42 protein-coding genes and 2 pseudogenes (1 of these 44 running past the window's edge) are annotated in these 57,671 nt (G+C 63.3%); 17 read left to right on the forward strand and 27 right to left on the reverse strand.

Translation table 11 applies throughout. The features are described 5' to 3' along the window. The first annotated feature begins 341 nt into the window (after positions 1-341). The 4 genes and pseudogenes from L8F97_RS18750 (at position 342) to L8F97_RS18765 (ending at position 3,064) form a co-directional block, all read left to right on the forward strand. The gene (locus tag L8F97_RS18750; RefSeq protein WP_242153806.1) at positions 342-626 is read left to right on the forward strand and encodes a substrate-binding domain-containing protein; all 285 of its coding nucleotides are present in this window, start codon (positions 342-344) and stop codon (positions 624-626) included. A gap of 153 nt (positions 627-779) precedes the next feature. After that, positions 780-1,825 (forward strand): annotated as a pseudogene (locus tag L8F97_RS18755) (acyltransferase family protein). 463 nt (positions 1,826-2,288) lie between these two features. After that, positions 2,289-2,660, forward strand: coding sequence for a hypothetical protein (locus tag L8F97_RS18760; RefSeq protein WP_242153726.1), 372 nt, complete (start codon positions 2,289-2,291; stop codon positions 2,658-2,660). Next, positions 2,615-3,064 carry a hypothetical protein gene (locus L8F97_RS18765; RefSeq protein WP_242153727.1) on the forward strand — a complete coding sequence of 150 codons (450 nt, stop codon included), beginning with the start codon at positions 2,615-2,617 and terminating at the stop codon, positions 3,062-3,064. Before L8F97_RS18760 ends, L8F97_RS18765 begins: the two co-directional genes overlap by 46 nt. A 162-nt stretch (positions 3,065-3,226) precedes the next feature. Here the strand turns inward: L8F97_RS18765 and L8F97_RS18770 are convergent. After that, a pseudogene (locus L8F97_RS18770) lies at positions 3,227-3,514 on the reverse strand (tyrosine-type recombinase/integrase); the annotation flags it as partial. Positions 3,515-3,575: 61 nt separating this feature from the next. Here L8F97_RS18770 and L8F97_RS18775 point away from each other — a divergent pair. Both L8F97_RS18775 and L8F97_RS18780 read left to right on the forward strand, forming a co-directional pair. Next, positions 3,576-4,151, forward strand: a complete 576-nt coding sequence (locus L8F97_RS18775) for a GAF domain-containing protein (RefSeq protein WP_242153729.1) — start codon at positions 3,576-3,578, stop codon at positions 4,149-4,151. After that, positions 4,148-6,202 carry a putative bifunctional diguanylate cyclase/phosphodiesterase gene (locus L8F97_RS18780; protein ID WP_242153731.1) on the forward strand — a complete coding sequence of 685 codons (2,055 nt, stop codon included), beginning with the start codon at positions 4,148-4,150 and terminating at the stop codon, positions 6,200-6,202. Before L8F97_RS18775 ends, L8F97_RS18780 begins: the two co-directional genes overlap by 4 nt. Before the next feature lie 226 nt (positions 6,203-6,428). Here the strand turns inward: L8F97_RS18780 and L8F97_RS18785 are convergent, their stop codons facing one another. Then, positions 6,429-6,581, reverse strand: a complete 153-nt coding sequence (locus L8F97_RS18785; RefSeq protein ID WP_242153733.1) for a hypothetical protein — start codon at positions 6,579-6,581, stop codon at positions 6,429-6,431. Between the two features lie 806 nt (positions 6,582-7,387). Between L8F97_RS18785 and L8F97_RS18790 the strand changes: the two genes are divergently transcribed. Genes L8F97_RS18790 through L8F97_RS18800 form a run of 3 tightly spaced genes read left to right on the forward strand, consistent with a single transcriptional unit; the run spans position 7,388 to position 11,852 of the window. Then, positions 7,388-8,827, forward strand: coding sequence for an aldehyde dehydrogenase (locus L8F97_RS18790; RefSeq protein WP_242153735.1), 1,440 nt, complete (start codon positions 7,388-7,390; stop codon positions 8,825-8,827). A 23-nt stretch (positions 8,828-8,850) separates the two neighbouring features. Continuing rightward, complete coding sequence (locus tag L8F97_RS18795; RefSeq protein WP_242153737.1) at positions 8,851-9,687, forward strand: p-hydroxycinnamoyl CoA hydratase/lyase; 837 nt, start codon at positions 8,851-8,853, stop codon at positions 9,685-9,687. 35 nt (positions 9,688-9,722) lie between these two features. Next, entirely contained in the window at positions 9,723-11,852 is a 2,130-nt protein-coding gene (locus tag L8F97_RS18800; protein ID WP_242153739.1) for an acetate--CoA ligase family protein, read from the forward strand. 54 nt (positions 11,853-11,906) lie between these two features. Here the strand turns inward: L8F97_RS18800 and L8F97_RS18805 are convergent, their stop codons facing one another. From L8F97_RS18805 to paoA, 4 genes are all read right to left on the reverse strand, one after another. After that, complete coding sequence (locus tag L8F97_RS18805; RefSeq protein WP_242153741.1) at positions 11,907-12,512, reverse strand: cysteine hydrolase family protein; 606 nt, start codon at positions 12,510-12,512, stop codon at positions 11,907-11,909. Between the two features lie 99 nt (positions 12,513-12,611). Then, positions 12,612-14,828, reverse strand: coding sequence for an aldehyde oxidoreductase molybdenum-binding subunit PaoC (gene paoC / locus L8F97_RS18810; protein ID WP_242153743.1), 2,217 nt, complete (start codon positions 14,826-14,828; stop codon positions 12,612-12,614). Between the two features lie 4 nt (positions 14,829-14,832). Next, positions 14,833-15,792 (reverse strand): FAD binding domain-containing protein, encoded by a 960-nt coding sequence (locus L8F97_RS18815; protein ID WP_242153745.1) that lies wholly within the window; start codon positions 15,790-15,792, stop codon positions 14,833-14,835. Beyond that, a complete protein-coding gene (gene paoA, locus L8F97_RS18820; protein ID WP_242153747.1) occupies positions 15,789-16,442 on the reverse strand; it encodes an aldehyde dehydrogenase iron-sulfur subunit PaoA in 654 nt (217 codons plus the stop codon). The genes L8F97_RS18815 and paoA overlap by 4 nt, the downstream gene beginning before the upstream one ends. A gap of 343 nt (positions 16,443-16,785) precedes the next feature. Between paoA and L8F97_RS18825 the strand changes: the two genes are divergently transcribed. After that, on the forward strand, positions 16,786-17,976 hold the full coding sequence (locus tag L8F97_RS18825) for a Gfo/Idh/MocA family protein (protein ID WP_242153749.1): 1,191 nt from the start codon (positions 16,786-16,788) through the stop codon (positions 17,974-17,976). Positions 17,977-17,995: 19 nt separating this feature from the next. Here L8F97_RS18825 and L8F97_RS18830 read toward each other — a convergent pair whose 3' ends face one another. From L8F97_RS18830 to glpK, 9 genes are all read right to left on the reverse strand, one after another. Continuing rightward, the gene (locus L8F97_RS18830; RefSeq protein WP_242153751.1) at positions 17,996-18,838 is read right to left on the reverse strand and encodes a hypothetical protein; all 843 of its coding nucleotides are present in this window, start codon (positions 18,836-18,838) and stop codon (positions 17,996-17,998) included. 11 nt (positions 18,839-18,849) lie between these two features. Further along, positions 18,850-19,785 (reverse strand): VOC family protein, encoded by a 936-nt coding sequence (locus tag L8F97_RS18835; protein WP_242153753.1) that lies wholly within the window; start codon positions 19,783-19,785, stop codon positions 18,850-18,852. An 87-nt stretch (positions 19,786-19,872) separates the two neighbouring features. After that, entirely contained in the window at positions 19,873-21,996 is a 2,124-nt protein-coding gene (locus L8F97_RS22880; RefSeq protein ID WP_242153754.1) for a right-handed parallel beta-helix repeat-containing protein, read from the reverse strand. Between the two features lie 176 nt (positions 21,997-22,172). After that, positions 22,173-24,038 (reverse strand): cation:proton antiporter, encoded by a 1,866-nt coding sequence (locus L8F97_RS18845; RefSeq protein WP_242153757.1) that lies wholly within the window; start codon positions 24,036-24,038, stop codon positions 22,173-22,175. A 96-nt stretch (positions 24,039-24,134) separates the two neighbouring features. Next, positions 24,135-24,740: a class I SAM-dependent methyltransferase gene (locus L8F97_RS18850; RefSeq protein ID WP_242153759.1), complete on the reverse strand. Its 606-nt coding sequence runs from the start codon at positions 24,738-24,740 to the stop codon at positions 24,135-24,137. After that, positions 24,737-25,384 (reverse strand): PIG-L deacetylase family protein, encoded by a 648-nt coding sequence (locus L8F97_RS18855; RefSeq protein ID WP_242153761.1) that lies wholly within the window; start codon positions 25,382-25,384, stop codon positions 24,737-24,739. Before L8F97_RS18855 ends, L8F97_RS18850 begins: the two co-directional genes overlap by 4 nt. Beyond that, a complete protein-coding gene (locus L8F97_RS18860; RefSeq protein WP_242153764.1) occupies positions 25,381-26,361 on the reverse strand; it encodes an acyl-CoA dehydrogenase in 981 nt (326 codons plus the stop codon). The genes L8F97_RS18855 and L8F97_RS18860 overlap by 4 nt, the downstream gene beginning before the upstream one ends. 2 nt (positions 26,362-26,363) lie before the next feature. Beyond that, positions 26,364-27,449 carry a glycosyltransferase gene (locus L8F97_RS18865; protein ID WP_277925078.1) on the reverse strand — a complete coding sequence of 362 codons (1,086 nt, stop codon included), beginning with the start codon at positions 27,447-27,449 and terminating at the stop codon, positions 26,364-26,366. 183 nt (positions 27,450-27,632) lie between these two features. Further along, positions 27,633-29,153: a glycerol kinase GlpK gene (glpK, locus tag L8F97_RS18870; RefSeq protein WP_242153767.1), complete on the reverse strand. Its 1,521-nt coding sequence runs from the start codon at positions 29,151-29,153 to the stop codon at positions 27,633-27,635. 160 nt (positions 29,154-29,313) lie between these two features. Between glpK and L8F97_RS18875 the strand changes: the two genes are divergently transcribed. Continuing rightward, positions 29,314-31,188: a glycoside hydrolase family 2 protein gene (locus L8F97_RS18875; protein ID WP_242153769.1), complete on the forward strand. Its 1,875-nt coding sequence runs from the start codon at positions 29,314-29,316 to the stop codon at positions 31,186-31,188. A gap of 113 nt (positions 31,189-31,301) precedes the next feature. Further along, positions 31,302-32,309 (forward strand): zinc-dependent alcohol dehydrogenase family protein, encoded by a 1,008-nt coding sequence (locus L8F97_RS18880; protein ID WP_242153770.1) that lies wholly within the window; start codon positions 31,302-31,304, stop codon positions 32,307-32,309. 50 nt (positions 32,310-32,359) lie between these two features. Here the strand turns inward: L8F97_RS18880 and L8F97_RS18885 are convergent, their stop codons facing one another. Then, on the reverse strand, positions 32,360-32,548 hold the full coding sequence (locus L8F97_RS18885) for a hypothetical protein (protein ID WP_242153772.1): 189 nt from the start codon (positions 32,546-32,548) through the stop codon (positions 32,360-32,362). A 157-nt stretch (positions 32,549-32,705) separates the two neighbouring features. Here L8F97_RS18885 and L8F97_RS18890 point away from each other — a divergent pair, with 157 nt between their 5' ends. After that, positions 32,706-33,248, forward strand: a complete 543-nt coding sequence (locus L8F97_RS18890; protein WP_242153774.1) for a TetR/AcrR family transcriptional regulator — start codon at positions 32,706-32,708, stop codon at positions 33,246-33,248. Between the two features lie 58 nt (positions 33,249-33,306). Here L8F97_RS18890 and L8F97_RS18895 read toward each other — a convergent pair whose 3' ends face one another. The 3 genes from L8F97_RS18895 to L8F97_RS18905 are packed head-to-tail and all read right to left on the reverse strand — an operon-like array spanning position 33,307 to position 37,509. Then, positions 33,307-34,767, reverse strand: a complete 1,461-nt coding sequence (locus L8F97_RS18895; RefSeq protein ID WP_242153776.1) for an efflux transporter outer membrane subunit — start codon at positions 34,765-34,767, stop codon at positions 33,307-33,309. Further along, positions 34,767-36,311 carry an MDR family MFS transporter gene (locus L8F97_RS18900; RefSeq protein WP_242153778.1) on the reverse strand — a complete coding sequence of 515 codons (1,545 nt, stop codon included), beginning with the start codon at positions 36,309-36,311 and terminating at the stop codon, positions 34,767-34,769. The genes L8F97_RS18895 and L8F97_RS18900 overlap by 1 nt, the downstream gene beginning before the upstream one ends. Continuing rightward, positions 36,304-37,509 carry an HlyD family secretion protein gene (locus L8F97_RS18905; RefSeq protein ID WP_409929062.1) on the reverse strand — a complete coding sequence of 402 codons (1,206 nt, stop codon included), beginning with the start codon at positions 37,507-37,509 and terminating at the stop codon, positions 36,304-36,306. The genes L8F97_RS18900 and L8F97_RS18905 overlap by 8 nt, the downstream gene beginning before the upstream one ends. A gap of 234 nt (positions 37,510-37,743) precedes the next feature. Between L8F97_RS18905 and L8F97_RS18910 the strand changes: the two genes are divergently transcribed. Continuing rightward, positions 37,744-40,497 (forward strand): Tat pathway signal sequence domain protein, encoded by a 2,754-nt coding sequence (locus L8F97_RS18910; protein WP_242153780.1) that lies wholly within the window; start codon positions 37,744-37,746, stop codon positions 40,495-40,497. An 88-nt stretch (positions 40,498-40,585) separates the two neighbouring features. Here L8F97_RS18910 and L8F97_RS18915 read toward each other — a convergent pair whose 3' ends face one another. From L8F97_RS18915 to L8F97_RS18930, 4 genes are all read right to left on the reverse strand, one after another. Beyond that, positions 40,586-41,977 (reverse strand): glycoside hydrolase family 28 protein, encoded by a 1,392-nt coding sequence (locus L8F97_RS18915; protein WP_242153782.1) that lies wholly within the window; start codon positions 41,975-41,977, stop codon positions 40,586-40,588. Next, positions 41,974-43,101, reverse strand: a complete 1,128-nt coding sequence (locus L8F97_RS18920; protein ID WP_242153784.1) for a PKD domain-containing protein — start codon at positions 43,099-43,101, stop codon at positions 41,974-41,976. The genes L8F97_RS18915 and L8F97_RS18920 overlap by 4 nt, the downstream gene beginning before the upstream one ends. A 153-nt stretch (positions 43,102-43,254) precedes the next feature. Next, positions 43,255-46,308 carry a TonB-dependent receptor gene (locus L8F97_RS18925; protein WP_242153786.1) on the reverse strand — a complete coding sequence of 1,018 codons (3,054 nt, stop codon included), beginning with the start codon at positions 46,306-46,308 and terminating at the stop codon, positions 43,255-43,257. A gap of 46 nt (positions 46,309-46,354) precedes the next feature. After that, a complete protein-coding gene (locus L8F97_RS18930; protein WP_242153788.1) occupies positions 46,355-47,701 on the reverse strand; it encodes an oligogalacturonate lyase family protein in 1,347 nt (448 codons plus the stop codon). A 178-nt stretch (positions 47,702-47,879) separates the two neighbouring features. Between L8F97_RS18930 and L8F97_RS18935 the strand changes: the two genes are divergently transcribed. After that, positions 47,880-49,193 (forward strand): MATE family efflux transporter, encoded by a 1,314-nt coding sequence (locus tag L8F97_RS18935; protein WP_242153791.1) that lies wholly within the window; start codon positions 47,880-47,882, stop codon positions 49,191-49,193. Between the two features lie 1,197 nt (positions 49,194-50,390). Here L8F97_RS18935 and L8F97_RS18940 read toward each other — a convergent pair. Next, positions 50,391-51,650, reverse strand: coding sequence for a hypothetical protein (locus L8F97_RS18940; RefSeq protein ID WP_242153793.1), 1,260 nt, complete (start codon positions 51,648-51,650; stop codon positions 50,391-50,393). Positions 51,651-51,848: 198 nt separating this feature from the next. Between L8F97_RS18940 and L8F97_RS18945 the strand changes: the two genes are divergently transcribed. Both L8F97_RS18945 and L8F97_RS18950 read left to right on the forward strand, forming a co-directional pair. Continuing rightward, positions 51,849-52,430, forward strand: a complete 582-nt coding sequence (locus L8F97_RS18945; RefSeq protein WP_242153795.1) for a recombinase family protein — start codon at positions 51,849-51,851, stop codon at positions 52,428-52,430. 230 nt (positions 52,431-52,660) lie between these two features. Further along, positions 52,661-53,089 carry a hypothetical protein gene (locus L8F97_RS18950; RefSeq protein ID WP_242153797.1) on the forward strand — a complete coding sequence of 143 codons (429 nt, stop codon included), beginning with the start codon at positions 52,661-52,663 and terminating at the stop codon, positions 53,087-53,089. A 385-nt stretch (positions 53,090-53,474) separates the two neighbouring features. Here the strand turns inward: L8F97_RS18950 and L8F97_RS18955 are convergent, their stop codons facing one another. From L8F97_RS18955 to L8F97_RS18965, 3 genes are all read right to left on the reverse strand, one after another. Next, positions 53,475-54,074: an FxDxF family PEP-CTERM protein gene (locus tag L8F97_RS18955; RefSeq protein ID WP_242153799.1), complete on the reverse strand. Its 600-nt coding sequence runs from the start codon at positions 54,072-54,074 to the stop codon at positions 53,475-53,477. 806 nt (positions 54,075-54,880) lie between these two features. Then, positions 54,881-55,867, reverse strand: coding sequence for an SGNH/GDSL hydrolase family protein (locus L8F97_RS18960; RefSeq protein WP_242153801.1), 987 nt, complete (start codon positions 55,865-55,867; stop codon positions 54,881-54,883). Between the two features lie 565 nt (positions 55,868-56,432). After that, positions 56,433-57,671, reverse strand: partial view of a hypothetical protein gene (locus tag L8F97_RS18965; protein ID WP_242153803.1) — the 3' portion only. Its footprint extends 162 nt past the window's final position; 1,239 of the gene's 1,401 nt are visible here — the last part of the coding sequence; the start codon falls outside the window, past its right edge; it ends in the stop codon at positions 56,433-56,435.

The following is a 57,671-nucleotide window of genomic DNA, read 5'->3' on the forward strand; positions in this document are numbered from 1 at the left end:
GACATGATAAGCAGTGGCATAGCCCGTATCGCCGCCAACATAGAGATTTGTCGAAGCGTTTTCGTCGTAAGTGACTGTGAAATTCACCTCCCGTCCTCCGGACGCAAGGGGTATATTGTTGAGATCCAAGTACGTCTGGGAATAGTGAAACTGTATCTCACCCATGGTCTATCCCCAGTAACGCGCACTAGCGGCCGCCAGCGCATTTAGATCCTGACTGTAGAGAGTATAAGCCACGCTTTAGAATACGCAATCGACAAGCAGCGCGCCGAGAATGTCTGGTTCTGGGCGACTGCGGAAGGGCAGCTTTGTCGTCCGAAAGCAGTCACTGCGTGGCTAACATGGCAGCGGGCGCACTTTGGGCCGCGCATCGGCGAGGTCTGCGCTTGCCGCAGGATCTAGCCGTCACGGGATTTGACGACAGTCTCGTCGCCAGTCGCGTCTGGCGGGCATTGACGACGGTTCGCCAGCCCATCGATGCAATGGCGGCGTGCGCTATTGAAATGCTGTTGAAAAGCCTGGCTTCACCGGAACCGCAGTCACCCCCAACAGTGCGAGACAAACTGTTCGATTTTATTTTGATCGAGCGAGCCTCGACAAGAGCCGAAAAAGCGCTTGTGCTTTAGCGTTAAATCACTGAACTGGCCTCTCCACGTGCTATCTGCGCGAGGAGAGATCATGAATACATCATCGGCTGCGACGTCCACTTCCGCCTGGCGCCGGGGAAAAGCCACTACGTCGTGCTTGATGGTTTGTGCGGCGTGGCATCGCTGCTTGTGATGACATTCCATAACCTGGAAACCTTCTCGAACACCGATCCGGCCAAGCAGATCATCAACCATGGTTACCTCGCCGTGGATTTCTTCTTTCTGCTTTCAGGCTTCGTGATCGCCTATGCGTATGATGATCGCTGGGGCCGCATGACCCAGTGGCAGTTCTACAAACGTCGGCTCATCCGCCTACAACCGATGGTGGTGCTGGGAAGCCTGTTCGGCGCAGCACTCTTCTACCTCCAGGTAAGCTCCGTCTTTCCGAAGATCGGTACGACGCCCGTCTGGGAAATGCTGCTGGTGATGCTGCTGGGCTGTACGTTGCTCCCGCTGCCCAAGGCGTTTGACATCCGGGGCTGGAACGAAATTCACCCGCTCAACGGCCCCGCGTGGTCGCTCTTCTACGAGTACCTCGCCAATATCGGCTACGCGTTGGTATTCCGAAAGCTATCTGTCCGCTGGCTGGCTGTTTTGGCCGCCTGCGCTGCGGCCTTGCTGCTGGAGGTCGCGCTCGGCGGTGAGCGCCGCGCTCTTATCGGCGGCTGGGCGCTCGACTTCGACAGTATCCACGTCGGTTTTGCCCGGCTGCTGTATCCGATTCTAGCAGGCATGCTGCTGATGCGAGTGGGTAAGCGCATCGCAAGCCGCCACGCCTCGCGATTAGCAGCCTGCTGCTGGTCGTGGCGTTGGCGCTTCCGCGCTTCGGCGACACGCCGCACCATTGGAGCAACGGCTTGTACGACGCTCTATGCGTGATCCTGCTGTTCCCGCTGATCGTGGCGATCGGTGCCAGCGACAAGCGGGCAGATGGCACCACCGTGCGGATCGCCCGCTTCTTCGGCGATCTATCGTTCCCGCTCTATATAACCCATTATCCGCTGATCTACCTCTACACCGCCTGGGTTGTGGAAAGCCATCCGTCTGCGGCTCAAGGCGTAGTTTGGGGCGTAGCGCTGCTCATCGCGGCGGTGACGTTCGTCTATGCCAGCCTAAAGCTTTACGACGAACCAATGCGGCGATGGCTCAGCGCCCGGTTCCTCAAACGGCAAGCCTGAACCTGCCAAGCGCGGCTCCACAGCCGCGCTAAGCACAGAGCTTGGACGATCTACCTCCACCGGGATCTCGCGACGTCCTCCAAATTAAGAAGTGCTCAATGTCTGAATCCGCAGCAGGGTCACGCCTCGCCACTCGTCTAGCCTTTCTCGTTTCCGGCTTTGCCCTTGCATGCTGGGCACCGCTCATCCCGCTCGCAAAAGCTCGGTTGGAGATCAGCGATGGTACTTTGGGGGTTCTGCTACTCTGCCTTGGCCTCGGGTCGGTCGGTGCGATGCAACTGGCTGGGCCGCTGACCGATAGGCTGGGTGCTCGGCCAGCGATCCTGATCGGGGGATAGGTTTGATACTGCTGCTGCCATGTCTCGCACTTGCACCGACTTTGCCGACGATGGCGGCAGCATTGTTGGTGTTCCGCGCATCCCTTGGTTTGATCGAAATCGGCATGAACGTGCATGCGGTCTAGGTGGAAAAGCGCGCCGGCTGTCCACTCATGTCAGGGTTCCATGGCCTGTTCAGTGTTGGCGGTTTTGCCGGCTCGCTGTCGCTTACTGCCGTCCTTTCAGCCAAATTGAGCCCGATTACCGGCACTGTTGCCGCGTCGGGGCTCATGCTCGCGGCGCTGATCGTCGCCGTACCGCGCCTGGTCGCCACGCCGAAAGCAGAGGACACTTCACTGTTTGTGATGCCGCGTGGCGTCGTTGCGGTGCTTGCTACACTTGCTGGGATTACCTTCCTGACCGAAGGCGCCATGCTCGACTGGAGCGCGTTGCTGCTGAGTGGTAGAATCTGTTGCCGATCACGCAAGCGGGCCTTGGCTATAGTGTCTTCGCCGTAGCGATGACGGCCGGTCGCTTGTCTGGTGACACGATTGTCGCGCGTCTCGGCGATATGCGGACGATGGTGTGGGGCGGCCTGCTCGCGATCAGCGGCTATGCCGTCATCCTGCTGGTGCCATTCGCCTCGGTCGTACTGCTGGGCTTTTCCCTTATCGGGATTGGCGCCTCCAACACCGTGCCGATCCTATTCCGCCGGGCCGGAGCGCAGACCGGCATGCCTGCCGGCCTCGCAATCGCGTCAGTCACTACGGTGGGCTATGCCGGTGTTCTCGCAGGGCCTGCCGGCATGGGTTTCATTGCACAGGGAATTGGATTGCCAGCAGCGTTCTGGCTGTTGGCCGCGTTGCTCTGCTCCGTTCCGCTCTGCGCTCGGGTTGCTACATCCAGCGGTGAAAAAGACTAAATGCGAGGTCTTGACGCCACAACTCCTCAGCAGTTGTGACAGGAAGCATGAGGCCTTCCCAAATCCGGTCGGACTATGCTGCTTTACCAGCGAAGCGAAGGCCTGGAAGGTCCGGAGGTGGGGGCGCTGCCGTCGGTCTGCGTTTCGACGGACAGCAATCGGCTACCCGCAGATGCGAGGAGCCGATGTCGGACCAGACCTGACGTCCGCTGCTAAAAACGAGAGGATCTTCACATCCGCGCCAAGGTAATGGACGGCGTTTTCGTTCTTGGCATGCCCGGACAGGGCTTGCACCGCTCGCAGGCTCCCCGAAGCCTTGTAGATGATCGACGCCTTGGTTCGTCGAAGTGAATGCGTCCCATACTCTTCTCGGCGTAGGCCTTCCCATTCATCAACAAGTCGGGCGTACTGACGCGTGCTGAGTGAGCGAGCATGATCCGACCGACGCGGAGGCATCGAAACGGCTCCAGATCGTGGTGACCGGAACGGTGGCACTCAAAAGGGTGTCTGAGTGGAAACCTTCCTTAACGGTTTTGCGACAATACCGCTCGGGATTGTGCACCGTGGCGAACTTATGCTGAAAACCCTTTTCCAGGAGCGGAAACGCACTCAGGCTGTACGTGGCCTCAGTATCGTCGGTTCGGCCTCCGAACCGATATATGATCGCTTCGTTTCCGCTGCGGCTCGTGCGTTCGACGCGCCGATCGCGTTGCTGTCTCTAATTCACAACGATCAGCAATGGTTCAAGGCCGGTCACGGCTTGGTCATCGACTGCATCCCACGTAACAGTGGGTTTTGCAGCTTCACGCTTGATCGTCCCGAGGTTCTGGAATCGATCGACCCCGAAGACGACCCGAGATTTGCTCAGCTTCCGGTTGTTGTGGGTGAACCGCATGTCCGATACTACATCGGGGCGCCACTACGGCGGATGAACGGCATCGATGTCGGTGCTTTGTGTGTCTTGGACACGAAGCGCCGCTTACCGGCTTCAGCAGATCAAAAGGCCTATCTCATCGGCCTAGCGCGTCAAGCGTCCACCGCAATGGAGGCTCGTTTAGATCTGTTGAACAGGGGAGATGCGGCATGATGCGGGTCGCGCTATGCATCGCTCAAGAGCATGACCTGCGTCTGGTGCTGCTGGCTTTGCTGATCTGCGTCATCGGCTCTGCAGCCACGGTCCAGCTTTTCAGGCGCGTGACGGCAAGCGCTAAGCATAGCCGTATCGGTTGGATCGTGCTGACCGCGGTTGCGACAGGTACGATGGTGTGGGCCACCCACTTCGTCGCGATGATGGCGTTCCGCACAACGGCACCCGTGATACTCGACCCTATTCTGACATTGTTCTCGCTTCTCGCGGTGATCTTCCTGGCGATTCCCGGCCTGTCGATCGCTGCACGTCGTCGTCGCTGGGGTGGTGCGGTGGGCGGTGCGATCATCGGCGCTGGTATCTCGGTCATGCACTACGTCGGTATGGCGGCGTACCGCGTTGACGGCATCGTCATATGGGAGTGGGGCTACGTCGTTGCCTCCGTGATACTCTCCAGCGTGCTCGCCGCGTTCGCATTTCACGTACTCACGGGCCGTGGGAGATCCCGAAGCATCAAGGCGGCAGGCCTGCTATCCACGGCCGTCGCCGCGCTACATTTCACGGGCATGGCAGCGATGGACATCACCGTGCTGCAAACTGGACAGGGTCTATCCCATGTTACGATGGTGGCGCTCGCGGTCACCACCACCGTGGCGACCTGCATCATCGTGGGATGCGCGGCGATCAGCGCACTCATTGACGGGCATACCCAAACGGAGGCCTATCGCCGGCTGCGACGCATGGCGATGCACGATGGTTTGACCGACCTTCCCAATCGCACCAGCTTCATCGAAGAACTGGAACAGCGCTTCATGATAAAAGGCGGCTATGCTTGCATGGCCGTCATCATGATGGACCTGTCGCGCTTCAAAGTGGTCAATGATACGTATGGCCATCAAGCGGGCGATCAGCTTCTCGTGGCACTCGCCGCGCGCATGGCGGCATTGCTGGAGCCCGGCGAATGCGTAGCGCGTCTCGGCGGCGACGAGTTCGCGGCGGTCGTGTCATATCACAACGACGATGAGCTTACAGGCTTCTTGAGCAGATTGCAGGCCGCTTGCACGGAGACGTTCGTCTTCGATCGGTTCAGCGCGACAATCAGCGCCAATATCGGGGTGGCACTCGCCGTTCACGACGGTTTCGACGCTGACGTTTTGCTCGCCAAGGCAGATCTCGCAATGTACCGGGCGAAGTCGGCGCACTCGGATACGCCGTGTTTCTACGACAGTCAGATGGATGATGCAGTTCGAGAACGTCGTGAGCTGATTGCCGACTTGCGCAAGGCGCTCGATACATCAGCGCTTGAACTCCATTTTCAGGTACAAGCCGCGATACCGTCTGGTGAAATATCGGGCTATGAAGCTCTCGTGCGCTGGAGGCATCCGGTCAGGGGCATGGTGCCGCCCGCGGTCTTCATTCCTTTAGCTGAAAAGAGCGGCGACATCGTTCCGCTCAGCATCTGGATACTGCGACAGGCGTGTTTCGAAGCGGCGTTATGGCCAAATCGGCATCCCGTTGCCGTCAACATTTCGCCGGTACATCTGGCTGATCCCAGGCTGGTCGAGACGGTAAGGTCAGCGTTGATCGACAGCGGTCTTCCGCCCGAACGACTCTCGCTCGAGCTGACAGAGAGTGCGATCATTCATGATCGCCGGTTCGCGCTGCAGCAGCTCACTGCGTTGAAAGCGATGGGAATCGCGATCGCACTGGACGACTTTGGTGTCGGCTACTCTTCGCTGGATGTCCTACGGTCGTTTCCCTTTGATCGCATCAAGCTGGATGCGTCTTTTGTTGCCGAGATCGATACGGACGAGCAAGCCGTCTCGATCTTGCGATCGGTGGCGGCGTTGGGAACCGTCCTCAACATGCCCGTGCTGGCGGAAGGTGTTGAACATCCGGCTCAACTGTCGATCGTGGCGCGAGAGGGATGTTCAGCCATCCAAGGCTATCTGGTTGGCAAACCGTCGCGTGTGCTTGCCGACCCAGAACACGTTCGCAGAATCATGTCGCTGAAGCCACGGAGCATTGAGGCGGATGCTGCCGTGGCATGATCGTGGCGTTTGGCGCTGCCGCGAGCCGCTTGGTTTGCAATGTGTAAGGGGGGCGCGCGATAGCGTTGTCTCGAGCGCTACCGGATCAATTTCGCCGCGCATTAACAGACAGCGCTCCGCTTCTGGCCGCCTTGGCGGCGACCACGGTATTCCTGTTCCCCCACTGGCTTCTGGCCCATAGCGTAGCGCGTTTCCGGCCATGTCCCGCGTTGTCGACACCGTTTTGTTATCCGAAGTCCGTGATGCGCGTCAGTTCGGCAATGGTGGGATTTAAGTGGTAGACGCTGCGGGGATCGAGCTCCGGCTCGGCCAGCACGGCATAGCGATGTTTAAAGATCAAGTCGGTGAACCAGATCGATCCGCCAGGCGCCACTGTCACGTCGATGGGCGCGTTGAGGCGATTGCGCTCAAAGTGTGTGATGACCGGTTTAGGACTTCCCGTCAGGTCGGCGAACGAACGACTGATACAGCGGCGACCGTGTTCGCAATGACAGACCGTCCCGTCAGGCGCGACAGCGTTACTGTTCGTGAATTAGGTCGCGTTGATCGCGACCCTCCACTCGGCCGTCGTCTTCATACCACGCGTTCAGCCGGCGGTTTGGGACTTTGGAGAACAGGAGACGGCCGTGAGACGCCTGCCACGCGGATCCCTCGGCGTGGTTGTCCCTTCGTGCAACACGAGCAAGGGTGCGTCGGGGGATAGCACCTCCGCAAGCTCAGGATCATCGATCTCGCCGCCTAGCAAATAAGCGTTTCACTTTATGAAATCGGGCTGCCGCAGCAGGCGGCCGGGCAGGAGGTCAACGTTGCTCACAGCAACTCCTTGGATGTTGGTGCCGATGCTAAAAACTGAGTCATGCAGCAGTTGGCAGAAGTGCGACCTTTGAATTGATGGGGCAATTTGAAAGCGGAGGAACGGGCCGGCAAACCCTGCGTAACGAGAAGATGGGGAACCGTGGAGGCTGCCATAACTGCAAACCTGCTCCGGAATTAGAGCGCGGACATTGCGCCGTGACGAGCACGGCTGGTGGCACGGCCGCAGTGAGGAACGGCATAAGCGTTTCCAAAACAACCCGGCGCGCGTGGCCGATCCGAGCGCCCTTCCGACAGATGTTTTTGCCATCGCCAACCCTTGCGAGGCCAAAAACATTAAGCTATGAAACATAGCAATTAAAGGAGAGGGTAATGACTGAACATCACGCGCTTGCAGAGCGCGCAGATAGCGCTGCGACCTTCGATCGTCATGATGCGGTGACGGGCGTGCTTGCGAGTACGACGCCCGCCGCAACCGTGGCGGACGCCGATGCTGCTTGCGCCGCCGCCGCGAAGGCGTTTCCGGCGTGGGCGGCGCTTGGCCCGAATGCGCGTCGCGCAATCCTCAACAAGGCGGCCGATGCGCTGGAGGCGCGTGCTCCCAAATTCATCGAAGCGATGATGGGCGAAATCGGCGCCACGCAGGGCTGGGCGGCCTTCAACTTGATGCTCGCTGCAGGGATCGTTCGCGAAGCTGCGGCGATGACGACCCAGATCGGTGGCGAGGTCATCCCCTCTGACAAGCCGGGCTGCATCGCGATGGCGATCCGCGAGCCGGTTGGCGTGATCCTCGGGATCGCACCCTGGAACGCGCCGATCATTCTGGGTGTGCGCGCGATTGCGATGCCGCTGGCGTGCGGCAACACGGTGGTGCTGAAGGCGAGCGAGCAATGCCCGCGCACGCATGCGCTGATCGTGGAAGCGTTCGAGGAGGCCGGCATGGGCGAGGGGATCGTGAACCTCGTCACCAACGCGCCGCAGGATGCCGCCGAGATCGTCGGTGCGTTGATCGACCATCCCGCCGTTCGGCGCATCAACTTCACCGGATCGACTGCCGTCGGCAAGATCGTCGCCAAACGTGCGGCCGAGCATCTGAAGCCCGTCCTGCTCGAACTCGGCGGCAAGGCCCCGCTCATCGTGCTGGACGATGCCGATCTCGACGAAGCGGTGAAAGCGGCGGCGTTCGGGGCGTTCATGAACTCGGGGCAGATCTGCATGTCGACCGAGCGCATCATCGTGGACGAGCGTGTTGCCGATGCCTTCGCCGCCAAGTTCAAGGAAAAGGTCGGCGGTATGGCGGTGGGTGATCCGCGCGAAGGCAAAACCCCGCTTGGCGCGGTCGTCGATCAGAAAACCGTCGATCATGTCCGTGCCCTCGTGGACGACGCGCTTGCGGCTGGCGCGCAGGCGCTCGTCTCCGGCAGTGGGGACGGGGTACTCATGCCCGCTCACGTGATCGATCACGTCACGCCGGCGATGAAGCTGTTTCGCGACGAAAGCTTCGGCCCTGTCGTCGGCATCAGCCGCGCCAAGGATGAAGCGGATGCGATCGCGCTTGCCAATGACACCGAATACGGCCTGTCGGCGGCGGTGTTCACGCGCGACACCGCGCGCGGTCTTCGCGTTGCCAAGGCGATCAAGTCCGGCATCTGCCACATCAACGGCCCGACCGTGCATGACGAGGCGCAGATGCCGTTCGGCGGCACCAAAGCCTCCGGTTACGGCCGGTTCGGCGGCAAGGCCGGAATCGACAGTTTCACGGAGTTGCGCTGGATCACCATCGAGACCCAGCCGGGCCATTATCCGATTTAAATTCATTCGTTCGAGGAAAATTCATGACCGAAACGTCTACCAACGGCACTGTCGCCTATGATGTCGCCGATCGCATCGCCTGGGTGCGCTTCAACCGGCCGGAAAAGCGGAATGCCATGTCGCCGACGCTCAATCGCGACATGATGGAGGTACTCGACCTGCTCGAATTCCGAACCGATGTCGGGGTTCTGGTCCTATCGGGGGAAGGCGTCGCATGGTCCGCCGGCATGGACCTGAAGGAGTATTTCCGGGAAACGGAAGCCAAAGGCATGGGCGCGACCCGCCAGGCACAGCGTGAGAGCTATGGCTGGTGGCGGCGGCTGCGCTGGTATCAAAAGCCGACGATCGCGATGGTCAACGGGTGGTGCTTCGGCGGCGGCTATGGCCCCTTGTTCGCCTGTGACCTTGCGTTCGCGGCCGAGGATGCGCAGTTCGGTCTCTCCGAAATCAACTGGGGCATCCTTCCCGGTGGCGGGGCGACCAAGGTCGCGACCGAACTGATGCCGTTCCGCAAGGCGATGTACCACGCCATGATGGGCGAAAACGTCGACGGCAAGACGGCCGCCGATTGGGGGCTCGTCAACGAGGCGGTGCCGCTGGCGGACCTGAAAGCGCGCGTGACGGCGGTTGCCGAAGTCCTGCTCAAGAAAAATCCGGTCGCGCTCAAGGCCACCAAGGACGCGGTTCGGCGCGTCGGCGTGTTGAGCTACGACGATGCCGAGGATTATCTGATCCGCGCGCAAGAAGCCGCCAATTCCTACGACAACGAGGGTCGCAAGGAAGGCATCAAGCAGTTCATCGACGACAAGACCTTCAAGCCGGGCCTTGAGGCCTATGATCTGAACAAGCAGCGCGGCTGAACGCTGCCACGCAATATACGGCGAGAGGATGAGGGATGAGTGGAAATACGGCTGGACGGGCGCCGGTGCGGTCGCTCGAGCGACTGTTGCGTGCGCGCTCCATCGCGATCGTCGGCGCTTCGGAAAAGCCGGGGGCGCTAGGCAACGCGGTGTTGCGCAATCTGGAACGGCATGGCTTCGCCGGCGATATCCACCTCATCAATCCCAAACGTCCGGTAATCCGCGGTCAGCAGGCTTGTGGGACGATCACCGAACTTCCTGACGGCGTCGACGCCGCGGTGCTCGCTGTTCCGGGGGCGGCGGTGCTCGACACGATTCGCCAACTGGCGGCAAAGCATGTCGGGGCCGCCGTGATCTTTTCGGCAGGCTTTGCCGAGGGCGGCGAGGCTGGGCTGGCCGCGCAGGTCGAGGTGGCAAGGCTGGCGGCCGAATCCGGGATGGTGATCGAGGGGCCAAACTGCCTCGGCATGGTCAACTATGTGGACGGGGTGCCGTTGACCTTCGTCGAGACGCCCGTCCGCCGTCCGGAGGGCAAACCCGCCATCGGCATCGTCTCGCAAAGCGGCGCTATGGCGGTCGTGCTCGGCACGACGCTCATGGCGAAGGATCTTGGCATTTCCATGTCGATCTCGACGGGCAACGAAGCCGCCTCCGGCGTAGAGGATTATGTCGAGTATCTGCTAGACGATCCCCATACCCATGCGATCGGCATGATCGTCGAGCAGTTTCGCGCGCCCGCGCGGTTCCTCGCACTGGCGGCGCGGGCGAGGTCTGCCGGCAAGCCGATCGTGCTGCTGCACCCGGGCAAAAGCAGCGCCGCGCGGGAGTCCGCCGCGACACACACCGGCGCCATGGCAGGTGATTATGCCGTCATGCGGGCCAAGGTCGAACGGGCCGGGGTAGTGCTGGTCGATAGCCTCGAGGAACTTGGCGACGTTCTCGATCTGGTGTTGCGTTGCGGTGGCGTATGGGCGGGCGGAACCGCCGTGTTGACCGAGTCCGGGGCGTTCAAGGCGCTGGCGCTTGATGTGTGCGAAGCGCTGTCGCTGGATCTTCCTGCAATGGCGGCGGAAACCGCGGCGGTGATGCGCAGCGCCATCCCCGACTTTATCCCGGTCAGCAATCCCATGGATCTCACCGCGCAGGCGCTGGTCGATCCCGACCTGTATCGGCGCACGCTCGCGCCCTTGCTGGATGATCCCGCGTTCGGCAGCATCGTTCTCGGCATCATCCAGACCGATGAAGCGACGTCGCGGCTCAAATTCGGCCCGATCATCGAAGCGGTGCGACAGCTGCGACCGGCCAAGCCGGTGATCTTCGCCGGATTGGATGACGGGGCCGATGTGCCAGCGGACTTCATCCGGGACCTGCGCGGTCTCGGCGTGCCGTATTTCCCGTCGCCCGACCGTGCGTTCCGCGCGATCGCACAGCTTACGCGATGCGCGAAGCGGGACGTTGTCACCGCGCAGGCTGCGCCGGTCGTGGCCGAACTGCCGGCCGGTGGCGGCGTGATCCCCGAATACCTCGTTAAGACGTTGCTTGCCCCATTGGGAATACCGTTTCCCGAAGGTGGGTTTGCGCGCAGCCCTGCCGAGGCCAACGCCATCGCGGCGCGGGTCGGCTATCCGGTCGTCCTCAAGGCACAGGCGTCGGCCTTGCCGCACAAGAGCGACGCCGGCGGCGTGATCCTGAACCTGGCCGACGAGGCAGCGGTCGAAGCGGGGTGGGCGCAGTTATACGCCAATGTCGCGCAGCGCGCGCCGCACGTCACGCTTGACGGTGTGCTGGTGGAGGCCATGTCCACACGCGGCACCGAGTTGATCGTCGGCGCAAAAAACGATCCCGAATGGGGCGCGACGATCCTTGTTGGTATGGGCGGGGTGCAGGCGGAGGTATTGCAGGATGTCCGGCTGCTGGCGCCCGACCTTGCGCGCGCGGCGATCATCGCCGAACTCGGCAAGCTCAAAAGTGCGGCAATCCTCGCAGGCTATCGCGGGTCGCCGCCGCTAGATGTGGCGGCAGTGGCAGACATCATCGTTGGCCTTGGGCGCGTGCTGGCAGGTACCCCGGCGATCCGTGAAATCGATCTCAACCCGGTGATCGTCTACCCGGTGGGGCATGGCGCGATGGCGCTAGATGCGTTGATCCTTGCTGATCCCGGCTGACGTCGCGGCCGGGTGCTGGACGCGAACTCGCTCGCGCCCAGCAGGTCGCGAGGGTCAGGCCCGGCTCAGCGCGTTGAGGAAGACATCATGCGTCATCGGACGCGAGAACATGGGAAAGTTCTTGGCGACAGACGCCTGCTGCTCTTCAGGACTGAGCGTTGCGGTGCAGTCGGTTAGCGTCACCACGTCGTAGCCGCGTTCGTAGGCGGAGCGCATGGTCGATTCGACGCAGCAATTGGTCAGGAATCCTGCGATAGCGAGATCGGTGATGCCGCGCTGGCGTAGGATGAAGTCGATGTTGGTGCTGGCGAAGCAGTCGAGCCCGCGTTTACCTTCCACAACGATATCGCCCGTCGCAGGCATCATCTCGGGTGCGAATTCAGCACCCCAACTGCCTTTGCGAAAGGCCTTGGCGGCCACGATCCCGGCGAGAATGCCATAGGCATCGGTGCCGATTTCAGGATAGCCCTCGGCAAAGCTGATCGGCGCATGCAGGATCGTGGCACCGGACTTGCGCGCCGCCTCGACCAATGTCGTGCTGTTGGCCAGCATCTTCGTTTGCGCCATGACGTCGCTGACGGCATCGTGCTGAGCCCCGCCATCGCTGACGAAGTCATTCTGGTACTCAATCAGCAACAGCGCAGTCGTGCTCGGGTTCATGGCGTTTCCTTCCCGTTGTTGCAGGATGACAGCAGGCGCGCATCTCCATACCGCCCAGCGATATCGCGAGATGGCCCTGCGTAATCGTCCCGCGTGAAATCAGGCGGCCGTCGGCAGGTGCTCGAAATGCTTGTCGAGCGTGATCGGATAATCACGCACCCGGACACCTGTCGCATTGTAGACCGCGTTGGCGACGGCCGCGCCGACGCCGCACAGGCCGAGTTCGCCCACACCCTTCGCCTTCATCGGATTGGCAAGCGGGTCGGCCTCTTCGAGGAAAACGACCTCCTGATGCGGGATGTCGGCGTGAACTGGCACCTCATACTGGGCGAGATCGTGGTTGATGAAGAGGCCGAACCGCGTGTCCACGGCCAGTTCCTCCATCAGCGCGCCACCGACGCCCATCGTCATCGCGCCGATCACCTGGCTGCGCGCGGACTTCGGGTTGATGATCCGACCCGCTGCGCAGACCGCCAGCATACGCCGCACGCGGGTCGCGCCGGTGAAGCTGTCGACGCCGACCTCGACGAAGTGTGCGCCAAAGGTTGAGAGCTGGTACGTCTTGTCGATGTCGCCGTACTCGATCTTGTCCTCGGCCATCAGCTCTCCCGACGCGGCCGCCTGGCGCAGGTCGGCGGAACGATTGCCACTCGTGACCTTGCCGTCCGCGAACACCGTATCGGCCGAATTGAAGCCGAGCCGCTGCGCGACCTGATCGCGCAGCTTCACGCATGCGGCATATACGCCTGCGGTCGAGTTGGCGGCGCCGAACTGACCACCCGAACCGGCTGATACCGGGAAAGCGGAATCGCCTAGCTTGACCAACACCGCTTCGGCGGGAACGCCCATCATCTCGCCCGCGGTCTGCGCGATGATGGTGTAGCTGCCGGTGCCGATATCCGTCATGTCGGTTTCGACCGTTACCACGCCGTCCTTGCCGAGCCGAACGCGCGCGCCGGACGTCATGTTCATGTGGTTGCGAAATGCGGACGCCACACCCATGCCGACCAACCACTTGCCATCGCGAACCTGACCTGGCTTCGGGTTCCGTTTGGACCAGCCGAACCGCTGCGCGCCCTCCTGCAGGCAGCGCACCAGCTGACGCTCCGAAAAACGGCGCTCCGGCTTTTCAGGGTCTACCTGCGTGTCGTTCTTCACGCGGAAGGCGATGGGGTCCATGGCAAGCTTCTCGGCCATTTCGTCCATCGCGATCTCCAGCGCCATCAGGCCGGGTGCTTCGCCCGGCGCACGCATTGCGTTGCCTTCGGGCAGGTTGAGCACCGCCAGCTGCATCGAGATCTTCCGGTTGGCGCCGGCGTACAGCAACTTGGTCTGGCTCGTCGCGGTCTCGGGCTGGCCGTTCGGCTGGTCGCCGGAACCGCTATGATGCGCGATGGCCGTGATCGTCCCGTCCTTTTCCGCGCCGATCTGGATGTGCTGCGCGGTGGCTGGGCGATGCGTGGAATTGTTGGGCATCATCGGCCGGGTGATAGCGACCTTCACCGCGCGCCCGGCTGCCTTTGCGCCAAGCGCCGCCATGACCGCGTCGGTACGCAGGAACAGCTTGCCGCCAAAACCTCCGCCGACATAGGGCGACATGAAGCGGATCTTTTCCTTCGGGATGCCGAGTGTCTTGGCGAGATCGCCACGGCCCCAGTCGATCATCTGGTTCGACGTCCACAACTGAAGCTCGTCGCCGTTCCACACCGCGATGGAGGCGAACGGCTCCATCATCATGTGGCTCTGGTCAGGTGTCGTATAATGCTGGTCGAGCTTGACCGGCGCGGCCGCGAAGGCAGGTTCAAAGGTGCCGACGCGATCGATCGCGGGCGAACCGCTGCCTTCCTTGCTGGAGCCGCCGGTCAGCGGCGCAGTCTTGAGCGCTTCCGCCAAGTCAAACTGACCGGGCGTACGAGCGTAGTCGACCCGCACCAGCATCGCCGCGCTGCGGGCTTGCTCGAACGTGTCGGCCACCACGATCGCGACTGCCTGGTGGTAGTGATCGACATCCGGCCCGGCGAGCAGCTTCACCGTGTTGAACTTGCCCTTGCCGAGCTTGCCCGCGTCCTGCGCGGTGACGATGGCGAGCACGCCGGGTGCCGCCTTTGCTGCCGCGAGATCGATCGATGTGATCCGGCCCTTGGCGATCGCTGAACCAACCACATAGCCATAGGCTGGCTTGGGAGGATCCTGATGTTCGTAGGCATAGGGAGCGGTGCCGGTGGTCTTGAGCGGACCGTCGATCCGGTCGTGCGCGCGGCCTACGACCTTCATGCGATCGATCGGGTTGGTACCGGCGGGAGTGTCGAACTTCATGGGATCAGGCCCCGATCTTCTGTTGCGATTCGGCGATGACGGATGCCAGCGCACGGGTGGCGAGCGGCAGCTTGAACTTGTTGTCTTGCGTCGGCGTCGCGCCCTGGAAAGCGCGCGCCGTCACCGCCGCGGCACCCTGCGGTAGCAGCGCGTCGGCCGCTTCGACCCGCCACGGCCTCGGCGCTACGCCGCCGAAGGCGACCCGGCCGGTGCCGTCGGGCTGGATCACCGCCGCCACGGAGACGAGCGCATAGGCGTAAGACGCCCGGTCGCGTACCTTCTCATAGAAGTGCTTGCCGCCAAGCGGCCGGGGCAGCGTCACCGCCGTGATGAGTTCGCCCGGCTTCAACACGGTGTCCTGTTCGGGATGGTCGCCCCACAACCGATGGAACTCGGCGATGGGAATGGAGTGGTGCTGGCCGGTCGCATCGACCGTCTCGACTGCCGCATCGAGCACGCGCATCGCCACGGCCATGTCGCCGGGGAAGGTCGCGATACATTTGTCGCTCACGCCGATCACGCCAAGCTGGCGCGATACCCCGCCGATCGCGGCACAGCCCGAGCCGGGCTTGCGCTTGTTACACGGCATGTTGATGTCGTAAAAATACGGGCAGCGGGTCCGCTGGAGCAGGTTGCCGGCGGTCGACGCCTTGTTGCGGAGCTGTCCACTCGCCCCCGCAACGATGGCGCGGGTGAGCACGGCATAATCGCGGCGCACACGCCCGTCCGTCGCAAGATCGGTGTTAGTGACGAGCGCGCCGATGCGTAGCCCGCCATCCTTTGTGTTCTCGATCTTGTCGAAACCCAGATCCTGTACATCGACAAGGTGGGTCGGGGTCTCGACCTCGATCTTCATGAGATCGAGCAGATTGGTACCGCCGGCGATGAACTTGGCGCCCGGCTGTGCCGCCGCGCGTGCCGCGGCGACGGGATCGTGCGCGCGTTCGTAAGTGAAGGCCCTCATGCCCGCTGCTCCCTGAAGTCGTCTCCAGCCACTTCCGCCATCGCGTCCGCAATGTTGGAGTAGGCGCCGCAGCGGCATATGTTGCCGCTCATCCGCTCGCGCATTTCGATGTTGGTCACCTGCGGCTTCGCGCCGACATCTGCCTGAACGTGGCTGGGAACCCCGCGCTTGATCTCGTCGAGCACTGCGACTGCCGAACAGATCTGCCCCGGCGTGCAATAGCCGCACTGATATCCGTCATGCTTCACGAACGCGGCCTGCATCGGATGGAGCTTCTCGGGCGTACCCAGTCCCTCGATCGTGGTGACGTCGTCGCCCTCGTGCATCACGGCAAGGCTCAGGCACGAATTGATCCGCACGCCGTTGACCATCACCGTGCAGGCGCCACACTGGCCGTGGTCACAACCTTTCTTGGTGCCCGTGAGATGCAGATGCTCACGCAGTGCGTCGAGCAACGTCGTGCGCGGGTCGAGCGAAAGCGTCTGTTGCTTACCGTTCACCTTGAGGCGAAGCGGTAACGCGGGCGAAGCCTCGGTGCGGTGCGCCGGCTGCGACACGGCGGACGCGGGCGCGGCGGCTACCATTGCAGTGGCAGCGCCCCCCGCAAGAATGCCGCGCCGCGACAATTCGAATTCGGACGTATCCGACATCAAAGATTTCCTCGTTGAACGACTTGGCGCCGAATTGCCGCGCAGCGGCGCTCCGGATCATACCCCTAACGCTTGTGTAAGCTGATCGGACCCACCCTACAACGCATTGCAACGATGATAATGCTTCAATGACACGATGATAGTGCCTCAAAGTCGGCGTAATCGACGGGCTTCGGATGGTAGAGCCGAGGTCGGTTTGCGCGTGACGCTGTCGCCGGAGCCAGGTTCCCGCAGCATTTCGCAGGTCACGGTGGTGCAATGTGGTTCTTTCCGGCACCAAGCTGCGTTACACCGCCGGCACGTAGGAAAGATAAACGGCCGACGTCACAGGATGGAGGATGCGATGGAGCGCGAAGTAACGAGACGCGGCGTGATCGAACTTGGCATGGGCGCCGCTCTGGCGATCCCGGCCGCCGGCGCGATGGCCAATGCCGCGCAGGCGCAGCAGAAATCGCCCGGATCGGTCGGCTATGCGGTGGTCGGCTTGGGCAAGCTGAGCATCGGGCAGATCCTGCCCGCACTGAAGCGAACCAAGAACGCACACCTTGCCGCCTTGGTGAGTGGGAGCCCCGACAAGGCGAAGCGGCTCGCCGCTGAATATGGCCTGCCCGAGACCGCGATCTACAGTTACGACACGTTCGACCGCATCGCCAAAGACCCCAACATCCAGGTCGTCTACATCGTTCTGCCGAACTCGATGCATGCCGACTTCACCGTGCGCGCGTTCAAGGCCGGCAAGCATGTGCTTTGTGAAAAACCGATGGCGGTCACGCTGGCGGAATGCGAGCGCATGATCGCTGCCGGCAAGGCCGCGAACCGGCAGTTGATGATCGCCTATCGCTGCCAGTACGAGCCCGTGAACGTCACCGCGATGCAGATCATGCGCAAGGGCACGCTCGGCACGCCGCGGCTGGTGAGTGCGGTGATGGGCAAGCAGACCGACCTGTCCGATCCGTCCGACGCCTGGCGGCTGGACATGGCGATGTCCGGCGGCGGCGCGCTCGCCGACATGGGTATCTACGGGATCAACGCGACACGCTATCTGCTGCTGGAAGAACCGGTCGAGGTGCGCGGCTGGGCGCGGACCGACCGGAACGATCCACGCTTCAAGACGGTGGACGACATGATCGCGTGGCAGATGCGGTTCCCCTCCGGCGCGATCGGGGAGGGGTCGTCCTGCTTCTCGCAGCCGGGCACGATGTCGTGGCAGGCGATCGGCAGCGATCGGCGCATGGTCGCCGATCCGGGCTGTTTCTACGGCGGCAATTCCCTGCGCATCGTCGGCGGCAAGAACGACCCTCAGCCGCAGGTGAAGGAGATCGACCAGTTCGGCAACGAGATGAACTGGTTCGCGGACGTGGTGCGCGGCAAATCCCCCAACGTCTCGCCGGGGGAGGAGGGGCTGCAGGATATGCGGATCATCCACGCCATCCAGCAGTCGGTCGCGAACGGCGGTGCATCGGTGAAGATCGCCGGCGGTTACCGGCGCGCGTATGATCCGGCCACGACCGTCGGCATCCGCACCTCGGTGTGATGCGGCGCCGGCCGCGTGCTCAGTGCACGCGGCCGGCGCGGTTCTCCAGCACCACGTTGGACAAGGTCGCCGTTTCCGCAACACCGGGCAGGTGCGACGAGAAGCCGATGCCGACATAGAAGGGCGCGGTGATGTCGAGCGTGATCGGCGCGCCGAACTGATGCATCGGCTCACCCTGTTCGCTCACCCACAAGGTGAACTGGTTGCCCTTCTTTTCGATGCCGATGCGCTTGGCGTTGAGCGTGACTAGGCTGTCGGGCGACTTGCCGCCGGGCAGGCCGCCGCGACTGCCGATGCGATATTCCATGTCGCTGATCCGCCGGCCGGGCTCCGGCCGCTGGGCAAGGTGGAACATGCCATCGCCGTGCAGCGCGACGAACGCTTCCTTGGCATCGTCGTCCAGCGACTGGCGGATGACGAGCAGCGCCTTGTGATCGCCGAAGCCGCCGTTCGGATAGGCGATGTCTGCCGCCAATGAAACATCGCCAGACATCTTGTTGAACAGGAAGCGGAACTCGTCGCGCGTGTACCAGACATTATAGCCGGCCGAGTGGATCGTGTAGGTGCCGTCCGCGAAGGTCGCACTACCGGGTGCGACCGCGCCGCCGACATCAGCCTGCGCCGAGAATACACCAATCGCGCGGTTCTCGACGCGGGTCGGGCGGTGAAAGCCGGGCGGCGGCCCAACCTGATTGTGCACGGTCGATTGCGGGTACGCCCAATCGGGCGCGATCGGCGCACCCGGCGGGCTGTTGGCGATGGAACTGCCGGGAACGTCGGCATGCTCCTGCGCGCGTGCGGGGGTTGCAGCAGGCGCGGCACCGATCGCCACGATTGCCGCCAGGCTTAGGATCTTGTGCATGAGAACCTCGCTCACTTCTCGGGATCGGGCGCGGCGAAGGGGGAGCAGCACGGCTTGCCGATCGCATGGAACTCCATCAACTCCGCGCGCGTGCCGTCCGGGTCGAGCAGGTTGAGCTGCCATTTCGCGTCACGACCGATCTTCGGAACCTGATCCTGCCCCTGTAACCGGTCGCCGTTCCACAGCAGGGTATAGGCGGTGCGCGTGTCGGGTACGCCGAGTGCGAAATGGTTGAGTACGCCGAGATTTGCCGCACTCATGTCGGCGGGAATGCCTTTGGTGTCAGGCGTGCCGACGACCATATATTCGATCCAGTCGCGCCCGTCGGGCAATTGGAGCGAGATCCAGGTCGGGTGATCTTCCTTCATCCCGCCCTCCCAATAGGGTTTCAGGCCGAGGACGCCCTTGTAGAAGCGATCCTCGTTGGCGCGATTGTGGACGATGAAGCCGAAGTGCATGATGTGGCTCGACAGCGGGTTGACCGGCACCGTCGGCAGCTTGGCGGGCGGTTGCATGAACTGCACGACCGTACCCTCGGGATCGGTGACCGAGAACCAGCGGCTGCCATCGGGCGCGGTGCTGAGCGCGGCAGGCACCGTGACGCCGTGTGCGGCCAGATACGTGCGCATCTGCGCGGCATTGGCGGTGTTGAAGGCGACGTGCGCGAGCCGGTTGATCGAATGGTCGCCGGCTGGCAGCGGCAGCACCTCGACGAACTGGGTGGGCGAGAAATAGTAGCGTGCGCCGGAGGATTGTTCCGGGTCTGGCTGTTTCACAGCGCCGAGATCATGGACGTAGAACCGCTCGCTCTTGGCCGGATCGGCGGCATAGACCGCGATGTGCGAGACGCTGGCGAGCGGCGGTCGTGCCGGCCCTTGCGCCGAACTCGCGGTGGGCAACAGCATGGCGAGTGCCACGCCGGCGCAGGCTAATGAACGTCGTGACATGGTCTGCTCTCCTGGGTTGCGCTACTTACGCTTGGGGTAATTTCAGATGGCGACGTGCCGAATGTCGTGATGTGGGGGCGAAGGCCGTCAGGATCGTCTGCGCGGGTCGACCGATCGTGATCGTACCGCGCGCAGGCTGGCGAGCGGACCCGCGACCCGGACCGCGTCGGTCGGTTTGCCGAGCATGTCGGTCTCGCCTGCCGGTCCCGCAGCGGATCGCGGCAGTGGCGCTTCGGACGAGAGCGTCAGCGTCAGCGCATCGGGATCGAACGTGATCCGCAGGTCGGCGACCACCGAAGTCCGGTCCCAGCCATGCGCCGCGCGCCAGCCCGCCAGCGTCTCGTAGCGGATGTAACGCCACGCGTCGGGCAGGCGGGCGGAGGCGGGCATGCTCGTCAGCAGACCCTGGAAGGCGTCGGGCATATCGACATAGACGTTGCCGTCCGCCGTATTGTTGGTGCTGAGAAACACGATCCCCACCTTGCACTTGGCGAAGATGTTGCCGGAGATGGTATTGCCCTCCGCAACCGGCCGGCCGCGATCGGGCCGGACGATGGTGAAGACGCCGGCATTGTCGCAGCGGCCGATCAGATTGTGCGCGATCACGAGGTTGCTGGTGGCATTGTCGAAAATGCCCGAACCCGCGCAGCCGCGTTGCCCGGGCGTGCCGGGTTCGGCATTGCGCACGTCCCAGATCATGTTGTTGTCGATCATGTTGCGCGCCGGGTTCATCTCGAAATGCACCGCAGCGCTGACGGTCAGCACGTCGGTGAAAACGTTCTGCGTCACCCGGCAATTGTCGTTGCCGACGTCCCACCAGGCGGCGGCGCCGTGGCGGATGTGGCGGATGACGTTGCGGCGGAACAGCATGCCGCGCGCGCGGTGGAACTTGGCGCCGGCCGCCTCCCAGCCGCGCTCGGCATCGGCCCAGCCGCACCACTCGATCAGATTGTCCTCGATCAGCGCGTCGCTGGTGCCCATGCCGCCGATCCCCTCGACACCGCAGTAGCGTAACGTGTTGCCGCGCACGATGATCGCGGTGCCGGCCAGCGACGCGCCATTGCTGTCGCCGTCGCTGCCGATATCGAGGCCGATTCCGTTGGCCCACTCCAGCACGTTATCCTCAAGGATCCAATGGTCGCCGCCTGCCAGCGACACCATGCCGAACTGCGGGAACGGGTAGGCATTGCCGACCTGCTGGAAGGTGAGGCCCTTCACCCGGATGTAGCCGGTGCCGCTCTGCGCCGGGATGAAGGCGTGTTGACGGGTGGTCACCTCCATCATGTGATCGGCGGGGGTTCCCGCCGCGAGCCGCACGTAGATCGCGGTGCCGCTATGATCGGTCCAGCACCGTGCGGTCGGCGTGCCACCGATCTCTTGCATGATCGGACCGCCGCGACGGCGCGGCGGCAGCCCGTTCTGCGGCTTCGCAGGTTGGGTGAAATCCGGCATCGGCGGCAGGTCGGGCATCACCAGTTCGCGAAGCTGCTCCATCGGCTCCAGCGGCTTGCCGTCGGCGAACACCAGCCCGCGCCGCCGCATATAGGGGCCGAGATCGGTGGTCGCGCCGTCCAGCCACTCCCACGATCCCATGATGCTGGGCAGCGCAAAAGGGTTGTAGCCGTCGGGGAACAACGTGCCGGGCAGATCGTGTCGCCACACCGCGACATCTGACGCATCGCTGGTGCCCCACGCCGGGCCGCGCGGGACTGCCACCCGCCGCCAGCCGTCGCCAAGGACTTCCGAACCACGGATGCAGACCTTCGCGCCGGGTGCCGCCTCGTAACTGATCATCTCGCCTGGGCCAGTACCGCCGCGCGCCGGGCGGACGCACTCGCGGTACACGCCGGCGGCGATAACGACGCGCTCGCCCGGCTGCAGGATTTCGGCGGCGCGACCGATCGTGCGGAACGGTCGTGCGGCATCGCCGGGGCCGGCATCGTCGGCGGACCGGGACGCGATGTCGACGTAGTAGGTTTTGGAAAAGGTAAGCGGCTGTTCCCAGCGGGGGAAGGCCGCCCCGTCGGGCAGGCGCGTGTCGGTTGTGGCGCTGCCGTCCCGCGCGGTCGCCGTGCCGGTCGTGCCAAAGCCAAGGCCGGAGGCGGCGGTTAGCCACGCGGCAGTTTCGATAAAGGCGCGCCGGTCACAGCCTGTTTCGGGGCCATTCGACGCCGGCTGTCTCTGCGCCGATCGCTCCTGTCGTGCCGCCACCGTCCCGCTCCTGATTCCGCGTTCCTACGGCGAGCTTGCTGCCCGCCGTCGACGCGGCGCCAAGATGCCGATGTAAACGGGTTTAAGGCAAGCGTTTTGTCTGAGTAATCGGTTGTTCTTCAATCTATCACCGGCGCTGCCGGTGCTGTCGGCACCTTTAGCCAAGCGCCAGCCGGTCAGGCGCCGCGTTTCTGTTCGAGCGGGGCCGATCGCAGGCGGCTCGTGAGCAGGGTAATGAGTCTCCGCTTGCGGTGTACCGGTTCGACCGCCAGCACCGGTTGATGTAGCACCACTACCAGACCGTCCGTGGGCGGCGGCGCTTCCTGTTCGGGGCTCACCAGCGTGAAGTCTCCGTTGGTGGCGATGGTCGCGACGACCCAGCTATGCTCGTCGTCACCCGAGCGTTGATCAGCGGGTTCGACGAGGAAGGATGCACCGGCCTGCATCAGGTCGGACAAACGCGCGTGCGCCATGTCCATGGCGACCGCGATCTTGCCGCGCCACTCACGCGCAGAGGCGTAGCGGCCGGTGCTATCGTCCGGCGCGATCTGGTAGACCCGCTCGCGCCCAAGCTCCGGCGCGAAGCGTGTGCAGACCAGCGCGTTGTACGCATCGTCGGGCGTGGCGGCGAGGAGATGCTCGTAATCGCGCAGGTCGACCACCTCCTCGCCGATGACGGACAGGATTTCGACGCGGAGGGTCTGGAGGCCGGCGAGGCGGGCCGCCCGCAGCGCGTTGGCGGAACGGTCGACCAGCAGCACCGGTATGCCGGCACCGCGCAGCGCCTCGCCAAGGCCGATCGTCCAGGCGGACGCGCCGACGATGAGTACACCGCCGCGACCGCCGCTGGCGAGCTTCAGCCGGCGGGCGAGCGGAGCGAGCGACAGGCCGTGGAGCAGGACGGTGGACGCGATCACCGCGAAGACGAGCGGCAGGACGAGGTTGGCGTCCGGGTAGCCCGCCTTGGCGAGCCGTTCCCCCGCGACGCCGGCGATGGCGGCGGCGACGACGCCGCGCGGCCCGATCCAGCCGACAAGGAGACGCTCGGACCAGCTCACCTTGGCGCCGAGCGTGGCGAGCCCGATCGCGAGCGGGCGTGCCACGAACAGGATCGCCAGGGTCGTCGCAGCGATCGGCCAGCTCAACATCATCACGGTCTGCCGGTCGATATTGGCGGTCAGCAGGATGAACAGGCCAGACACCAGGAACACCGTCAGCGATTCCTTGAAGCGGCGGAGTTCCTGAAGCCCGGTGACGTCGATGTTGGCCAGGACGACGCCGAACAGCGTCGCGCCCACCAGCCCGGTTTCGGGCTGGATCGCTTCACCGGCTGCGTAGACGCCCAGCGCGCCGGCGAGGAGGATTGGCGTTTTCAGATACTCAGGCGCGAGATCCCGCCGGAACAGCGTACGGATGCCGAACGGAACCGCCAGCCCGAGCGCGGCCGCGATCCCGCCGCCGAGCAACGTACGCCACGCAAGCTGCAGGACAGCGTCGGTGTTGCTCATCGTCGTCGATAACGTCAGGAAGCTGAGGACGAGCAGGGTGATGGTCGCGCCGATCGGATCGTTGACGATCGCTTCCCACTTCAGGAACGCGGCGGAGCGCGGTTCCAGCTTCGCCTGCCGCAGCAGCGGCATGATGACGGTGGGGCCGGTCACCACCAGGATCGCCCCGACCAGAATAGATACCTGCCACGACATGCCCGCCACGAAATGCGCCGCCAACGTACCGAACAGCCAGTTGAGCGGCAGCGCGACCGCGACCAGCCGCAGCACGCCCGAGCCTGCCGACCGAAGCTCACGCAGGTTGAGGTTCAGGCCGCCCTCGAACACGATGATGGCGACCGCCATGCCGATCGCCGGGCGCATCACCTCGCCAAGCGCGACCGATGGTTTGACGATTCCGGCGATCGGCCCGGCAATCGCGCCGATCACCAGCAGCGGGATGATGGCGGGAAGCTTCAGCCGCCAGCCGAGCCACTGGCCGAACACGCCCGCGACGGCAACGCCGACGACCAGCAGCAATATCGTGTCTTCCAAAGGTTTATCTCCGAGCGAGCGCCTCGCCTAAACGGCGGGCGATCCATTTAGTCGCGTGTCTGAAGCAGGAATGCTGGGTCGTTCGGCTGACCCGCATCAGCGATCGGCGGCGGGTTCCTGCAACCGGGGTACGGGGGTTGCCACGATGACCTGCCAGCGGCGGCACGACCGCACCCGCCTGATGTGCCAGCCGCCGCCGGCGAACCGCAGGAACCGTTCCTGTATGCCGCTGGCGTGCTGCGCGAAGTCGTAGAAGTCGATCGCGTGGTGCGCCAGCACCAGCCGGCCACCCGGTCGAAGCGCGGCGGCGACATCCTTCGCCACCCGCGCCATGTCCGCCGACGACAGGTAATAGAGCAACTCCGCGACGATCACCGCATCATAGCGGGTGCGGGGCAACCGGCCCGGCAACGGCAGCATGATCGCGCGTGCACCTGCGTGGTCGCGGATTGCCGCAGCGGTCAGGCGCGTGCCCTCGGCGGTGCCCTCCGTCGCGTCGAGGCGCAGCGCGCGCCGTGCCAGCGCCCTGCTGTTCGACCCATTGCCGCTGGCCAGTTCCAGCACTCGCCCGACCGGCCCGGGGCCGAGCGCGTGCAGGATCGCCGCGCGTTTGACGGCCTCGTCCCGGCTGGTGAAGGTGTCCCAGGGATCGTCGCTCTGCGCGAACTTATCCGCGAACCCTTCCAGGCCGATCGCCTTCATCGGCGCACCTCCACGAAGGTTTCGAGCGGGTGCGCGAACGCGGCGAGTTCGTGGCGTGCGATCGCGAACCCGGTGGGGTCGTCGGTGATTGCGCCCAGTTGCGTGCGGTATAGGCGAAGGAGCGACCGTTTCGCCGCATGCCCCCCCAGCATCGGCACGGTCCGCGCCCGTGCGATCGCACCGGCGCGGGGCGGCCAGACGTGGTAGCTGAGCTGCCGGACCGCGCCGAAGCCGCGTCCAAGCGCCATCGCCACCGCGCGATGATCGGGGTGCGCGTCGGTCGCCGCCGGGCCGACGATCAGGTCCTGGCCCGGTCCCACCGCGCGGCGGACGCGCTGTCGGCAGCGGGGCAGGTGCTGGGGTAGCGCTCCATCGGGCAGGCCGAGGAAGTGGACGTCGCCGGCCGGGATGTCGAGGCGACGGAGCGCGAGCAGGCTTTCACGCCGCCGCGCACCGACCAACCGCTTGGGCGGCCATTTGCGGCTGCCGGGGTGTGATGCGGCGCCGTCGCTGACGACCACCACCCGGACCCGCGCGCCATGTTGCTTCAGCGCGAGCATCAAACCGGCCGCGCCGATGATCTCATCGTCCGGATGCGGCGCGACGATCACGGCGCGCCGTACGCGCGTGATATCGAGCTTCACAGCGCCGGCACCAGGAGGCCGTCCTTCACCGCGCGCCCGACGCGGAGCCGCTGCGCATCCGGCGCGGGTTGCCGCAGATAGACGGATAGATCGGTAATCATCGCCGCCAGCGGATGATCGACGAAATGCCCGGCAAGGCCCACGGCGTTCTGCGCGATATCGATCGCGCGTTCGGCGGCTTGAGCGACCGCCATGCGCGCGGCGGCGACTCTGGCGAGCCGTTCCTCGCCATCGGTTTCGAAGAATGCGACGGCGGCGCGGCGCACGAACGATGCGGCGGTATCGGCCAGCCAGAACAGTTCGGCCAACCGAGCCGTCTGAAACGGATCGTCCGCGCGGCCGGTGGCGACGAGATGGTCGCGGGTACGGTCGCACAGCCCGGCGATGCCGCCGGCGTGGACCGCCACGAAGCGCAGCGCGCCGCCGCTGAAAAAAGGCTCCGTCGCGTAGACGTTGGCGTCACCGATCTGGCCTGCCGCCTCGATGACCGCGTTCGACCAACGGACCTGATGCGTTTCGGAGCGCTGCATACCCGTCATCCGCCACCAGCTTCGGTCGATTACCGGTGGCGTGTCGGCGAGATCGATCAGGATCAGCCGCGTGCCGCCAGCCTCCTGAGCGGTGACCAGCGCGTGCGTGAGCACGCCGGCGCCCGACGCGTAGCTTTTGCCGCCGTTTAGCAGCCCTTGCTCGAGCAGCAGCGGTTCGTCCGGCAACGCGGCGTTCCACACGCCCAGCATCGCGCCGCCAGCCAACGCCTGTCGAAGCCCGCCGATCTGCGCTTCGTTGCCGTAGCGCTGTACGATCTGCGTGGCGTCGACATGCCCTTCCAGAAGCCGGCCGAGCGGCAGATCGGTTCGACCCTGTGTGTACAGCGGCTTCAGGATTGCCATGCTCTCCTGCGCTGTGCGCGGGTCGGCGGCCGGATTTTGCGCCCAGCCTGCGGCCGCGATCGCCCCTCGCAGTTGCGCCGCCATCGTCACGCCGCGATCTCGCTGGCGCCGATCTCGAGCGCCGATAGTGCTTCCTCGGCCGCTGCGAGGCTTACCACGCCGAAGCCGGCCGGTGCGGCGGGCACGATCCGGATCGCGAAGGCTTCGGCATTGGGGCAATCCCGCGCGACGCCGAGAACATGATCGGCGGTGAGGTCCAGGCGCGCGGCCAGGCTCTTGCGAACATCAGGGGATCCGATCGTCGCGAAGGCGGCGCGGGCCGCCGCGTGCGCTTGCCACTGCCATGCTGCCCCACCAGGGTGGGCGACGTGCGGCGGCAGACCGGAATCGAGGGCGAGCAGCGTACTCGCCAGCCCGCTGGCCGCGCGCCCGATGCGCCGCGAGGATGTTTCAACCACCATTGCGGCGTCCCGGCGCACCCGCAGACCGGCGCGTGCCGCTTCGTCGAGGATCGTGGCGTCTTCGCCCGAGGGCAGGGCGGGAAACCCGCCGAGCGCGCGGTAGGCGGATGCGCGAAACGCCATGTTGGCGCCGCCCGTGAAATGATGGGTGTCGCGCGCTTCCCAAGGGATCGGATCGAGCAGGCGGCGGTACCGATACAGACGATCGTAATATGCCTCGATGCGGCACTGCGCAGGATCAGCGGACCCGTTGCGGCGAACGATCCGTCCCGCCACGGCGTCGGCTTGCACCAAGGCGGCGTAGCCTGCCCGGATCCAGTCATGGTGCGGTCGGCTGTCCGCATCCGTGGTGAACAACAGACCCTCGGCGTCGCCCAGGACGGACAGCGCCATCGCCATTGCGGCCCGCCTTGCCGCACCGGCGTTTTCCGCGTGTTGGGTCGGGCTGCTCGCGATGACCAGCTCGAACGGCAGCCGGCCCGCAGCCTGTCGCAGCAGGGTCTCGCTGCCGTCGCTGCAACTGTCGAGATAGATGCAGACGATCAGCCGTCCACCCTGGACATCCAGCGCGCAAAGCGCTTCGAGCAGTGCGGGGAACAACTGTTCCTCGTTTCGCGCGGGGATCGCCACTATGGCGGGAGCAGTGTCAGGCAGGTTTGCTATCACGGTTTTCAGGCACTCCGGGCGCAAACGTATCTGCAAGATCGGCATCGGCGTTTACCCCATGTGATCCCGAGCGCCAGCGGCTAATGCGCTGATTTGGATCAAGTGGTCTGATGCTTGCGGCAAGCACACACTGCGCAGCGGAGCGTAGGGCGCGGAGCTAAAGCCGCATCTTGTCGGACGGGTGAATGGAGCGGAACCGACCGGTGCGAACAACACCGGTGGTGATCGCTAGCGCATTTCGCTTTGCCTTGGCGGCATCACGGGAGACCCTAACGTGCGATGCAGCGCGTCGCGCCATCCTGCGACCAGTGTTTCGCGGTGCTCTGCCGTCATCTTCGGTTCGAAGCAGCGGTCCCGCGACCAAAGCTCCTCAAGCACGGCGAGGTCCGTCCAAAGCCCAACCGCGAGGCCCGCGAAAAACGCCGCGCCGCGCGCCGTGGTCTCCAGGTCGCCGGGACGCTCCACCGTCGTCTCGAGCAGATCGCCGAGGAACTGGCAGAGCCAGTCGTTCGCGGCCATGCCGCCATCCACGCGGATCACGGCGGGGCGGGCGGCGCCGTCGGCGATCATCGCCTCCAGCAGGTCGCGCGTTTGGTAGCCGACCGCTTCCAGCGCGGCACGCGCGAGATGCGCTGCCCCCGCGCCCAGCGTCAGCCCGTGGATCGCGGCGCGGGCGTTCGGGTCCCAGTGCGGCGCGCCGAGGCCGACGAACGCCGGCACCATGTAGACGCCGTGGTTGTCCGGCACCTGTGTCGCCATGTCGTCGGTCTCGCGCGCATGGGTGATCACGCCGAGCCCGTCGCGCAGCCACTTCACCGCCGCGCCCGCGACGAAGATCGACCCCTCCAGCGCATAGGTGGTTCGGCCATCAAGCCGGTAGGCGGGGGTGGTGAGCAGTCGATTGGTCGAGCGGAGCGCGTCGCCGCCGGTGTTGAGCAGCATGAAACATCCGGTGCCGTAGGTGGATTTGGCGGTGCCGGGCGCAAAGCAGGCCTGCCCGAACAGCGCCGCCTGCTGGTCGCCGGCCATGCCCGCGATCGGGATGGTGGTATCGAACAGGCCGGGCGCGGTCTCGCCGTACAGGTGCGCGTTGTCGTGCACCTCGGGCAGCATCGCCATCGGCACGTCGAACAGGCGGCATAGCTCCGCGTCCCAACATCCTTTGCGGATATCGAACAGCAGCGTGCGCGCGGCGTTGGTGATATCGGTTGCGTGGCTCCCGCCGCCGGTCAGGCGCCAGAGCAGGAAGCTGTCGATCGTGCCGAAGGCGAGTTCGCCGGCTTCGGCCCGCGCGCGGGCACCCGGGATGGCGTCGAGCAGCCACGCGATTTTAGTCGCGGAGAAATACGGGTCGAGCAGCAAGCCGGTACGGTCGCGGACGAGCGGCTCCGCGCCGGCGGCCTTCAGCGTCCGGCAGCGATCGGCGGTGCGACGGTCCTGCCAGACGATCGCGTTGTGAATCGCGGCGCCGCTCCGGCGATCCCAGACCACGGTGGTTTCCCGCTGGTTGGCGATGCCGATCGCGGCGATCCCGGCTGCACCCACACCGCTTGCCGCGATCGCCTCGCGCGCGGTGGCGAGCGTGTCGCGCCAGATATCCTCCGGGTTATGCTCGACCCAGCCGGGCTGCGGATAATGCTGCGTGAACTCGCGGTGCGCGGAGGCTATGCGGCGGGCATGGCGGTCGAACACGAGGCTACGGGTCGACGTCGTGCCTTGGTCGATTGCCAGGATATGGGTTCCGGTCACCTGGTTCTTTCTTGCTGCATGTTTGACAGTGTCGCCGTTTCGCGCGCGCCTTCAACGTCGAATTGCGCAGATCGGTGCGTCGGGAAGGGCTTCCAGCCGGGAGGAGTGGCTGGCATGATGTCCGATACGCAAGCCCGCCATGACGGGTCGGGAGGAAACCATGACGATGCTGCTCCGCACGATAGCCCTGTTGATCCCGGCGACGATGGCGGTTGCGCCGCTTGGCGCGCAGGACGCGCCGCCTGCGCCTCCGGCATCCGGCCCGGTGCTGGTCGCGGCCGATCTGCGCGCCGGCACCGACCTGTCCGGGCCGTGGCATTACTCGATCGATCCGTTTCGATCGGGCATCGCCGGTTTTCACGGCGAGGCACCCGATAAAGGTCAGCAGCGTTGGCTCGACATCGATCCGCGCGCGGCGATGGCGACCGACAACCGCGTGCTCTACGAATTCGACCTTGGCCATTCGCCCGTCACCACGCTGCCCTCGTCCTGGCTGACCGAGGCGCCGGAGCTGCGCCATTATCAGGGCCTGATGTGGTACCAGCGCACCTTCCCGGCGCCGGTGCAGCGCCGTGGCCGATATTTCCTACGCTTCGGTGCGGCCAATTATTCGACGGTCGTGTACCTCAACGGCAAGCCGGTCGGGCGGCACGAGGGCGGGTTCACGCCGTTCGCCTTCGAGGTGACCAAACTGCTGCGCGACGGCGACAATCAGGTGACGGTTGGCGTCGATTCGCAGGCTACCGAAACCACCGTGCCGCCGCCGGTGACCGACTGGGAGAATTACGGCGGCATCACTCGGCCGATCCGGCTGATCGCCACGCCGGACACCTATGTCGACGATGCGTGGGTGCGCCTGCAACGCGACGGCAAGCTGGCGGTGGACGTGCATCTCGACGGGCCGCAGGCGGCGAACCGGGCGGTCCACCTGAGGGTCGCCGAACTGCACCTCGACCGCGCCGGTGTCACCGACGCGCATGGCGACTGGCGTGCCACGGTCGCCGCGCCGCGCGCGCTGGTGCGCTGGTCGCCGGAGCGGCCCAAGCTGTACGACGTCGCGGTCGATGCCGGCGAGGACCACTGGCACGACCGCATCGGTTTCCGCACGATCGAGACGCGTGGGGCGGACATTCTGCTCAACGGCAAGCCGATCTTCCTGCGTGGGATCTCGATGCATGAGGAAGAACTCGGCACCGATCCCACCCGTGCGATGACGCCTGCCGCCGCGCGCGCGCTGCTGAGCGAAATCAAGGACGGGCTGCATGGCAATTACGTGAGGCTGGCGCATTACCCGCATGCCGAGGTGACGCTGCGGCTCGCCGACGAAATGGGTCTGCTGGTGTGGAGCGAGGTGCCGGTCTACTGGCGCGTTGCCTGGGGAGATCCGGACACGCTGGCGCGGGCGCGTGCGATGCTGGCGGAGAACATCCACCGCGATCGCAACCGCGCGGCGATCGCGATCTGGAGTGTCGCCAACGAGACGCCGGTGACGGACGCGCGCAACGCCTTTCTGCGCACGCTGGTGGCGGACGTGCGGCGGCTCGACGATACCCGTCTGGTCAGCGCGGCGTTGCTGGTGGAACGCGACAAGACGGCCGACCACCCGGTCATGACGCTGGCCGATCCGCTGGCGGGTGCACTCGATGTGCTGGCGATCAACACCTACAATGGCTGGTACACGTCCGACCGGCTGAACACCCTTGCGACCAGCGAATGGCGCGTGCCCGCCGACAAGCCGCTGATCTTCTCGGAACTGGGCGCGGATGCACGCGCGGGCTTCCACGATCCGGTCAAGGAGCAGAAGTTTTCCGAGGAGTTTCAGGCCGACTATTACCGCGCCACGCTCGGCATGGCGGACCGTGTGCCGACCCTGCGCGGCCTGTCGCCGTGGATTCTCAAGGATTTCCGTTCGCCACGGCGGCAGAATCCGGACTTCCAGCAGGGCTGGAACCGCAAGGGGCTGATCTCCGAAACCGGACAGCGCAAACAGGCGTTCGACGTGCTCGCCAGTTATTATGCCAACCGTGCCAAGTAGCGGCGTGTAGCGGCCCGTCGGCGACCGGTTGGGCTCACAAAAACGCCTTCACGCTCGGCGCTAAGTCGCGCCGCCGCGCGTTCGTGGGCCGCACACGTGGAAGGATTTTGAACATGAAGGCAATGGTGCTGCGCGCGCCGATCGATCTCGATCGGCTGGTTACGGAAGATCGCGCCGATCCCGGCGATCCGGGGCCGGGCGAGATCCGGGTGGCGTTGCACGGCAGCTCGCTCAACTACCACGATCTCGGCGTGGCGACCGGACGGATGCCGACCGATGACGGCCGCATCCCGCTTGCCGACGGGGCAGGCGTGGTCGAAGCGGTCGGCGCTGGCGTGACCGAATTCGCGGCTGGGGACATGGTGGTGTCGTGCTTCTTCCCCGACTGGCAGGACGGCACCCCGACGGTGGGCGACTTCAGCCGCACGCCGGGCGATGGCATCGACGGCTTCGCGCGCGAATATGTCGTCCTGCCGGCGACGGCCTTCACGCATGCGCCGAAGGGCTTCGACGCGGTGGAGGCGGCGACGATCACCACGGCCGGGTTGACCGCGTGGCGCGCGCTGATCGTCGACGGCAAGCTGAAGGCCGGCGACACGGTGTTGTTGCTCGGCACCGGTGGCGTGTCGATCTGGGCGTTGCAGATCGCCAAGCTGATGGGTGCGACGGTGGCGATCACGTCGTCGTCGGACGAGAAGCTGGAGCGCGCGCGTGGCCTCGGCGCGGACTTCACGCTCAACTACCGTGAGCAGCAGGGCTGGGGCGCGGCAGTGCGGGACTGGACCGGCGGCCGCGGCGTCGATCACGTGGTCGAGGTCGGCGGGCCGGGTACGCTCGCGCAATCGATCGACGCGGTGCGGGTCGGCGGCCACATCTCGCTGATCGGCGTTTTGACCGGCGCGAGCGGCGAGGTGCCGACCGCGGCATTGATGGCAAAACAGGCACGCTTGCAGGGGCTGATCGTCGGCAGTCGCCGCGAGCAGCAGGAGTTCGTCCGGGCGCTCGACAGCGGCAAGATACGCCCGATCGTCGACCGGCGTTTCCCGCTAGATCAGCTTGCCGAGGCATTCCGCTACGAGATGGCCGCCGGGCACTTCGGCAAGATCGGCGTCGAATGGTGAAGACGTCCGGCGCGGCCTGTCAGGTATTGGCAGGCCGCGCCGGGTTTACCTCATGAACTTCGCGGCGCCCGTTCGATCAGTCCACCGGCCCATTCGATCTCGCCCGCGTCCGGCGCCTTCACCGTCTGTCCGTCACCAGACAGGTTGGCCGTCTGATCTTCGCTAGCATCCGCCTGATCCTGTTCGGTGCCCTGCACGCCGCCGATGGCGTTGTCGATTTTCTCTTCCGGGGTGTCCATCGTCCGTCTCCTTCTCCAGCCGGATCAACGCGCGAGCCGATGAATCGGTGCGTCATCGCCAACGCACCGGGCGTGCCGCACCCGCACCGCCTGGCGTGCGGTTGCGCGACGCGCGGGAATGCGCAAAAGGTGCATACAAGCGAAAGAAGGTACTTGCATGCGACGCGACGCGCTCGAACGCCGTGAGGCGCTGATCCGCGCGGCGGCGGCGTGCTTCGCCGAAAGCGGCTATGACGTGCCGCTGGAGGACATTGCCGATCGTGCCGGGGTCGGGCGGGGTACGCTCTATCGCAATTTCCGCGATCGGCTCGACCTGCTGCTGGTGATCTTCGAGCGTGAAATCGATGCGATCGGCGCCGAACTCGATCCCGCGGCACCGCTGCCGGTGCTGCTGCGGCAGATCGTGCGCAGGACGCTGGGCACGCGGCTGCTGTTCGCGCGGCTGACGCTGGATCTGGCGAAAGACGACGCTCACTTCGCCGCCTTCCACGCGCTGCACGGCCGAATGACGGCGATCCTCCACCCCTTTGTCACACGTGCCCGCGAGCGCGGCGAAATCCGCGCCGACGCCACCACCGAACAGGTGATGCTCGGCATCCGCATGATCAGCGCGCTGCTGAAATCGCCCTTGGCGGAGCGCGACCCCGATGCGCTGATCACCGAGGGGCTGGACCTGGTGTTGCGCGGACTGGCGCGCTGACGCGGCAGCCGCAACGAACATCCGCCGCTGGCAGCTCCGCCCGGTCCAAGCGCCCCGATCAGGGTGCCGGCGACGTGGCCGGTTCGCTCCAGCCAAGCCCGAGACTCTTCTGCACACCGATATAAGCGTTGGTCACTTGCGCCTTGGCCTGTGCGACCGACAGTGCGGCGGAGAGCTGCTGTCGCTCGATGTCGAGCTGGTCGATCAGCGTGCTGGTGCCGGCCTGATAGCGCTGCCGGTTGAGCAGCGCCGCCTGCGTCGCGGTGCGCTCCGCCGCGCTCAACTGGCCGAGTTGCTGGCGGACATTGCCGAACAACGACAAGTTCTGCTCGGCATCCTGCAACGCCTCCAGCACCTTTTCGCGGTACTGCGCATCGGCCTCGTCGCGCTGCGCTTCTGCCGACCGGATTGCCGCGCGGGTACGGCCGAAATCGAGGAACGACCAGCTCAGCATCGGCGCGGCGAGCGTGGTGAGCATGCTCGGATCGAACACGTTACCGGGGCTGGTGCCGCCCAGCCCGATGATGCCCATGAAGTTCAGCTTCGGGAACAGCTTGGCTTTCTGCACGCCGATGTTGGCATTGCCCGCCGCCAGCGCGCGTTCGGCCGAGCGGATGTCGGGCCGGTGCGACAGGAGCGTGGCCGGGTCGCCGATCGGCACCTGCGCGGGCGGGAGCGGCACCGGCGCGGGCGTATCGAGTATCGCGTCGAGCGACCCCGGCTCGCGCCCGGTCAGCATCGCGAGTTGGTCCTTATACTGGTCGATCTGCGCGGCGAGCGGCACGTTCTGCGCATCGGTGTTCTGCGCCTGCGTCTGCAAACGCTGCACGTCGAGCAGCGAGGCGGTGCCCGCCTGATAGCGCTGCCGCGTCAGGTCGAGCGCCTGATGCTGCAACTTGCTCGATTGCACGTTGATCCGCTGCCGCGTCTGTACGTCGCGCAGATTGACATAGGCCTGCGCGACCTGCGCCGACAGGCTGACCTGCGCATCGGCGAGATCGGCGAAGCGCTGGCCGACGGTAGCGCGCGCCTGTTCGATGCCGCGCCGGCCGCCGCCGAACAGATCCGCCTCCCACGAGACTTGCCCGCCGAGATTGTAGAAGTTCAGCGACGAGATATCCGACCCAGAACCGCTGGTGTCACCACTGTTCGAGGCGTTGCCGACGCTGGTGCCGGGCAGCTCGGCATGCAGATAGGTGGCGTTGGCGCTGACGCTCGGCAGTTGGCCGGCTCGACGCGAATCCACCTGCGCGCGCGCTTCGCGGATGCGCGCCTGTGCGAGGTCGATGTTGGGGCTGTGCGCCAGCGCATCGTCGACAAGCCGGTTCAGCGTCGCGTCGCCAAGCGATTCCCACCAGCGCGCGAGGCCGGGCGTCGGCGTGAACGCCGTGTCCTTTGCACGCACGAACGTACCGCGCGCGACCGCGTCGGACGCGGCCTTGGGCGGTCCGGCATAATTCGGCCCGACCGTACACGCGCCGAGCAATATCAAAGCGGCAAGGGGAAGAGTTTTCAGCATCAGTGCATCGCCGCCGGTTCGGAGTGTTTCGGCAGGGGCCGAAGGAACAACACGAGTGGCAGCACGATCAACGTGCCGCACGCCATGATGAAGAAGATATCGTTATAGGTCATCACCAGCGCCTCGACCTGGATCTGCCCGCCCAATTGTCGATAGGCCGCCGCCATGCTGCCGGCGCGCTGCGCGCTTCCGGCCATATAGTCCTGCACCATCACCGAATTGGCGTTGAGCGTTTCCTCCATCCGCCGCGAATGGAACCACGTGCGCTGATCCTGGATGATCGAGATGCCCGCCAGCGCGAAACTGCCGCCGAGGTTGCGCATCGCGTTGAACAGGCCGGAGGCGTCGCCCGCATCCGCCGGCGGCACCGACTGCACCGCCGCCTGGCTGAGGAACAGCATCGCGAGGATCTGGCCGACCCCGCGCAGCAACTGCGACTCGGTAAAGTCGCCGCCGGTCGCGAAGGCGTTGAGGTTCGCATCGAAATACGCCGACATGCCCATGATGAGCAGCCCGCCGCCAACCGCGATGCGGATATCGATCCGCCGCAGCAGGATCGGCACGATCGCCATCAGCATCAGGCTGGGGATGCCCGACAGCATGACCACCTTGCCCGATTGCAGCGAATTGTAATCCGCGATCGAGGCGAGGAACTGCGGGATCACATAAGAGGTGCCGTACAGCACGATGCCGAGCACCACGCCCATCAACGCGACCGAGCCGAACTGCCGGTCGAGCAGCAGGCTGAGCTTGATGACCGGGCGGCGTGCGAGGAATTGCCCGGCGAACAGGCTGATGAAGCCGACTGCAGAGATCGCCGCCACCGTGCGGATCAGGCTGGAGGCGAACCACAGTTCGCGCTGCCCTTCCTCGAGCATCACCGTCAGCCCGCCGAGACCCAGCGCGAGGCCGATGATGCCGAGGAAATCGGCCTGCGCGAATTCGCTCAGCTTGGCCTTCTGGTGGGGCAACCCGATCAGCAACAATCCGACTAGGAGCGCGCCGATCGGCAGGTTGAGGAAGAAGGCGTAATGCCAGCTGACGTTCTCGGTCAGCCAGCCGCCGATGACCGGACCGATCACCGGCCCCATGATCGCCGTCACGCCGAACGCGGCAATGCCGACCGGCTGCTGGCTGCGCGGCAGCCGCTGCGCGATGATGGTCTGCGCGGTCGGGATCAGCGCGCCGCCGGTGAACCCTTGGCCGACGCGGCCGATGATCATCTGCGTGAGGTTGGTGGAGATGCCGCAGATCATCGAAAAGCCGGTGAACAGCACCACCGCGATCAGCAGGAAGGTGCGCAGGCCGAGCATCCGCGTCAGCCATGCCGACAGCGGGATGATGACGATCTCAGCGACGAGATAGGCGGTCGCCACCCACGTCCCCTCGGTGCCGCTCGCGCCGATCTCACCCTGGATGGTCGGCAGCGAGGAGTTGACGATCGAGATGTCGAGCGTCGCCATCAGCGCGCCGAGCGTGCCCGCCGCCACCGCCAGCCACGCCGCCGCATCTGCACGTTCGGGCGCGGCGGGGGTGTTAGCCATGTTTACGAGCCTCGTCGCGCTGCTTTTCCTGCCGCTGGATCTGCTTCAGGTCGTTCTTGGCGCTGATCGTGTCCACCGACACCGTCACCGACAGGCCAGGGACGAGCAGGCGCCGCGCAGCGGGCGTCGCCTCGATCGAGATGCGGACCGGCACGCGCTGTACGATCTTGGTGAAGTTGCCGGTCGCGTTCTGCGGCGGCAGCAGCGAGAATTGCGCGCCCGTTCCCGGCGACACGCTCTCCACCCGGCCGTGCACGTCCGTTCCTTCGAGTGCGTCGACCGAGATCGTCGCCGGCTGGCCAGGACGCATCAACGCAAGCTGCGTTTCCTTGAAATTGGCGGTGATGTAGAGCCGGTTGAGCGGCACCACCGACATCAGCCGCGTGCCGGCCTGCGCATACTGGCCGATCACCACCGTCTTGTCGCCAATCCGACCGTTGATGGCCGAGCGGATCAGCGTCGCGCCGACATCGACCTGGGCGGCGGAAAGCTGGGCCCGCGCGCCTTCGCCCTGCGCGCGGGCCTGACCAACCTGCGCGCGCAACGAGGCGATCTTGCGCTCCTGCGCCACCAGCGTGGCGGCCTGCGCGCGGGCGTCGTCGGCGGACTGGCGCGCGGTGACGGTAAGCTGCGCGAGCTGCTGGCGGGTTTCCGCGCCGCTCGCCGCGAGCGGGGTGTAGCGGGCCACTTCGGCGGCATCGTGCGCCGCCTTGGCGCGCGCGGCGGCAAGCTGCGCGCGGGCCTGGTCGATCGCGGCATATTGCTCGGCAATGCCGGCGCGCGCGTTCTGCACGCTGGCGTCCGCCTGGGCGATCTGCGCCTGCGCCTGTTCGGACTTGGCGCGGTAATCGCGCGGATCGATCCGGACGAGCGGATCGCCCGCCTTTACGTCCTGATTGTCCACCACCAGCACTTGCTCGACATAGCCGCTCACCTTGGGCGCAACGACGACCGCATCGGCCTGGATCGTCGCGTCGTTGGTCGATTGCAGGTACTTGCCGGTCGTCTGGTAGTGAATGAACCAAAGGATGCCGACGACGATCAGCACCAGCACCAGCACGATCAGCACCAGTTTAACGACCGGGCTCATCTTCTTCTTTGGCTTGGCGTCCTTTGCGGGCGCGGGATCGGTCCCGCCATCGCCGTTGCCCTGTGGCGTCTCGGACGTTTCGATCCGATCCTCGTCATTCTGGCTCATCGCTGCACCCGGAAACTCACAAGCGGACACTATGTCCGAATCTCATTGTCCCTAAGCAGAAATTGTCACGGTGATCCAGTGAATACCGCAGTGCACAACAACCTAGCCCGATAAATCCCAGATAATGTGAGGTGAAATCGCATGTTGTAAGTTCCAGCTACGTCGTGCGATGCTGCGACAGCCGGAGTCGCCAGCGGTGCGCGCCGATACAATGATGATCAGGGAGAGGGTTCGATGAACGGCACCCGTTTGCGACGTCGCGATTTTCTGGCGAGCGCCGCCGCCACGGTGACGCTGGCGACCTTCCCGGCGCGCGCGTTCGGCGAAACGGTCGCAGCGGTCGGGGGCGACGACGTGGCCTGGCTCGACGAAACACTCCCGACCGGCCACGAAGGTCTGAGCTGGGGGCAGCCGTGGCCGCGCGGCACACGCTATCGCAGCGGCGGCTACGCGCTGGCGGGTGAGGGCGGCACGCGCGAGGCGCTGCAGAGCTGGCCGCTGGCATGGTGGCCGGACGGGTCGATCAAATGGACCGGCCACGCGCTCGCCGCCGGTGGCGGTCGTGCGAAGGGCCTGAAAGTCGTCGCCGGCACCAGTCCACGGTCCCGCGACGGGGTGAGCGTGCACGAAACCGCCGACGCAATCGAGGTGACGGTCGGCGATGTGCGCTGGCAGATCGGCAAGCATGGCGAGGCGGTGATCCGCTCCGCTGAGGTCGGCGGGCGCGAGGTGATGCGCGCGGTCCGCCTCGTCGCCAGCGCACAGGACCGGTCGGACGACGACGCCGACGGCGCGGCCACGCTGTCGCACGCGAGCAGTGCGATCCGCGCCGCCACGATCGAACAGCGCGGGCCGGTGCGCGCGGTGGTGAAGCTCGACGGCACGCATCGCGGCAGCGGCGGCGACTGGCTCCAGTTCACCATGCGCCTCTATTTCCACGCCGGTTCCGCCTCGGTGCGGATCGTCCACAGCCTGATCTTCGATATCGATCCGGCCAAGCTGTTCGTGCGCGGTCTCGGTCTGGAGGGGCAGGTGCCATTGAGCGACCCATTGCACGACCGCCACATCCGCTTCGCCGGGGAGAACGGGGGCCTGTGGGGGGAAGGTGTCCGCCCGCTCACCGGCCTGCGCCGCGACCCCGGCGCGGCGTTCCGCGAAGCGCAGATCGCCGGTCGCGCCACCCCGCCGCTCGCGTCGTCGTCGCCTGCCGTGCGCGACGAGGCGCAGTATATCACCCCGTGGGGCGAGTTCCGCCTGCGCCAGCCCAATGCGGACGGCTTCGCCATTACCAAGCGCACTGGTCCCGGCCATGGCTGGATCGACGTCGACACCGCTGGTCGCGCGCCCGGCCTCGGCTATATCGGCGGCGCGACCGGCGGCGGCGCGGCGTTCGCGATGCACGATTTCTGGCAACGCCCGCCAGTCGGTCTCGATGTGGCGGGTGCCACCGGGGACGCCGCCACCTTCACGCTCTGGTATCACGCGCCCGACGCGCCGGCGATGGACCTGCGCTTCTACCACGATACCGAGGGGATGGCGGATTACGCGCACCAGAACCTCGGCCTCGACATCGCCTATGAGGATTTCGAGCCCGGTTGGGGCGATGCGCACGGCATCGCCCGCACCACCGAATTCCGGCTGTGGCCGCTCCCCGCCACGCCGGAGCGCGCCCGCCTCGTCGAGATGGCCGCACAGATCGCGCAGCCGCCGCGCCTTGTCGCCCGGCCCGAGCGCGTCCACGCCGCCGAGTTGTTCGGCATCTGGGGACCGGTGCGGCAGGGCGGACCCTTGCGCGCGAAGATCGAAGGCCGCGCCAAGCGGGAGCTCGATTACTACATTGGCCAGGTCGACCAGCGCCGCTGGTACGGCTTCTGGAACTATGGCGACGTGATGCACACCTACGATACCGATCGCCACGTCTGGCGCTACGATATCGGCGGCTTTGCGTGGGACAATAGCGAACTCTCCACCGATCTATGGCTATGGTACGCCTTCTTGCGTACGGGCCGCGCCGACGTGTTCCGCATGGCCGAGGCGATGACGCGCCACACGGGCGAGGTCGACGTTTACCACACCGGTCGCTTTAAGGGGCTGGGCACGCGCCACGGCGTGCAGCATTGGGGCGACAGTTCCAAGCAGCCGCGCGTTTCGAACGCCGCCTTCCGCCGCGTCTATTACTACCTCACCACCGATGAGCGCTGCGGCGACCTGATGCGTGAACTGATCGACAGCGATCGCGCGCTGCTCACCGTCAACATCGGCCGCAAGGTCGAGGATCGCATCGGCGACAATCGCCCGCCCGGCGGCAATGCCGCGGTGTCCGCCGGGCAGCTCCCCGCGGGGCAGGTGTTCATGTCGTTCGGCACGAGCTGGGCGGCACTGGTCGCGGCATGGCTCACCGAATGGGAACGCACCCGCGACCCGCATTGGCGCGACCGGATCATCGCCGGCATGCGCTCGACCGCGGCGCTGCCGAAGGGCTGGTTCGCGGGCGGCGCGCCATTCGATCCGGCGAGCGGTCGCTTCGTCGGCGGCGGCGCGGAGGTCAGCATCTCGCACCTGAACGGCGTGTTCGGCGTCTTTGAGATTACCGCCGAACTGCTCAGATTGGTCGACGTACCGGCCTACCGCGAGACCTGGCTCGATTACTGCGCGTTCTACAACGCCCCCGCCGACGCGTTCCGCGCCAAGACCGGCGCCAGCGGCAAGGGACGCGGGCTGACACAAGCGCACTCGCGCTTTACCGCCTACGCCGCCGTCGAGCGCAAGGACCCGGCGCTGGCGCAGCGCGCGCTCGCCGAGTTCCTCGGATCGGGCGACCGCGCCGGGCGCGACCCATGGCGCACGCTGCACCATGTCGATGGCGCGGCGGTGCTCAAGCCGGTCGACGAACTGAGCGACGTATCCACCAACGATGCCGCGCAATGGGGCCTCGCCGCTACCGCAAACCTTGTGCTGCTCGGTGATCTGATCGACAAGGCGGGCTAGGGCGAAGGAGTGCTGACGTGGCCGGTGGCGCTTCGACCTTTCCCACCATCTACCTTCCCCGGAGCGCCGGGGAAGGTAGAACAGAACGTCACTCCCGTACCACCGCCGGCATCCCGGCATGCGCCGCGCCACCAGCAAATCCCGGCAGCGTCAGCCCGGTAACATCCACCGCCTGCACCGCGTTGGAGAAGCCCACGCCCGGTCGGTCCCACGCCACGCGGCAGCGGTCCAGCACCACGCGATCGACATGCCGCAGGAAGAACCCCGGCGTGTCATGCGGCTCCTCCGCCGCCACCGCGCTGGTCGGCCGGTTGTCGAACACCCCGCCGGGATAGCGCGTCCACCGCCCCAGCGTCACCGCCACCTGACGGAAGGTGATGTCATGCGCGCGTGCGCCCGCGCTGCCCTCGATCCGCACGCTGTTCTCCGCGCGGCCGGTGACGCGCTCGACCGTGATGTGGTGCAGCGTCCCCACCCGCGTGGCGGGGTCACGAGGAATGGCGGTGAAGGAGATCGCCTCGCCGCGCCCCCACCATGGCGCGGAATAATGCCGCGCGGTAAAGCGGATATCGCGAAAGGTGATGCGATAGACATCGCCCGCGTCGCGCAACTGGATGCACAGGCCGCGACTGGACGTGACGATCTCGCAGCGTTCGAACAGCACGTCGTGGATGTCCTGAACCGTCTCGGTGCCGATCTTCAGCCCGGCGTCCTGAGTCTCCAGCACGCAATCGTGCACATGGATGTTGCGCGACGGGCCGTACCGCTCATGCCCGCGCGTAGTCTTCACCACGATCGCATCGTCGCCGCAGCGGATGTGGCAGTTGCGGATCACCACGTCCTGGCAGTGATCGGGGTCGATGCCGTCGCAGTTCGGCACGTCGGGCTGGTTGTCGATGCGGATGCGCTCGATCAGCACCTTGCGACAGCCGATCATGTGCACCGTCCAGAACGGCGCGCAGGCCAGCGTCAGGTCGCGGATCGTCAGGCCGGCGCAATCCTCCAGCACGAGCAGGCGCGGGCGAAATGCCTTGGGCACATACCACTCGCCTGCCGCGTCATAGCGCTCCATGAAGGCGGGCGACTGGCCGTCGATCGTTCCCGTGCCGCAGATCGTCAGCCCGGCCGCGCCGTTCGCGTGGAGCAGCCCAGCGAGCGGATCGGCATAATTCTCCGCACGAGTGGAGGCGAGCAGGGTGCCGTCGACCCGCAGCTCGATTTCGCCCTTCAGCGTCACCGGCCCGGTCACGAAGCGCAGCCCCGCCGGCACCAGCACGCAGCCGCCCGGCGCGGCGGCATCGATCGCGCGTTGCAGGGCGGAGGTGGCAAGCGTGCGGCCATCGCCGATCGCACCGAAGTCGCGAATGTCGAGCGGGCGCCTCGCCGCGCCCGCGCGCGTGGCGATGCCAGCGGCGGCGAGCGCGCCGGTGGCGATCAGGCTACGTCGGTCGATGGCAGGGGCAGGGGCGGGGTTGGTCACTTCGGCGGATCTCCTGCGAACGAAACGTCCCACACCTTGGCAAGCGTCGAGGTCCCCGCCGGCCCGGTTGCGCGCAGGCTCACCACGAACTTGCCGGGCGTGGCGTAGCTGTGCACTGGGTTCTGTTCGCTTGCGTGCGTGCCGTCGCCGAAATCCCAGTCCCAGCGGGTTGCGGTCCCAAGCGTATCGTCGTGGAACGCCACCGTCCGCCGCGCCCGGTCGAGGATCGCGAACGACCAGTCCGCCTTGATCGGCGGGCGCTGGTCGCTTTCCAGCGGCATCAGCCGAAATCCGCACAGTTCGGAAGCTTGGCCGTACATGGTGTGATGCGGCGACAGGTTCCAGAACTGGCTCTTCTTGTCCGGCCCGTCATAGTCGATCACCGCCCATGACAGGCCGATCACCTTGCCCTCGCTCAGATTGCTCTCGACCGAATAGGCCGCGCCGCGTGCATCGGCATGGTCGAACGGGGTGATCCAGAACTCGGCGGTCAATTTGCCGGGTTGGCCAGGTTTGAAGCTGTAATGGTAGGCGATGTTCGACCACGGCAGCCGCTTGATCCACGCCGCCTGTGGCCCCCACGCCATCGCCCAATCCTTGTCTTTCGCGGGCGTGAAGATGTGGTAGTTCTGCGCGTCCTGGTTCTGGAAATCGAACCATGCCTGATCGTCGCTCACCCCCGGCCCGGTATCGCCACCGCCGGCTTTGAGCGGGTGGAACCGCGAGATGAACGGCCCGCCCGAACGGTTGCCGTCCACTGCAATTTCAAATGTGTCGTTGTGCAGGCCGGGGCCGGCGAAATCCCAATAGTCGTCATACGCTTCGTACAGGACATAGAGCCGGTTCAGCCCCTTGACCCAGCCGACCTTCACCGACACGTCAAGGCTGCGACGGTCCGGCTTGGTGCCGCTGCCGGTATCGGCGGCAATCGCATCGGTCCCGATCGCATAGCGCGCCGGCACCTTCGCCCAATCGTCCGCGCTGCCGTCGATGCGCGGAATGGCGTCGGCGGGGAATTGATAGATTGGATAGCCTGCCGCCGGGCAGCCTAGCCCAAAGGTGGGAAGCGGTAGCCCCGCGCAGACTGCCGCCAGCATGACGCCTGGCGTGCGTAGCCACGTCACGCTTGACCACCTTTGTTCGCGAAAGGCTTCACATCTTGCCACGGTTCGCCCCTCTCGAGCGCGGATACAAAAGCGCCGCCCGGCATATGTGACGGACGGCGCAAGTGGGAGGGAGGTCGCGCCGCCCGATGATGGAGCGGCGCGAGGATCACGTCAGAACTTGTACCGAGCGCCGAAGAAGAACTGCCGGCCGGTCGAGCTGTAGGTCTGCTGGTCGCGACGCTCTTCACCGTCCCAATAGCTGGTCGGCTGATTGGTGAGGTTGATCGCGTCCACCGTCAGCGTGACATGCGGGGTGAGCTTGTACGACGCCGACATGTCGAAGTTCGTGCTCGAATACGAACCGGCCGTATCGGCGTATCCGGCGCGCAGCGGCACCGTCCGCAGATATTCGTCACGATAGGCGAGCGAACCACGGATCGAGAACTTGGCATCCTCGTAATACAATGTCGCGTTTGCCGAATTGGGCGAGACGTTGACCAGCGGCGCACTGAACGTCGGGCCGGCCGCATTGGTGGTGAGGATGTAGCTGATGTTCGACTTGATGTGCGTATAATTCAGGATCGTGCCGAAATGCTTGAGGAAGCCTGGCAGGAACGTGAACGGCTGCTGATACTGGATCTCGACACCCTTGATCTTGCCGCCTGAGGAGTTGGCGTAGGAGGTGACGGTCGTCGTCGTGTTGGGGTCCTGCGCCGCGGTCAGCAGCTCCAGCGGCAGTCCGGCGGCGGCATAGGTCGTCGTCGAGCTGATCTGCTGCACGAAGCTCGACACGTCCTTGTAGAAGAACGACGCCGACAGCAGCGCGCCATGCTGGAAATACCATTCCACCGACGCATCGAGGTTGGTCGCGCGGTAGGGATCGAGGTTCGGGTTGCCCACCGTCGCCGAGAACGGCGGGTTCGCGGTGGAGATCGAGCCGCCCGGCGTCAGGAAGCCGAGCGAAGGGCGCGACATCACCTTGGCGGCGGCGAAGCGCGCGGTCAGCTTCGGCGTGACATCGAGCGCGAGGTTCAGCGCGGGCAGCCAATCTTCATAGTTGCGCGTGAAGTTGACCGCCGTGCCGATGCCGACATAGCCTTCCGAATATTGATGCGTGTGCGCGTAGCGGATGCCGGCATCGCCGCGCAGCGCCATGCTGCCGAGATCCATGTTGAAGTCGAACTGGAGGTAGGGGCTGACGTCCTCCTCCTGCACCGCGCGGTTGTCGCCCTGCGCACCGGTGCCGAGGCTGCCGAGACGGAAGTCGCCGTACTGGTTGACGCAGTAGCAATCGACGCCGAACGCATCCATGATCTTGCCGATGTTCGGCACGATGAAGCTGGAGGTCGATCCGTTCGACAGGCCGATCGTGTCGATGTTGATCGGCGCGGTGCTGACGTCGCCGATCGTCAGACCGGCGGAAGACAGCGACGGAACCGTGCCGGTCGAAGCGATACGCTGCTGCCGGCGCGAGATGAAGTTGAAGCGTTTGTACGCGCCGCCGAACTTCACGGTGAACTGGTCGTTCACCTCCCACTTCAGGTCACCCTTTACCGTGTGCAGCCGGTTCGTGACCTTGTTGGTGTATTCGCGGATCTGATCGTAGCCGTTGAGGAACTGCCAGTTGTTCGGATTGGTGGCGTCGAACCCATAATTGAGGATCGGTCGCGTCGGGTTGGTGCGCGCGTCGTACACGAAGCCATCACTGTCGAAGCGGCTGAACGTGACGAGCCGCGAGTACGGATTGTCGAAGATCGATTCGCTCTGCCCGTATTGCAGGTGCAGATTGACCTTCTCCCCGATCTTCTGATCGATGTTGATGCCGGCCTGATAAAAGCTGGTGGTCGAGCGATTCTCGCTGTTCGTCACGCTGAAATCGGTGTCGTCGAACACACCGTAGACAAGCTGTCCGCTGGCATCGACCTGCGCATCCCGGATCTTCATGTTGGGGCGGCCGGTCAGCTGCGCAGCGGTCAGCCCCGCCGTCGCCGTGCCGTTGGCACGGTTGAGGCTGATCGGGTTGGTGGCGAGATCGTTCTGATCCTGCTTGTAGCGCGCGTACACGCCGTCGATCGTGATGAGCGTCGTGTCGGTCGGCTTGGCCTGGAACGTACCCGCGAAGCCCATCCGCTCCTCGCGGTCGAGGAAGCGGCCGTAGCCGGGCAGTTTGGGCACGAACACGTTGGGTTGGTAGACGGTGTTGTACGCCGACGGGGTCGAACCGGGATATTGGCCGGTTGCGGGGATGCACGGGTTGGTGACGGGCTTGGAGCCGACCAGCGGATCGACTGGGGTGACTGGCGTGTTCGGCACGACCGGGCAAAAGCCGCCGTTCACGCCGCCGAAATCCGCGAGCGCGGTGTCGGAATAGGCGTCTTCCTGCACGTTGCGCTTGCTGTAGGCGCCCGACAGCATGATGCCGATGCGACCATCGGCGAACGTCTTGCTGACCGATCCGGCGAGACGCGGTTCGACGTTCTTGTTGATATCGTAATAGGCGGTTTGAGCCGAGAACGCCGCCTGCCAGCCCTTGGGCAGATCGAACGGCCGCGCGGTCTGGAGATCGACCGTCGCGCCAAGCGACCCCTCGTCGATCTCCGCGGACTGCGTCTTGCGCACGACGATCGAGTTGAACAGCTCGGACGCGAGCACGCTATAATCGAAGCTGCGCCCCTTGTTGACGCCTGCGCCCAGCGTCGAGCCGGTCGTCGCAATCGTCGATTCAAGGCCATTGAGGCGGGTGCGGCTGAAGTCGCCGGACAGGCCGCGGACGGTGATCTGGCGACCTTCGCCACCGTCACGTTCGATCGAGATGCCGGGAATGCGTTGCAGCGAGTCCGCTAGGTTGGCGTCCGGAAAGGAGGCGATGTCGGACGCATTGATCGCATCGACCACGCCGTTCGACTGTTTCTTAACATTGAGCGCGGAGACGAGGCTCTGGCGATAGCCGGTGACGACGATGTCCTGCACCGGCGCGGTCGTGGCGGGCTGCGCGGCGGGGGCAGGGGCGCTCGATGCTTCGGCTGGCGTCTGTGGGGTGGGGGTTGGTGTCGCCGTGGCCGTTGGCGTGGCGAGCGGGTCGGCGCTTGGCTGCGCGGCGGTTGCGGTCGCGGGGGCGGTCGTGCTTTGCGCGAACGCCGCGGCCGGCATCGCGAGCATACCCGCCATCGCCAGCGTGGAGGTGCATGTCACCAGACTTTGCCGCGTCGCGAAGATCTTCGTCATCTCGTTCTTCCCTGCACTGATTTTTTGTACGAAACCGGCGGTCGGTTCACTTCGCCTTGGCGATTTCAACCGCGTAGACCTGCGTGCCGCCGTACATGTTGGAGCGGAACACCAGCCATTTGCCGTCCGGCGTGAAGTTGCCGTTCGGCTCCAGGCGGTAATCCTGCTTTGCCATGTTCACGAGCTTCTCGGAGGTGAAGTAGCCTGGCTTGATGAGCGAGGCGGCACCGGGCGCATGGATGCCGGCGACATCGGGAATGCCATGCGGCGTGAACAGGTAGAGGTACTTTCCGTCCGGTGCGTGCGCGACCATCTCGGGATCGCCGCCGTCACCGGAGAAGTGCTGACCGTCGGGTGCGCTGTGGTAATGTACCGACCATTCGTTGCGCTGTAGGTGGTAGCGCGTGCGCGCGCCGGTCGCGACGTCATAGCCCGCCACCCAGAAATCCTCGCCACGCGGCGTTTGCAGGTCGTACCAGATCGTTTTGCCGTCCTGGCTGAACCATTCGTGCCCGGCGATTTCCATGTTCATGATGCGGTGGTGGAGGGCAAGCGGCGGCGTATCGGGATGGTCGAGCCGCATCAGCCATAGCCGGTCGACCTTGTGCCATGGCCCCTCGTGGCAGAACATCAGCAGCTGCGGATCGGTGGGCGAGAATTGCAGATGGTTCAGCCAGTCGGTCGCGCGGTGGATCACGCGCTTCTCACCGGTGCGCGTGTCGATGGTGAACATCGTCATCGGGATCTTGGCCTCGAGGCGCTCGTTCATGCGCACCTCCTTGGACTCGGCATAGCTGAGCGGTTTCCCGTCGGGGCCGTTCGCCTTGTAATCGGCCTGATCGTAGCGCGTGTCGCGCTTCTTGAATGCGTCGAGTGCGCCGCTGGTCGAGGCGGGATCGGTGTCGACGCCGGCCAGCAAGGTCTCGTCCGAATTGATCGTCTGGATGTCGCCCCGGTCCAGCGTCGCGACCTTACGCACCTTGCCGCTATCCACATCGGCGGCGAACACCGTCTTTGGCCCGGTGCCGTCGGCGGATTGCGTCTGGTAGAATGCGGTGCGGGTGCGGTGGCCGACAAACAGGAAACGGAACGGCGTGGCGATCTTGACGAAGGTCGTCAGCTTATGAGTCTTGAGGTCGACCCTGGCGAGACCTTGCGGTGTGGAAATGACGAGCTGATCGCCCTGCGGGGTGTAGCCGTTGAAGTTGAAATAAAGGCTTGAACTGCCCGGTTCGTCGGACAGGCGGATGACGCGGTGCCCGGTTGAAGGGTCGATCCACGCGCGCGGCACATTCTGCGCCTGCGGCTGTGCGTGCGCGGCGATGGGGGCAAGCGCGATGATCGTTGCCGATATCATCCGTTGCGAGATGCACCCCATGATCGATCCTCTCATATGTTCATATTATGGGACGATCTTCTATATAATGCCCTACTTATTGTCAACCCAGATTGGCGGTATTTGGTGTACCGGGTCGCCGAATCTTGCGCTTGCCGTTCCATCCGGCTCCGTTCATCGCGGCATGATGCAGGCGTCGGGGGATACACGTTGGTGGTGGCGCGAAGTGCGTGCGATGGTCGCGCTCGCGTATCCGCTCGTTCTGACCAATCTCGCACAGGCGCTGATCGCGACCACCGATGTGGCGCTGCTCGGCTGGGCCGGGGCGCACACGCTGGCGGCGGCGTCGCTCGGCGTCAATCTCGTCAACGCCTGCGTGTTCTTTGGCACCGGACTGGTCAGCGCAGCCGCGCCCATGATCGCGCAGGCGCTCGGTGAGCGCAGCAATGCTGTGCGCGACGTGCGGCGCACCGTTCGGCAGGCGATGTGGGTGTCGGTCGCGCTCGCCGTGCCGATGTGGTTAGTGCTGTGGCAGGCCGAACCGATCCTGCTGTTGTTCGGCCAGCAACCTGATCTCGCGCACGACGCGGTTCGGCTGGTGCACCCGATGATGATAGGACTGCTGCCGCTATTCTTCTACTATGTGTTGCGTGCGTTCGTCTCCGCGCTGGAACAGCCGATGTGGGCGTTCGTGATCGGCGCGGTCGCGGTGGTGCTCAATGCGGTGCTTAATTACGCGTTGATTTTCGGGCGGTTCGGCCTGCCGCCGCTCGGCCTGTTCGGCGCGGGGTTGGGGAGCGCATTATCCAACCTGTTCATGTTCGTCGGCATGGTGTTGGTGGTGACGCGGCAGCGCCGCTTCCGCCGCTTCCACCTGCTCGGCAACTGGTGGCGGGCGGATTGGGCGCGGTTTCGTGGGTTATGGCGGATTGGCCTGCCAATCGCGGTGACAGTCGGGTTCGAGGTGACGATCTTCAACTGCGCGGTTTTCCTGATGGGGCTGATCGGTACCGCCGAACTCGCCGCGCACGCTATCGCCATCCAGCTTGCCGCCTTGTGCTTCATGATCCCGCTCGGGCTTGCTCAAGCGGCGACGGTGCGGGTCGGGCTGGCTTTCGGGCGCGGCGATGCGGCGGGCGTGTCCCACGCCGGGCGCGCGGCCTTGGCGATCACGATGGTGGTGATGGCGGTGACCGCAACCATCCTGCTGGCCCTGCGGTGGGAACTGGTTGCGTTGTTCCTTGAGCCGCATAGCCTCGCGGAACAGCGCGTCGCCACCCTTGCGGTGTCGTTCCTCGGTGTTGCGGCGCTATTCCAGTTCTTCGATGGTGCGCAGGCGGTGGGCGCGGGGATGCTGCGCGGGCTTCAGGATACCTTCGTGCCGATGCTGCTCGCACTGGTGGGGTACTGGATCGTTGGCTTGGGAACGGCGGTGGCGCTTGCGTTCTGGTGGGACTGGGGCGGCCTCGGGGTTTGGATCGGGCTTGCCGCAGGGTTGGCTTCGGTGGCGGTGCTGATGGTGGGCCGCTGGACGCTGCGCGCACGTTGATACCGCTACCAGTTGCAATCTTTGCAACCGGGCGCTTGGTGTTCGCACTTGCAGCATGATCCGCAGAGCCGCATATCAGCGGTGCCTTTCAGGCATCCTCTCCTAAAACTTTCAAAAGCCGGTCCCTTCGGGGATCGGCTCTTTTTTTACGTTCGCCGCGTCAGTAGACTGCTCGGCAGGCCAGCTTGGGCAATGCGCCAGAGCTTCTGCTGCTCCGGCTTCATTATGCCGTGATCGCGTAACCCCGATCCCGGGCCTGCCTGCTGGTCGCGCTGGCTTTGCTAACGAGCAGGATCACAGTTTTGATGGGGGGGTGGTGCCCGAGGACGGAGTCGAACCGCCGACACTGCGATTTTCAATCGCGGGTGAAGATGTTCCCGAAGAAACCCAAAACTTCCTAAGCCTCTACAATATAGACGAATTCTTATGAGGGACAGATCGGCGGCTTGCCTTTTTTATCCTCCCATTTCCCCCCGTTTCCTGGACTGGTTACACAGGATTTACACACGACCGCGCAGGCGAGCGGCGCTGTGGACGAGTCCGCCCAACATAAATTGTCTGGATTGCGCCGCCACCGGAGGTATCGGTTCGCAAAGCAACGCTACTTCGCGATACTAACTGCGCTTTTGTAACAGAAGTCTAAGAGTCTCTCGGACCAGCCTTCAATACATCGTAGCGAGACACTGGTGGCACCCTCTTCCATATCAGACTGCCAACCGCAGTTGCATCGTCGAAATCAATTCTAGTCGATCTATCGACGTAAGTTGCGTATTCCCATTCTAGGTAGTTGAAGGCCGCGTCAAAATCAGAGAATCCATTCGGGCCGCATGATATATCGCCGATGACTCCCAATATCTGGTCAAAATAATCATGAGCACTGTCTGCTAGCGCGGCGATATACGATGGAACAGCCCCAAGATGTACAACTGAATTTCTTGCTCTGTAGATTCTACGAAGCTGCCATTCTACCTTTCGTAAATGAGTGTCGAGCATTAAGGTTATGCCGCCAGATGAGGTTACAGCTTTATGTATCCGGTAAATCCTGTTCCGTAGTAGCGCATTACTTTCTAGAACCGCTAATAAGTTGCGCAGTTCACCCAATCTTGAAGGTTGGGTGCATAGCGCTAAAAGCTGAAACTTCTTTTGAGTTCCAACATTGGCGGCACTCTCAAGTATGACGCCTGCGCGTTTACGGTTCTAGTGTAATAAATCGTAGGTTAGCGAGGAGAATATTCTATCGATGTACTTCAAGCCGACACATGGTATTACGCCGGAAATGACGCTTTCGATTTTGCTTGAACCTTTTTTTGACGGGCATATCGTTTCAAGAGATATCCACGTATTCAAAAGTTTATTAGGCAAGGACTCACTGTCCATGCTAAGTCCATGAAATTCGGAAACGCTAACGAACTTTTCATAGTGCCTTCCTTTTAAAAAGGCAGAATGCTTCATGATGTTAGTTAGCTTTCTTGACGCCAGTCGTTCAGAGGAGTCGCTCACTGCGCGCCTAACATAGCCTTCACTTCGAACAAGTTTTACGCCCGCTTCACAGCATTGCTCTAATAATATTTCATCATACAATACAAATGGATTGTCGTGGTTGTACATTCTGTACATATTTTTGAGCAGTGAGACACGACTTTGAGCCTTTGCAATAGCCGAGTGTCTGTCGAGAGCGGTGATATTCTGCACTAGAAGGAATCGATTGCCAGACCCTTGCGGCTCTAAGTCTATTTGGTCGCTTAAAGCATCGAAAGGAGCAGGAATGTCACGCAGCACGCTTATACCTAACGGCTCGAATCTAACCGCATGCAGGGCGTCCACATTTTCAGTAACCCTAAAGCAAACATTAAAAGTGTGTCCTTGCGGGAAAATTCTTAAGTACAATTGTCTTACGTCTTCAATACAAGATAAGTCACCACCTTCGCCCCAAAAAAATTCAGTCACCGCCTCGTGAATAAATCGCCTGCTCATGCTAAGATTAACAAGAGTGGTGACAATCTCCGTTGCGAGAAATTCTATATCGGTCTTTCGGCTTGTAGCGAGGAGTTCGATAGCTAAGTGCATTGCTTGTGTGGCATATGCCCAGCCAGATAGCTCTTGCTTTAATTGCATAAGTATACCGAAAACTATATCGGGTGAAGCGGCACGTATTTTATTAATAACCTCTCTGTCCGCCGGAATGATACCGCTCGAAACGATATTGCCGGAAAGACGGAACGTTAACTCTTCGATAATCGGATTGATTGACGAAGATGGCACTCCACTTGATGCGTTTGCTATCAGACTCGCCTGCTCTACTGCTTCCATCAGGAGCGAAGGTATGTTCACCGTCGGCGCGCGAAAACTGTCTAGGGAGGCTGGGGAAGATAGCTCCTCCAAACGTTGTGCGAAAAAGATGAGTGCTTCTTCGTCGCGAATACCTTCTTTGATGGCTGTAGGTCGATCGCCACGCATTTGGTTGCCCCTCAATTGCCCGATAGGTTTTCTGCAACGTTGGAGGTTTCATGTCGGTCGATCAAGCGTTGCGTTCGCGGCACAGGATTTAATCGGTCGATTCCGATACACCGCGCACGCTTGTAACAGAAACTAGACTCGACTCCTTTCGATACACCATCTACTAACGTTACACCGATTCGATACAGGGTAACAAAGATGAGCCGCGTTTTTGCATATTGCCGGGTTAGCACGGGTGATCAGACCACGGACAACCAAGTTCGAGAGATCGAGGCGGCAGGCTTTGCCGTAGATGCCAAGCGCATCATCACGGAAATCGTATCAGGATCGGTGGCCGCATTGGAGCGTAAGGGCTTCGCTAAGCTCGTAGACCGGCTTGAAGCTGGCGACGTGCTGATAGTGACGAAGCTTGATCGGCTGGGCAGAAACGCGATTGACCTTCGCGCCACCGTCGAGCGCCTAGCGGGTGAAGGTGTCCGGGTTCATTGCCTCGCGCTTGGCGGTGTCGATCTTACCAGTGCGGCGGGCAAGATGACGATGGGAGTTATAGCTGCGGTTGCCGAGTTCGAACGAGACTTGCTGATTGAGCGTACACAGTCTGGGCTTGCTCGCGCAAAGGCAGCAGGAAAGGCCCTAGGAAGGCCACAGGCGCTTAGCAAAGAGCAGCAAGAACAAATCATAGCTGCGCGTGCGCAAGGTGTCTCCTTGGGCGTCCTAGCTAAGCAATTCGGCGTGTCCCGCCCTGCCATTCAACGAGTTGAGCGCCGGGCGCTTAGCTAAGGTAGACTCCTGCAACATCGGCGCATATGTCTGCACTGTTGCTTCGACTTTGAACGGAAGGAGCGACCCGCAATCGGCGGCGAACATAGGCTCTCGGCTACGCCGGGCGGCCTGCGGAATATAAGACCTTCGGGAAATACGCGGGAGGCGTGTCCCTATGTTCGCGTCGTTCAACCGACCCCGGTTTGTCGGGGCGGAGCGGTAAAACATGGGGACAACGATTGATGCGCGTGACTTCGTTCGCAGCGTTGGTACTGCTCGCTTTTGCCACACCGGTAACGGCTCATAAGGTAGAAACGGCCTTTTCTGATTTAGGCCCCGAACCAGAAGACCCAATCGGCGCGACAAAGAAGCTGATGCTCGATGAACTTCGCGATCCTGACAGCGCGCAGTACCGCTTCATCGGTATCCACCCCGCGCACTGCAAAGCCGGGTGGGCGAAAGGTAATAATGGTTGGACCGGGTATGCCGCCACCGTTGAGATCAACGCTAAGAACGCTATGGGCGGTTACGTCGGGTTCGCCAGCTACACCGTGCTTTTCATCAACGGCTATGCATGGAAGTCAATCGAGGGCACAGAGTTCGGCGCTTACGGGCCTTCAAAGGGTATGCTCGGACTTGACGGTGGCGCTGGAGTGTGTCGATGGTTGGATCACTGAAACACACCGATGTCTTACTAGACTAACACACCTGCCATACGAATCGGGTCCCAGCTTACCGACCGCGTTAGGCTATCCTCACACTTTGCAAAGACGATTAAGTGGCTCGCACTATGATAATCAAAGCGCGTTGATCTCTCGCTAACCAAATTATCATAGCTGATTTATCCGCGCGCTAGATGGTGCCTGTAGCAACGCTAGGCCGGGGCGAGAACCCTCCCGCCGCCTCGGTCTAACGCTGTTGCACCACGCGTTTGTTCGCTCTCGTGCGAAACCATCGATTGTACCAGAGGCGTTCTCTTAACCGACGCGCGCATTCGCGTATTCATAGAAAAGGGCCGCTAGTTTCCTAGCAGCCCTTCAACGTTGCTAAAGCTGTCTTCTCTTACGCAAAGGCAATCTTGGTCGACTTGCGGCGGTAACGCATCGCAGCGCCCATGCCGATGAAGCCAAGAATCATCATGCCCCAGGTTGCCGTTTCGGGAACCGAAGGCGTGAACGCGATGCTGCCGCCGTAGGAGCCATTACCGCGCGAAATGCCGTTCACGACGATCGAATTTGCACCAGCCGAAAGCATAACGCCGGCGCTCGACGCGATTTCTACAATCCCGTTTACCGACTTGCTGATCGTCGCGGCAGCGCCGTTGATCAGAACCGACGTGAAGTCGAGGTCGGTGGGGCCGTGGAACTTCGCAGCTACCGTGGTCAACGATCCGCCACCGACACCGTTGGTCGGAAGCAGGAAGTTGTACGTATCGGTGAAGGCGCCGGCAGAAGTTACGGTGTTACCCAGGTTAGCCGAAATCGAACCGCGATAGCTTGCGTCGACGTTCGAAGGGGTAACCTCAAAGCTCGCTTTCGGTGCAAGCGTCGAAGTGCCGGTGATTACGCAGTTACCGGGCTCGCAGGTCACATCAGCGTAAGCGGCTGGAGCGCCAAGAACCGTCACGGCCAGACCGGCCATCATCAAAACAGATTTCCGCATACTCATCTCCCTTCGCAGTTAGACATTCTAACCGTCTCTGCGGGTATGACACGCGCGAGACGCAGTGTGGTTACCCGCATTTTAAGGTTACGTACATACACGGATGGAAGCGCGCGCCCCGTTCTGAGCACCCGCAGCATTTTCATCCAGTTTGAAGCATTCTAACTAATCGCGGCCTATTAGGCATAACCACTTGGCAGCGGTTACTAGGCCGGGGTTTTCGCATGTCCCGGCCTAGGTTTGCGTCGGTTGCGGCAGAAGGCTGCTCAATCCAATTTGGGCTGCAACGCGGCAGTAGTCGCTTTGTTCGCGCTTATATGCTTTTCTAAGCGCTCGCTCTGCCACTTGGTTCGAAATATGCCGGTAACATTTTACAGGCAGATGAGACACAGTTGGTGTTGTGCGTTATCCTTGAGCTTACAGGCGCAGCCGGGCGCGTGGTTCAATCAAGCGGTAAGAGCATGCAGCTCGACAATGGGACTCTTACCGACCGCATCGGGAATGATGCTCTCTTTTAAAAACGCTTTTAAATCGCCTAGGAGGCCCGTGCAGCGCAATTTCGGTTATAAGCCTACTCTGCTAGTCTAGACGGACAAAACCCTCTGTACGGTGCTTAAAACGACTTACAAAGACGTTGTTTTCAGATGAGCGGAAGGCGGTTTGACGACGGCGCTCAAGACGCACGTAGTGCAAGTTATTACACGGTACAGCGACACCGTCCGCCGTTTTACCGTCGAAGGTATTCAAAGAAGAAAGGGCCAATAGTTGCCTAGCAGCCCCTATAGTTTTCTTAGAGCTACTTCCCCCTATCCAAAGGCAATCTTGGTCGACTTGCGGCGGTAACGCATCGCAGCGCCTATGCCGATGAAGCCGAGGATCATCATGCCCCACGTGGCAGTCTCCGGTACGGGCGATACAGCGGTTAAGCCAAATTGCTTATCCATATCGTGGTAGCCAGCAAGTTGAACTGCTGCTGTCGGATGAACGCCATCAAAGGAGAAAATGCCTGCACAACCGGTTGTTTGTGCGCCCTCATCGATGCAAGTCGTATCAATTCGCTGCGGCGGCAATCCGAAGGAAGCCGGGTCGTCAATCACGCGCTGATTAAAGCTGCTAAGGCTGTAAAAAAAGAAATCGGTATTAGACCTCAACGCAACATTTGTAAGCGCTGTATTAAGATAACCATTAGCATCGGCTGTTAGCGGATCACCCGCTCGGGGGAAATCAGTCATAAGAATATTGCGAGCGCCAAGGCCAATTAACGTGTTCACTCCGGAAACGTACTGTTGCGCTGCGGCCTGTAGATAGCTGTTGGTATCAGGATAATTGCCAATCGCTCCGTCTTCGCCGAAGACACCTTCCGCGCCAAAGACATCGTTTCCACCGAAGTTAAGGATGTATAACCCGTTTGGATCGACGCCTCGGCCAGATACTTGAAAGGCGTCAAGTTGCGCTTTCAAGTCAGGGATAGCATCGCCGGTGTCTACAATGCGCGCACCGCCAATAGCGAAGTTGCCGCCGCCCAACAGCGACGGCGTGGTCGGTACGCCAAAGAGATCAAGAGATAGGAGATCAGGGTAATCATAGCCGTTGGTAAACCGGTTTTGAAAGTAACCCTGCGTTGGATCAGGATCGCTACCATCGCTTGCAATGTAGTAGTTTCCCGCATCTACCAAACTGTCACCAAAGACCGTCAGCGATGTGTAATGAGGCGTATCGCGTTGCGCTAACGCTGGTGTGGCGACGATCGATAGAAAGACGCCGATCGCACAAAATGAAATTCTTGTCATCATATTCTTCCCCCTTACGAGCTTTTATAAAGGAAGAACCGCGGACGTCTTCATATTTTTTTATTGCGATGCCGTAACCATCGATCGATATTAAATCACGCTAACACGTCGAACCTGGAACGTTGCAGGGAACTGCGTTCGTTGCGTAGGATAACACGGATCGTCTTGGCGACAGAGTTCGCAATGCCTCCGACTTGTTGTTATCGCTATCGAGCATATCGCCTTGAGCCAATCGATCATACCGTTGAGCATAAAAGGCAGATGGGTGCTTCTATCAGGCGTTACGGGTATGCCGTTAGGCACTGGGAAGCCCTTGCTCACAGCATCGGGGATGGTGCCGACGATTAAACATGCTCTAAAATCGCCTGTAAAGCCCGTACAGCGCGATTCCATTTGTTAAAGCTACTGTACCAGCCTGACGCAACAGGCTCTCTGCACGAAGCTTAAAACGGGCTTGCTGATGAGGCAGGCTTAATTCAAGAAATACCTGAATTACAGATCACCCGCGAACATAACGTTTCTAGTAAGGTAGAAGAGGGGTGGGGGGGGGTTATATATTATATCATAATTATACAACCTGAATCATCGTCTGATAACTTGGTTTGAGTTCCGGTTTGACACCGACCGTTGTTTCAAATTCCATTGAAAATATATGCAAGGCAATTGCCATGCTCATCAACGGAACTCTGATCGAGTCATGTACCGGCAATGCCGTAATTCCAAGATCGTTTAACCGAACAACGGTGTTGATGATGACCTCGCTTTCGATGAATTGAAGGTCGGCCCAGTCCATGTTTACCGATGCGCGATCGGTTAAGAAGGGATGATGGGCGAATACCTTATCTTGAATCTTACGGAATGGATAATCTGCGGCAATATCCCTGCTGTGGTCTTTTAAGTATTCCTTTTTCGTGTCACGCGGCCAAGACTTGGGTATCTTCCGCTGACTAAGGGTAAGATTCACCATCAATTTGACGATGTTACGGTCCATGCCAGGAATGCGGTACAAGTCTTCACTGTGATCGAAGTATATGCCGTTTTTAGCCAAGTATATGACCGGGTGACTTGAACGGATATCAAGTTCCACCGTTGGCTGGCCGTTGATGGTGATGCCTTCGCGATCGGCTTTGCTAAGGGCTTGGTAGCCTCCGCCCACAGACCAGATGCGGCCGCCTTTGCGGTAGCCGTGGCCGTGCATATCACCCTGATTAAAGATGCAGCGGAAATAGTCATGGTCCGCGCCGCCGATCGTTTGTTTGGACGTGAAGGCGTTGATGCGTTGTAATTTGCAGATGCGGGCTGCAACTTCCGGGCGGTCGTAGTCGATCGCCATCCGCTTGCCTGATATCCGCTTTCCCTCCTTCCAGTGCGATGCATCGTTAAGGAAGACCAAATCGGCAGCCGTCTTCGGCATGATGCGCCGTGCGAAATGGGTATGCTGATTGCCGGGTGTGATACCGAAGCCTGCCAAGGTCGCAATGAGGTGCGGCGCGGGGGTGATCCGCGTTACAGCGCCAGTTTGCGTGTCGCGATCCAAGTACCCGCTGACGCGAACCACCAGCTTCGTCTCATGCAACCTATCAAGCACCAACTTGGCGTTGCGATACCCAACGCGAGCGCCGTTGAACGAAGCTGCCGCCATAGGGCGACAACACGCTCTAACGGGCTGGTGGACGGCGGCGCGCAACAGATCGCAAACTATTGCGCCGATCGCATCGCGAAAGGGAGCTTTGCTTTTAGTGGCAAGACCGTTGCCACCAAGGAAGTTGAAAAGACTGTCCACCGCTTGCTGTGCAGGCGCGGAAGT

It is taken from the genome of Sphingomonas sp. BAUL-RG-20F-R05-02, assembly GCF_022662305.1.
GTDB lineage: Bacteria > Pseudomonadota > Alphaproteobacteria > Sphingomonadales > Sphingomonadaceae > Sphingomonas.

Coding starts and splice junctions, on each gene's coding strand:
- L8F97_RS18850 (WP_242153759.1), bottom strand. CDS start 24,740: ATGAAGGCGATCGGCCTGGAAGGGTTCGCGGATAAGTTCGCGCAGAGC.
- L8F97_RS18895 (WP_242153776.1), bottom strand. CDS start 34,767: ATGCTGAAAACTCTTCCCCTTGCCGCTTTGATATTGCTCGGCGCGTGT.
- L8F97_RS18955 (WP_242153799.1), bottom strand. CDS start 54,074: ATGCGGAAATCTGTTTTGATGATGGCCGGTCTGGCCGTGACGGTTCTT.
- L8F97_RS18880 (WP_242153770.1), top strand. CDS start 31,302: ATGAAGGCAATGGTGCTGCGCGCGCCGATCGATCTCGATCGGCTGGTT.
- L8F97_RS18930 (WP_242153788.1), bottom strand. CDS start 47,701: ATGAGAGGATCGATCATGGGGTGCATCTCGCAACGGATGATATCGGCA.
- L8F97_RS18945 (WP_242153795.1), top strand. CDS start 51,849: ATGAGCCGCGTTTTTGCATATTGCCGGGTTAGCACGGGTGATCAGACC.
- L8F97_RS18960 (WP_242153801.1), bottom strand. CDS start 55,867: ATGATGACAAGAATTTCATTTTGTGCGATCGGCGTCTTTCTATCGATC.
- L8F97_RS18890 (WP_242153774.1), top strand. CDS start 32,706: ATGCGACGCGACGCGCTCGAACGCCGTGAGGCGCTGATCCGCGCGGCG.
- L8F97_RS18935 (WP_242153791.1), top strand. CDS start 47,880: ATGGTCGCGCTCGCGTATCCGCTCGTTCTGACCAATCTCGCACAGGCG.
- paoC (WP_242153743.1), bottom strand. CDS start 14,828: ATGAAGTTCGACACTCCCGCCGGTACCAACCCGATCGATCGCATGAAG.
- L8F97_RS18865 (WP_277925078.1), bottom strand. CDS start 27,449: ATGCCGATCTTGCAGATACGTTTGCGCCCGGAGTGCCTGAAAACCGTG.
- L8F97_RS18925 (WP_242153786.1), bottom strand. CDS start 46,308: ATGACGAAGATCTTCGCGACGCGGCAAAGTCTGGTGACATGCACCTCC.
- L8F97_RS18825 (WP_242153749.1), top strand. CDS start 16,786: ATGGAGCGCGAAGTAACGAGACGCGGCGTGATCGAACTTGGCATGGGC.
- paoA (WP_242153747.1), bottom strand. CDS start 16,442: ATGTCGGATACGTCCGAATTCGAATTGTCGCGGCGCGGCATTCTTGCG.
- L8F97_RS18790 (WP_242153735.1), top strand. CDS start 7,388: ATGACTGAACATCACGCGCTTGCAGAGCGCGCAGATAGCGCTGCGACC.
- L8F97_RS18875 (WP_242153769.1), top strand. CDS start 29,314: ATGACGATGCTGCTCCGCACGATAGCCCTGTTGATCCCGGCGACGATG.
- L8F97_RS18910 (WP_242153780.1), top strand. CDS start 37,744: ATGAACGGCACCCGTTTGCGACGTCGCGATTTTCTGGCGAGCGCCGCC.
- L8F97_RS18900 (WP_242153778.1), bottom strand. CDS start 36,311: ATGGCTAACACCCCCGCCGCGCCCGAACGTGCAGATGCGGCGGCGTGG.
- L8F97_RS18750 (WP_242153806.1), top strand. CDS start 342: ATGGCAGCGGGCGCACTTTGGGCCGCGCATCGGCGAGGTCTGCGCTTG.
- L8F97_RS18800 (WP_242153739.1), top strand. CDS start 9,723: ATGAGTGGAAATACGGCTGGACGGGCGCCGGTGCGGTCGCTCGAGCGA.
- L8F97_RS18795 (WP_242153737.1), top strand. CDS start 8,851: ATGACCGAAACGTCTACCAACGGCACTGTCGCCTATGATGTCGCCGAT.
- L8F97_RS18830 (WP_242153751.1), bottom strand. CDS start 18,838: ATGCACAAGATCCTAAGCCTGGCGGCAATCGTGGCGATCGGTGCCGCG.
- L8F97_RS18885 (WP_242153772.1), bottom strand. CDS start 32,548: ATGGACACCCCGGAAGAGAAAATCGACAACGCCATCGGCGGCGTGCAG.
- L8F97_RS18905 (WP_409929062.1), bottom strand. CDS start 37,509: ATGAGCCAGAATGACGAGGATCGGATCGAAACGTCCGAGACGCCACAG.
- L8F97_RS18860 (WP_242153764.1), bottom strand. CDS start 26,361: ATGGCGGCGCAACTGCGAGGGGCGATCGCGGCCGCAGGCTGGGCGCAA.
- L8F97_RS18815 (WP_242153745.1), bottom strand. CDS start 15,792: ATGAGGGCCTTCACTTACGAACGCGCGCACGATCCCGTCGCCGCGGCA.
- L8F97_RS18940 (WP_242153793.1), bottom strand. CDS start 51,650: ATGCGTGGCGATCGACCTACAGCCATCAAAGAAGGTATTCGCGACGAA.
- L8F97_RS18835 (WP_242153753.1), bottom strand. CDS start 19,785: ATGTCACGACGTTCATTAGCCTGCGCCGGCGTGGCACTCGCCATGCTG.
- L8F97_RS18805 (WP_242153741.1), bottom strand. CDS start 12,512: ATGAACCCGAGCACGACTGCGCTGTTGCTGATTGAGTACCAGAATGAC.
- L8F97_RS18780 (WP_242153731.1), top strand. CDS start 4,148: ATGATGCGGGTCGCGCTATGCATCGCTCAAGAGCATGACCTGCGTCTG.